The following is a 57,671-nucleotide window of genomic DNA, read 5'->3' on the forward strand; positions in this document are numbered from 1 at the left end:
CAACGCCGGCTTCGGCGTCTTCGGCCTGTTTGCCGAGACCGATTTGCAAAAGAATCTCGACCTGCTCGCGGTCAATCTCACCAGCCTCACCGAATTGACCGGGCTCTTCCTGCCGCCGATGCTGAAGGCCGGGCGCGGGCGGATTTTGAATGTCGCCTCCACCGCCGGATTTCAGCCCGGGCCGTTGATGTCCGTCTACTATGCCTCCAAGGCGTATGTGGTCTCCTTCTCTGAGGCGCTGGCCGAAGAGGTGAAGAGCGGCGGCGTTACGGTGAGTTGCCTCTGTCCCGGCCCCACGGAAACCCAATTCCAGCAACATGCGGGCATGGAGCGCTCGAAGCTGTTCGAGCACGCCATGATCGACGCCGCGACGGTGGCCGAGGTTGGCTATCGCGGTATGCGGCGCGGCAAAACACTGATCATTCCCGGATTTCGAAATAAACTGCTTGTGCAGGTGGTGCGCTTTACGCCCCGCCGGCTCATTCCCCGCGTCGTGCGCTCCATGCAGGAGCAGCGGCGCAAACACACATAGTCCCTCCGCGACAATCCCACGCACACGGACCCCTTATGCGCCTCTCGCTTACTGTTCTTCTTACCTTCCTGACCGCCGCCGCCCTGTCTGCCGAAATTATCCCGCCGCGTGAATTGCACGCGGTTCGCGGTCACGACCTGCGCATTGATGGTACTTTAGAAACCGCATGGCTCTCCGGCGCCGTCGCCGACAGCTTTGTGCAGAAGCGCCCTGTAGAAGGAGCGCCGGCCACGCTGCCGACGCGCGCTTATGTGATGTATGACAATGACGCGCTGTATGTCGCCTATCTCTGTCTGGACACGGCGCCGGACAGTATCACAAGCCGTGTTCAGCGCCGCGACAACACCGACCGCTCCGACGTGGTGCAGCTCATTCTCGATACGTTCCATGACCGCCGCAACGCGTACGTCTTTACCGTCACCGCCAGCGGGGTGCAGGCGGACGGCACGATGTCCAATGAGAACATCGGCGACATGGCCTGGGACGCCATCTGGCAGTCGGCGGTGGGACGCACCGACAGCGGCTGGGTGGCGGAGATCCGGATTCCGTTTCAGAGCATCCGCCACGGGGGAGTGCAAGCGGATGGCTGGGGCATCAATCTGGTGCGCTACATTGACCGCCGGCAGGAAAGCGCTTTTTGGCAACCGGTGAACCGCGAACGCGGTTTCCGCGTCAGCGAAATGGGCTACCTGAAGGGGCTGGACCATATCGCCTCGGCGCGGCATGTGGAGGTACTGCCGCACGTGGTAGGACGCTGGGACGCTCAGGCCCCGACCAGCAGGTATTCTTCGCAGAACCGCTGGCGGAATCTGGGCATGGATGTCAAACTCGTTCCCGGCTCGGCCTGGACGATGGATCTGGCGTACCGTCCGGATTTTGCGCAGGTGGACGTGGACGACGAGATTATCAATCTCTCGGACTATCCGGTGTATGTTTCGGAGAAGCGGCCCTTCTTTCTTGAATCGAAGGAACTGTTTGACAACGCGCCGGTCGCCCTCTTTTACACGCGGCGGATCAATGATCCGGTGGGGGGAGGGAAGCTGAATGTGCAGCGGGAGAATTTCCGGGCAACGGTGCTGGCGGCGCGGGACGATGCGACGCTGTACACCGGATTGCGGGACGCGGCGGCGGGACGCGTGGTGTGGAATCTTGGCCGGGTGAGCGCGGTCGGTTTCACCGGCACGTATCTGCGGGATCGCGGCGCGTATACCGGATTGCATGCCGCCGCCGGATCGCTGGACGCGCGTATCCGCTGGCATGAACGCGACCGGCTGCTGCTGGCGGTATCGGGGGTGGATCGCAGCGGCGGCACCTCCCGGCCAGTGCAGGGCTCCGCGGATCTGTTCCACGATTTCCATTTTACCACCGCCGACGTCTCTTTCGATTATCGCGGCGCCGATTTCAACATCAATGATCTGGGCTGGGACAGCTTTTCCAACTACAGCCAGCAGCGGCTGTGGGTGGGGAAGGACTACTATCCGAAGACGTCCGTCTTTCAATATGTCGGCTACGATGTGAGCTATCGCTACCGCGCGCTGACGGACAACTCCCATCCCGAGACGTTTCTGGATTACAATCTCTATGCGACGTCACGGGAGAATATCCAGTTTCAGGCCGGATCGGAGTTCGGCAACTGGCAGCGGCGCGACTACTGGGCGGCGGTGACGCCTTACCGCGACAACTTCGGGACCTTCGCGCCGGAGTATCATCCGGTAGCCACGCATTGGCTGTGGATTGCTTCCGATCAGCGGAAGCCCGTGGAGGCGGAGGTGACCGCAACCTATGGGTCGCTCTATGAAGGGCACAAATGGTCGCTGGATCCCGATGTCACGGTCAAGGTGCGCGAAAATCTTGATTTCATGGCGGCGATGTCGTGGCAGCATGTGTGGGACTTGCAGTCGCCGACGATGCTCGAACTCGGGCTGACCAAGCGTAATGGGGACCTGAATTACGATCCCCGCGTGTGGCGGCTGCGGGCGCGCTGGTCGCCGACGCTGAACGTCTCGCTGCGCGGCACGGTGCAATGGCGCGAGGACGCCGCCACGGTACAGACCAACCTGTTGCTGGCGTGGAACTGGCGCTCGGGAAGCTGGTTCTACGTCGTCTATGACGAAGCCGGACGTCCGACCTATCCGCTGGAATTTGCCCAACCCGGCGACCGCACCTTGCGCCTGAAGTGGACGTACTATTTTACGGTGGGATAACTTCCGACCTTAACCCCCTGCTGTACGCAGCGACCGTGGGACTGAAGGGGCAACGATTCCCTTTTGAATTTTCATTTCTCATTTTTTAATTTTCCTCTATGACTTCTGAAACACAAACTCCACACGACGAACTTTCCGACGTCCTGCGTATGCGGCGCGAAAAACTGGCTAAGCTGCGCGAGATGGGCGTCAACCCGTATCCGTACCGCTTCGAGAAAGATACGCATATTCCCGATCTGCTTGCGGATTTCGACAGCAAGATCGAAACCGGGGAGCATGAAGGGCCGCAGTTTTCCATTGCGGGGCGGCTGCACGCCATCCGGCTGATGGGCAAGGCGGCGTTTTGCCACGTGCGCGACGAATTCGGGCTGATGCAGGTGTACGTGCAGCGCGACCGCGTGGGCGAGGCGGCGTTCGACGTCTTCAAGCAGCTCGACCTCGGCGACATTGTGGGCTTTCGCGGCACGGTCTTCCGCACCCGCACCAACGAGCCGTCGCTGCGGGCGCTGACCTTCGAACTGCTCTCCAAGAGCCTGCATCCGCTGCCGGTGGTCAAGGAGCGCGAGGGCCAGGTGTTCGACGCCTTTACCGACAAGGAGACGCGCTACCGCCAGCGGTATCTGGATCTGGCGGTAAATCCGGATGTGCGCGCCATCTTCCGCACGCGGGCGAAGATCATCACCGCTATTCGCGGCTTTTTAGACGCGCGGGATTATCTTGAAGTGGAGACTCCCGCGGTGCAGCCGCTCTACGGCGGCGCGCTGGCCAAGCCGTTTGTCACGCATTACAATGCGCTGGATCGCGACTTCTTTTTGCGCATTGCCGATGAACTCTATCTGAAGCGGCTGCTGGTGGGCGGCTATGAGCGCGTCTACGAGATCGCCAAGGACTTCCGCAACGAGGGCATGGACCGCTACCACAATCCCGAGTTCACCATGCTCGAGTTCTACCAGGCCTATGCGGATTTCGAAGAGATCATGAATCTTTCCGAAGAGATGTTCCGCTATGTGGCCCAGCAGGCACTGGGGACGACCGTGGTCACCTATCAGGGGACGACCGTCGACTTCGGCAAGCCGTTCCGCCGCGTGCGGTTCTATGACCTGCTGAAAGATTTCACGGGCATCGAACTGCTGGGCATCGAACTTGCCGAACTGGTGCAGATTGCCCTGAAACACCATACGCCGATTACGCGTGAGATGGGCGAGGGCAAGATCCTCGACGAGATGATGAAGACGCACGTGCGCCCGCATCTGGTCGAGCCGACGATGATCTATGACTACCCGCTGTCGCTCTCGCCGCTGGCCAAAAAGCACCGCGCAGATCCGCGCCTCGTGGAGCGATTCCAGCCGTTTGCGCTGGGGTTCGAACTGGGCAACGCCTTTTCCGAATTGAACGATCCACTGGATCAGCGCGAACGCTTCGAGGCCCAGCGCCGTCTGAAAGACGCGGGCGACGAAGAGACGCAGCCGGTGGATGAAGACTTTTTGAACGCGCTGGAGATCGGCATGCCTCCCACCGGCGGCATGGGCATCGGCGTGGACCGCCTGACGATGCTGCTCACCGACCAGACGTCCATCAGAGAAGTGATTTTGTTTCCGCAGTTGAGATCGTAGGGCTTCGATAGCACTTCTTTAATTGTCATTCTGGACACCGCTTTGTAAGGAGTAGGCGTATGGAAATAGATCCTATTCTGATGCACCGTTTGTGGCGATTAGGGGACTTGCTTGAAGTTCGCGAGGAGGAGATCGATGTGGTTGATGACGTGCGCCATGTCCTATCTCACAAAGGCATAAAGTACTGCGTGCTGGCCGAGGATGAGCTTGAGGACATACTGCTGCGGTACCACAAACGCTTGAATGGGCTCATGCCGGATTTCATGGTACAGTACATGCATCTCCCGGCGGCTCGCAAACGGATCCTTGAAGCACTGAGAGTTCAGGAGAAGCCCGCCGATGTTGACGCGGAGAGAATCCTCCTATGCACGTATGAACGCAACCTTGACGACATGATTCGGAATGGGCTTGTGGACGCCGCTCATGACATGGCCGCGCCTGACGACGAGGAGCGACCGGGGCGGTTCTTCATTTATGCCCTTTGACCCCGACCCAGAGCGGTCGCGCCGATATGTAGACCGGGAACTGGACGCCGGATGCCCCTATCCCCGGCCCTTTCCCCACTAAAGTGGAGAAAGGGAGGGGAAATGGCCGGCATCACCATGACACGTTGTGAATAGAGGAGTTTTGCAAACACCCGTATACGTTGCGATGCGCTACTTGCGCTCGCGCTCACATAGCCGGTTTATCTCGCTCATCAGTTACCTCTCCATCGGCGGGGTGACGATTGGCGTGGCGGCGCTGATTATTGTGCTCTCGGTGATGAACGGTTTCGAAACCGAAGTCCGCTCGCGGATTCTGGGCGCGGACGCACATCTGCGGCTGGGCACCTACGGGGAGCATGGCCTTCCCGATTGGCCGGAGGCGGCGCAGATTGTGCATGGCGTGCCGCACGTGGTCGGAGTGTCGCCGTACATTTTCGAAAAGGGCATGCTGCGCGTCGGCAACTCCTCGGAAGGGGTGCTGATTCGCGGCGTAGATCCCGGAACACTGGGACAGGTCAGCGAACTGCCGCAGCACATTGTGGCCGGGCGCATGGAATTTTCGCGGGGCAACCTGCCGGGAATCGTGCTGGGCCGCTTTCTGGCGGACCGCATGGCCCTGACCGTGGGCGACACCGTGGTGCTGTTTTCGCCGGCGGGGATGACCTCGACCTTCTCCGCGCCGGCGGTAAAAAAGTTTGTGATTACCGGCATATTTCAGACCGGACTGTTCGAGTTCGACGATGCCATCACCTATCTTGATGTCGACGTGGCGCGCGAACTGTTCCGCCGCGGCGACACGGTGGACGGTCTGGAAATCAAACTCGATGACATGGACGAGGCGGCGAAGGTCAAACCGCTGGTGGAAGAGAAGTTCAGCGGCCCCTATTATGTGCAGACGTGGTTCGAACTGCGGCGCACGCTGTTCTCGTGGATGAAGATCGAAAAGTGGATGTGGACGGTAATCCTCTCGCTGGTAATCATCGTGGCGGCCTTCAATATTCTGTCCACACTGATTATGGTGGCGATGGAGAAGCGGCGCGACATCGGCATTCTGAAGGCGATGGGGGCCAAGGACCGCGACGTGGCGCGGATCTTCAGCGCGCAGGGGATGATCGTCGGCGTGGTGGGCAGCCTGTTCGGCACGGCGCTGGGCTTTCTGATCTGCCTCGGCCAGCTCCGCTACAAGTGGGTGTCGCTGCCATCGGATATTTACTTTCTCGATGCTCTGCCTGTAAAGATGCAGCCGCTGGACTTTGTGCTGGTGGTCGCTATTGCGATTTTGCTGTCCTATCTTGGCGCGGTGTATCCGGCGCGGCGGGCGGCGCAACTTGTGCCCGTGGACGCCATCCGCGAAGGATGAGTGCCGCGTCTGAATCTTAGAAGCCCTTTTAACTTTGCGCATGACTACACCGGTTACCTTGCCCCATATTAGCGCCGCCTCCGCCAAAACGGAGAGCCGCCTGGTGCTGATGCTTACCGCCATTGCCCTGCTGCTGCGCCTGCCGCAGCTCGGCGCCAGCTTTTACGGCGATGAGTATTTTTCGGTATTACGCGACAGCACCTACCTGCTAACGCCGACGGAGGACCGCTTCCGCCCGTTGTTCTTCTCATTGTTGTATCTGTGGCGGAGCATCGGCTTCAGCGGGGAAGTCGGCCTGCGGCTGTTGCCGCTGCTGTTCGGTGTCGCGCAGATTCCGGTGGCATTTTTCATCGGACGCCGGCTGGGCGGTGAAAAACTGGCGCGGGCTTTTGCCGTGCTGATGGCCGCATCGCCGATGCTCATCGAATTCTCGCAGGAACTGCGGATGTATTCGATGGTAGCGCTGCTGGCTCTCTTGCAAACGCTGTGCTATCTGCGGTTGCTGGAAAGGCCCGCCTTAGCGCGCTGGCTGATGTTTGTGCTGATCGGCCTTTCTGGAGTCTACACGCATCTGCATTACTGGATCTTCCTTGCGGGGTTTGCGCTGCTGTTTCTGATGGATCGCCGCGCCTACCCGCTGTGGAAAGGGTGGGGGAGTCTGGCGGCAACGGCGGTGTTGTACCTGCCGAACATTCCGAACATCCAGCGGTTTGCGCAGGTGCGCGGCGGCGATTATGTGGTCCATCTGCCCAGCGCACTTCCCAAGCTGATCGCAGGCTTCACGCTGGGGTTCAATTACATCGAATTCGGCAGCGAAGCGGCGGGCAGGCCTGTGGGCTTTGGCGATGCCCTGCGGAATCTGCCCGTAATGCTGGTGGCGGCGGTTCCCGCGCTGTTGATTGCCTGGTCGCTGCTCAGACTGCATTTCAAAAAACCTTTTCCGCGTACGCTGATCATCGGTCATGCGCTGTTTACCGTGCCGATTCTGCTGGCGTTTGCCGCCTGCGTGGTCACCAAGCAGTATTGGCTGCAACCCAAGTATGTGATCTTCTCCGCGCCGTTTGCCCTGCTGCTGATTGCCGAAGGCTATCTGGCGCTGACCTCCACCATGCTGCGCCGGACCACGGCGGTGCTGGGAGTGGCGGTGTGCGTGGTGGCGCTGGCACATTTCTGGAATCCAAGGCATTATGGACGGCGGGAAGACTGGAGAGGTGCGGCCCAAACCCTGATGGAACGGGTGGGGCCGGAGGCACCGTTGCTCCTGCTGCCGGGGAATTATGCGCTGCTGAATTACTACAGCCCGGAAGCCGCGCATCGTGGCGAGATCGTGGACGTCGCGCGTGTGACGCAGCGTCCCGAGTCGCTGGCGGAAATGTACCACGGCAAGCAGATCTACTATCTGTGGAATGATATCCGGCGAATCGAATCCGACCCGGACGATCTGGTGCTGCGCTCGCTTATTCAGCAGTTCGGCGCGCCGCGCGATGTCACGCAGTTCAATCCGCGGATGAAGTTATACCACTGGACTTTGCCTTCTCCCAAAGCGGAGACGATTGCCCCATGAGACGCTGCTTTATCCTTCATCCTTCATCCTTCATCCTTCTCTTTGCGCTAACCGCGTTTGCGCAGATGCCGTATGATGTGGGGGATTGGACGTCGTACCGGGATTTCCGCTATGCGGTGTCGGTGGATGCGGGGTCGCATGAAGTGTTCGTCGCCACGTCGGGCGGAATATTGGAATATCAACTGTTTCGCCAGCGGTGGTATGATCCGATTGTGGTCGGCTACGGGATGAGCGAAGCGATTCCATTGGATAATCCGCTGCTGCTGCTCTTCGATGAGCAGACCGGCTATGTATGGGTGGCCACCAAGACACAACTGTTGCAGTATGATGTCAATGCCGAACGCTGGACGGTGGCCGGGCGCAACCTGTGGGGCATCAATGACCGCGTGGTGAATATCGGCGTGGGGGCCAACGATCTTTATGTGGAGACCGTGCCGGGGCCGCTGTTCGCCAATTCCTTTCTGCCCGGCTCGGCCATCCCCACCAACAACTGGATGGGCTATGTCACGCGCTACAAGGGGTCTCGTACCTCGGGTGGGCTGATGCTGGATTTGGGCCAGACCTTGCCCGAAGGCACGCGCTGGCGCGGGTTGCGATCCAAGACTCCGCTGACCCCCGAACAACTGTCGAATAATCTTGGCTCGGGCGCGGCGAACTTTCCTACGATGCTGCTGCCGTCGGGCTGGATCTGGAATTCCGACGGCACGGTACTGGATCCGTATCTGCGTTCGGCGCGGTTAACCGACTGGACCACGGACAACTTCGGCCACCTGTGGATGACCTATTGGGGTGCGGGCGTGCTGCTGGACGATTTGCGCGGCGGACGTCCGGAGTTTTATCAGGCGGGACCTGCGGGAAACGACGTGCGCACGATTCTGGTGCAGAAGGACGACGTGTGGCTGGCCGGATTGAATGCGGGCGACCGCAAAGGCATCGCGCGCGCATCGACCAATTTGAAAGAGTGGCAGGTCTACGAGAGCCGCGACAACTCGCGCATCCGTTCGACCAACACGTTCGACATGGCGGCTTGGGACGGTGACATGTGGTTTGCCACCGATGATGGCCTGCTGGCCTTCCGCGACAAGGACAAAAGCTGGCGGCTCTACGGCGTCAACCAACATTTGCAGAGCGATCAGGTTACCGCGCTGGCCGCAGCGGACAGCGAATTGTGGATCGGCACGGCAGATGGCTTGTCGGTGATGACGCGCGCCAGCCGCGACGTATTCCGTATCAACAATCGTGGGCCGCTGCTGACCAACATCACACGGCTTGCGCTGTGCGGCGACACGCTGTATGTGGGCACGGGTCTGGGGCTCTACAAGGGTTGCACCAAAGACCGCAGCTTTGCGTTTGCCGGCGTCGATCCGACCATTACCAGCGCGGCAGTAACCGATCTGTCGGTCATTCAAACGGAAGTCTGGATCGCCACCACGGGCGGCGTGCTGGCCTACGATCAATCCACAGGCAAGTCGAAGAGTTACCAGTTGAGCTGGCTGGGAGGCAATCCGCCTACGGCCATTTATGCGGCGAGCAGCTTTGTGTGGGTGGGCACGCAGGCCGGACTCTATCGTTACCGGCGATCCAACAACGAATGGATTTCCTACACCACCGCCGACGGGCTGGTGGACAATCGCATACTGGCGCTGCGGGGCGATGGGGATGATTTATTGATCGGAACCGCCAACGGCCTGACGCGTTTCTACTGGAACCGCCCCAACCGGGCACGATGAAGGAAAAAGCTGAAACGCTGAAATTCTGAAAGGCTGAACATTCAGGAATACATGATGAGAAAACAGGTTGCAGGAACTCTGGCCGCGATCATCGTGGCCCTTTGCGTGGGTGTGATGGCACATGGTGCGATGGCGCAAGGCACGGCGGATTCGGCGAAAGTTTACACCCAGAGCGGGCGGGATTTGGCCAATGCCAAGAAGTTCGACGAAGCACTGGCGGCCTTCGACCGGGCGATTACCCTCGATCCTTCTTATGAAGACGCATGGCGCGGCAAGGGTGCGGTGCTGTGGCTGATGGACAAGCAGCCGGAAGCTCTGGCGGCTACCGAGAAGGCGATTGAACTGAAGGGCGATGACGTCAAGGCGTGGCTCAACAAGGGCCGCATCTATTTGCGGATGGGCAAGAACGAGGATGCCCTGCAGGCCTTCGAACACGTCACCACACTGGATGCCAACAATGAAGATGCCCTGATGGGGCAATTCGTGACGTTGCGGGAGTTGAAACGGCCCGACGACATGCTCAAGGCATTGGACAGGCTGATTGCCCTCAAGCCGAGCGATCCTGAGCGCTGGCTGCGCAAGGCGATGGAATCCGCCGAAGCGGGAAAATACGATGAATCCCTCGCGGCCTTTGACCGCCTCACGGTCTTGCAGCCGGACTCGGCCATGAACTGGATCGGCAAGGGCCAGGTATACACCGCGATGAAGCGTTATGACGACGCCGTTGCGGCGCTGGACAAGGCAACCACCATTGCTCCCGGTTCGGCCAATGCATGGAGTCTCAGAGGCGTGGTGCTCAGCGGCGCGAAGAAGTACGACGAGGCCATAGCGTCCTATGACCGCGCCAACTCCCTCGAACCGAAGAACGCGGAAGTTCTCTACAACCGCGCCTGTGCCTGGTCTTTGAAAGGTGACAAGGCCAAAGCCCTTGCCGACCTGCAGAGCGCCATCAGCATCGAGAGTTCCATCAAATCCGCCGCTCCGCAGGACAAAGACTTTCAAAGCCTGTGGAACGATCCGGAATTCAAGAAGTTGACGGAGTGAGAAGAAAAGGCTGAAAGGCTGAAAATCTGAAAGAAGAGACCCCCCTTAGTCCCCCCTTATTCTAAGGGGGGAGACCCGACCCCCTTGATCCCCCATAAACGGGGAGAGACCCTCGGCTCCTTCCCCCTTTGAAAAAGGGGGAATAGAAGGGGGTGCTGTCTCTGAATACTGACACAATTATAACGTTTCACTTTACTCAAGAATCCTATGTCAACTTTCCGTCTTCCTCCGGATACCCGCATGGGGGCGGTGCACCTGCGGATTACCGATCTCGCCCGCTCGCTCGCCTTTTACAGCGGGCTACTTGGGCTCAAGAATGGCGGGCGCGATGAGTCCGCCGTGCAATTATCCGCCGGCGAAGGCTCGCCTCTGCTGCTGCTGACGGAGTTGGCCGCTGCCAAACCCCGCCCCCGCCACAGCACCGGGCTTTTTCATATGGCGATCCGTGTGCCGGATCGCGCGGAACTTGCAAGCGTTATCCGCCATTTGCATTCCGCTCACTGGCCGCTGCACGGTTTTGCGAACCACGGAGTCAGCGAATCGGTGTACCTTGTCGATCCGGATGAGAACGGCATCGAGATTTACGCCGATCTGCCCCGGGAAGACTGGCGGATGATTCAGGGCCAGATTGCCATGACGACCGATCCGCTGGACGTACCCGCGTTGCTTAAACTTGCCCCGGCCACGTGGGACGGTCTGAGCGCTGCCACACAGATCGGCCACGTACATTTGCAGGTGTCGGATCTGAAAAAGGCACGGGACTTTTATCACGATCTGCTGGGCTTCGATGTCACCCAAGAGTCCTACCCGGGCGCGCTGTTCTTTTCCGCCGGCGGTTATCACCACCACGTCGCCGTCAATATCTGGGGCTCGCGCGGTGGGACGCCCACACCGGTCGATTGCGCCGGTCTCCAGTCTTTCCGTATTGTGATCCCCGATGCCGAGAGTCTGAGCGCGTTGTGGAACCGTCTTCAGGAAGGCGGAGTTACAACCGAATCCGCACAGCACGACTCCCTTGCGGGTATTGCCGTCTATGACCGCGATAATATCCGCCTCGAAATTCTGACTCCCGCCGCTTAGTCTTTGCGTGTGAATGTCAGCGCCACCGCCCGCGCTTTATTCTTCGGATTTACCTCTCTTTTTGATAGCGCGCCGCCTCTGCAAGAGCAAGAGTTCCTTGCTGTTGCGCACCAAGGGAACTTGGCGATGGCCTGTGAAAATGGAGTCTTGGGATCTATTTTGCGGACAACATAGTTCAAATACGTGAACCCATAGGGAAGATCATCCTGGCACGGAGGCCCGCAAGGATCTCTGTTGTGCCAAAGGCGGCCAACGCATTCTTCTCTATCTTTGGTTCAGGTCGGTTTGGAAGATACTCGCCCGCGGCGCTTTGGCCGCGGAGCGATGCCGGATAGAGCAGAGGATTCATGAAGACTTGTCAGGCATGTGAACGGCGACCGGCAGTGGTCGAGTTCATTCAGGTGACGGGCGATGAACGCCGCGAGATGGCCCTGTGCCGCGAGTGTGCCCTGTCGATGGGCGTGCGCGCGCAGGTCGAAGCCTTCCAGCGCCTGTCGCAGCTCCTGATGCAGCAGAACGCGTCCGCCAGCCCGTTCGATGCCGATGACCTGCAGGCCACATGCACCCGCTGCGGCCTGGTGTTCGAAGAGTTTGTGCGCACCGGCTTGCTGGGCTGCCCGCAATGCTATCAGGATTTCGAGCATCAGCTCAAGCCTGCGCTGCGACGCCTGCACGGCGTCACCCGACAGATCACCGATGAGACGGCTCACGCGTCTCAGACGCCGCCGCCTCAATCGGCCGCCAAGCCCGCGGCCGAATCCAAGGGGGCTGAGAACCGGGCACAACTCGAAATCGAGTTGAATCTGGCCATCATGGATGAAGATTACGAGAAGGCCGCAACCCTTCGCGATAAACTGCGCAGACTGTAGCACGCTGGATTCATGCCGCAGAATCGCCAAGGGCGGGTCAAGTCGACCCGCCCTTGCGGCACCTGACCGGCACATTACGGGAGATAGGCTGAAAACCATGCATCCGACATTCACCAATTCGCCGCTGCACCAGATCTCCGAATACCCGGCATGGGCACGCGCGGCGGGCGACGAAAGCGCCGTGATTCTCACCACGCGGGTGCGCATTGCGCGCAATCTCGTGGGCGAAGTCTTTCCGTACCGGATGGATTCGGAAGCGCGGATTCGTGTGATGCGGCAAGTGGCGCGCAGCATTGCGGAATTGCAGGAAGCTGCGGACGGTGTCTTCTATTCTCTGGCGGCACTGGCGCCTCTGGAAATCAATCTGCTGGTGGAGCGCCGCACGATCTCGCCGCAACTGGCGCGGGATGACAACCCCCGCGGGGTCTTTGCCTGGAAAGACATTGATCGCGCGATTATGGTCTGTGAAGAAGACCATGTGCGTTTGACGGAAATCGTCCCCGGTCTGGCTCCTGCCAAGGCTTTCGAGAATCTGCAGCCCGTGTTGCGCCAGCTTTCTTCCGCCCTGCAGTTCTGTGCCGATGACAACCTCGGTTTTCTCACGGCCTGCCCCGCAAATCTTGGCGCGGCGGTACGCACGTCCCTATTCTGCCATCTGCCCGCGCTGGTGATTTCCGGCGGAATGGAAGCCCTGGCCTCTCATGCGGCGGACGCGGAATTTACCGTGCGCGGCTTCTGGGGCGAAGGCTCCGAAGTGCTGGGAAACACGTTTCAGTTCACAGACGGACCCGGGCTGTCGCATCAGGTTTCCGACATGTTGTCGCGAATCGAAAGCCTCGGACAGGTGATTATGGAACATGAAGCCTTAGCTCGGATCGAACTCCAGACCCAGCGTCCGGCGGTTTTAAAGGACCGGATTGCACGGGCCCTCGGCATTTTGCAGTCCTGCCGGGTGCTGTCCGGCAGCGAGATTCTGGCCCTGTTCTCGGCCATCCGTTTGGGGCTGGATATCGGCTTCGTTGAGGGGCTGAAAAGAGAAACTATATCCATGTTAACATATGACTTAGGAAAATCCTATCTGATGTGGACGGGCGAGAGTGACCACAATCCGGACGGTCGGCAGATGCGAAGGGCCGATCGAGTCCGGGAAGCCTTCAGCGACGTGCGTTTCGTAGGTTAACCGAGGCAAAACGATGGACTCACCAAGATAGGCAGACTTTTTGCAAAACGATTTAGCGACGGGAATACTGGTCCGGGAGCACGAAGAGGGCGGACCAGTCCCCGTTGCCGAAGCGCTTGCTTTTCCCGCGTTCGCATATTAAATTGAGACAAGACAGGTATTTGGTTATAGCAGGCCCTGTATAAAACCGCAGGGCAGAGGGTACGATGCAAAACAAGTTTTCTCTGCGCGTCCAGCAGGTGATCCAGTATTCACGCGAGGAAGCTTTGCGGCTTGGTCACGATTTTATCGGGACGGAACACCTCTTACTGGGAATCATCCGCTTAGGCGATGGCCTCGCCGTGCAGATCCTGCACAACCTGGGCTGCGATCTCGAAGAGATCCGCGAATCGGTTGAGGAGATGGTGGATACATCCAAGGGATCCATGAAAATTGGGAACATTCCCTTCACCAAGCGCGCCGAGAAAGTGCTGAAGGTGTCCTACATTGAAGGCAAAAACTATTCATCGGATATTATCGGTACTGAGCATTTGCTCTTGGCTTTGTTGAAAGAAGAAGACTCGATGGCTGCGCAGGTCTTGCACGGTTTCAGTGTAACCTACGATGCTGTCAAGGCCGAACTGGACAATTTGCTGCGGGGAAGCGGTCAGGCGCAGCCCGCCGCACCGCAGGAGAAGTCCAAAACCCCGAACCTCGATCATTTTTCCCGAGACCTTACCAAGCTGGCCCGCGACGGGCAGTTGGATCCGATTATCGGACGCGATAAGGAAATCGAACGTGTGGCGCAGATTCTGTCGCGCCGCAAGAAAAATAACCCCGTTCTGCTCGGCGAACCCGGTGTCGGCAAGACCGCCATCGCCGAAGGCCTCGCGTTGCGGATTATCCAGCAGAAGGTCTCCCCGGTGCTGTTCGGCAAGCGGGTGGTGGCGCTGGACCTCGGTTCGATAGTGGCCGGTACCAAGTACCGCGGCCAGTTCGAAGAGCGCATCAAGGCCATCATGACCGAGATCGAGAAGAACTCGAACATTATTCTGTTCCTCGATGAGCTGCACACCATCGTCGGCGCCGGCAGCGCGTCGGGCAGTCTTGATGCCTCCAATATGTTTAAGCCGGCCCTCGCGCGCGGCGAGTTGCAGTGCATCGGCGCGACGACCCTTAAAGAGTACCGCCAGTCCATCGAAAAGGACGGCGCGCTCGAGAGACGTTTCCAGAAGGTCATGGTGGATCCACCTTCCGTGGAGGATACCATCCAGATCCTCAAGGGTCTGCGCGAGAAGTACGAAGAGCATCACGGCGTCAAGTACCCCGACGACGTCATCGAACTGTCGGTGCGCCTCGCGGACCGCTATATTACCGACCGCTTCCTGCCGGACAAGGCGATTGACGTGATGGACGAGACCGGATCCTGCGTGCGCATTTCGCACATCGTGATCCCGGAAAAGATCATCGCCCTCGAGCAGGAGATCGAAAACATCCGTCTGCAGAAAGAGGAACTGGTCAAGCGGCAGGAATACGAAAAGGCCGCTATGTTCCGCGACAAGAAGATGAAGCTCGAGCAGATGCTCAAGGAAGAGAAGGAACGCTGGGAGCATTCGGACACCCGCCCGGCGCTCGAAGTCAAGCCCGATGACATTACCGGCACGGTCTCCCGTATGACGGGCATTCCGGTCAACCGGGTCTCTTCTGGTGAAGGCGAGCGGCTGCTCAAGATCAAGGAAGAACTGCGCGAGCGCATCGTGGGGCAGGATGAAGCCCTCGACGCCATCGCCCGCAGTCTCCGCCGTGCGCGCTCGGGTCTTAAGAGCCCGTCGCGTCCCATCGGCTCCTTCATGTTCCTCGGCCCCACGGGCGTCGGCAAGACCGAACTGGCCCTGGCGCTGGCGGAGTACCTGTTCAGCGATCCCAATGCGCTCATCCGGATTGACATGAGCGAGTACATGGAGAAGTTCAATGTCTCGCGTCTGATCGGCGCTCCTCCGGGATACGTCGGCTATGATGAAGGCGGTCAGCTTACCGAGCGGGTGCGCCGTAAGCCGTACAGCGTGGTGCTGCTCGACGAGATCGAGAAGGCCCATCCGGACGTGTTCAACATTCTATTGCAGGTACTCGACGCGGGCGAACTCACCGACGGCACGGGCCAGAAGGTGGACTTCCGCAACACGATTCTCATCATGACCTCGAACCTCGGCACCCGCGAAGCCGCGCGCTCTTTAGAGTTCGGCTTTACCGGCCCGAAGGTCATCAGCCATGACAAGGTGCAGAGCAAGATGATGGAAGAACTGAAGAACAGCTTCCGTCCCGAATTCATCAACCGCCTTGACGAGATCGTGGTCTTCCGCATGCTGCAGCGCGATTCCATCAGCGACATTCTTAGCCACTATGTGGAAGACATCAACAAGCGGCTGACCGAGCGCAATGTCAAGGTGACGCTCTCGCAGAAGGCCCGCGATTTCCTGATCGACCACGGCTACAAGCCCGAAGTCGGCGCACGCTTGCTGCGGCGCACGGTGGAGCGCTTCCTTGAAGATCCGCTTGCCGAGGAAATCCTGAAGAACCGCTTCCCCGAAGGCACGACGATTGTCGCCGGCGCCAAGGAGGAAGAACTGACCTTCCGTGAGAAGACGGAGAAGATCCCCGAAGGCGCGGAGAACGAGTAAGCAACGCTGACCGGAGAAGGCGGTAGGGGCTGATGGCATCGCCCGCCTCCCAGGAATACAATCCCCAAGCCCGGGTCGCAAGACTCGGGCTTGTTATTTGCCCTTGATCCCCTTAGCTATCTGCCGACCCTTGCTTTAACTGCTGATAAATCAAACTGTAACCACCTTCAATCAAACTGCACCTCAAGGCGCGAATCGCGCAAGAAGTGCGTACAATGAAGAAATTTGTGCTTGCGTAATAGCGGAAGGATTTGTATAGTAGAGTATTCAGGCTGAATCCGTCTGCTCTCGGACTTTTCAGGGCGGGTTTTTCCAACCACAACCGGGAGGCTGCGATGAAAACGGTGCTGACTCTGATTTCGATTCTCAGTCTTGCTGTGCTGGCGTGGGGGCAGCCGCCGGATACGTTGTGGACGCGCCGCGGAGAGGGGTACGACCGCGCCGCGCTCACCGCTACCGGGGATGGTGGGTTCCTCTGGTGTCGCATACAGAGCAGTGGTCGCATCGGTCTGGACCGCTATGACGCGGCGGGGAACGTAGCGTGGTCGCAGGAACTGGGCTTCTTCTACAAATGCGACGTGCAACCGGACGCCGATAGCGGCTTTGTGGTCCTGCTTTCGGACAACGAGACGGAAATCGTAAGGCTCACGTCCTCCGGCGAGGAACTCTGGCATCGCTACGTCGATGAGGCCTACGCGAGCGGCTTTCAGGATTGGATCCGGCCCGCGCCGGGGGGAGGATACTTCACCGCGTCCTCTGTCAGTTCCTGGGCCACGCGGCTGGCCGCCAACGGCGATACCGTGTGGGTGCGGGCGCTTGATCTGCCGGTGGCCACGACCCCGGTTGCCATGTGGGCGGAGGCCGATACCGGTTTTGTGATCGCCGGCCGGCAGCGAACCGGTACGGATTCGACCGTGTTTCTGCTGACCAAATTCAACGGCCGGGGAGACCCCCTTTGGACGCGTTCCTATAGCGGCGGCGGCAATGCCATGGGGATCATCGGCGCGGCGCCTGCCAATGACGGCAGCGTCTATGAAGTAGGGTGTGCGCCTTCCCTCATGCGCATCGTGGCGGCGGGCAATGACCAATGGACGCGCGATATCCCGGATCTGGAGGGCTGTGTTGCCACGGCCCTCTGCCCCACACAGGACGGAGGCTGCTCGGTCGCCGGAGTCTTCTACCCGGTCGAATTTATGGGTACAAATATGTTTGCCGCGAAGTTCGACAGCTCCGGTCGATGCCTGTGGACCTGCCCGCGTTTCACACGCGAAGAGAGCATGTACGCGACCCATATCGTGCAGACCTCCGATGGTGGCTATGTGGTCGCGGCGCAGGTGAGTGAGCCCGATACCGTACTGACGGCAACGGGTTCCTTGCTGGTCCGCTTCGCCCCGGACCCGACCGCTGCCCATCCGTCCGTCATCCTTCATCCGTCCACCTTCATCCTTTCCGCGTATCCCAACCCCTTCAACCCGGCGACCACGCTGGCTTTCACACTGCCGAATTCCGGCAAACTGTCTCTGGAAATCTATGACGTGATGGGCCGTCAGGTGCAAACCCTCTCCGATGGATTTTTGGAAGCGGGGGAGCATTCGCTGCGGTTTGACGGCACCGCGCTGCCGTCGGGGATTTACTTCGCTCGGATACAGAGCGGGGAATTTACAGCCACACACAAGTTGCTGCTGCTTAAGTAAGGAGGCTGCCATGAGAACCACAATCATTGCCCTGATCACGCTCATCCTCGTTGGTTCGGCGTTTGCCCAGCCGCCGACTGCTGTGTGGACCCGGACCTTGGGCGATGCCGAGGGAGTGCGGGATCCCGGCATCTATAGCATGAGTGCAGGTGCCGACGGCGGTGTGTACGTCACGGGGCGGTGCTGCCTGAATGTTTTCCATCAGGCCTTTGCGTCCGCCTGGGTAGCGCGTCTTGATGTGAACGGAAATGTAAGCTGGTCGAGAGACTTCTGGGGAACCGGCGGCTCCTCTCCCGGTTGGGATGCCGGAGGGTACGCGATCCAAACCGCCGCCGATGGGGGCTGCATCGTCGGTTGCGGGATAGGCGACTTGGGTTCTATCCCCTTACCGGCTGCCTTGGTTCGCCTGAACGGTTCAGGAGATACCCTGTGGGCGCGGCTGATTCAACCGCTGGATACCATGCCCAACAGTGCTGCCGTCACCGCGGTCTGCGCTGCACCCGGCAACGGTATTGCGGCAACCGCGCGCAGCGACACCCGGATCGTCCGCGCCGATTCTGCCGGAAATATTCTGTGGGACCATTCGATACCTGACGCGACATTAAACTCGATTATCGCCACGCCGGACGGTGGTTTTGTTGCCGCGGGTATGTACAGCCCGGGATTCAGCGTCTCCTTCTTCCTGATGAAAGTCAACGCGGCGGGTGACACCCTATGGACGCGGCACCACTATTTCCTGCTCGGCGGCAGCGCCACCGCTGTGCTCCAAACTCCGCAGCACGGGTTTATCATGGCGGGAAAGGCCTTCATACCGGACACTACACAGCCTGCATTCGGTGCGGTCGCAGCCACCGATTCTATGGGCCAGTTGCTCTGGTGGCGGACCTACGATGATCCGGAATTCATCAGCATGAAGCCCTGTGCCGAAGGAGGCTATATTCTGCTTTCGGACCGCCTTGTGCGCATCAACGAGGACGGCGACACGCTTTGGACAAAGGCTCTGTCGAGCGACACCTATAGCTACAAAGATGTGGTGCAGACGGCGGACAGCGGTTATGTTGTCGGCGGTTATTCCGGCACGGAATGGGGCGGCTCCGCCGAACTCACCAAATTCTCCCGCGAAGGCCTGGCTACCGATCCGTCTTTCATCCTTCATCCTTACGCCTTCATCCTTTCCGCGTACCCCAATCCTTTCAACCCCGGCACCACTCTTTCCTTCGCGCTTTCCAAAGCGGGGCGGACAAGCATCGTGGTCTATGACATTACGGGGCGCGAGGTGCAGACGCTCATAAATGAGACGCTCACCGCCGGCGAACATACGCTGCCGTTCGACGGTTCCGCGCTGCCTTCAGGTATCTATTTTGCCCGAGTAAACAGTGGAGAATCCATCGCGACGCAAAAGCTATTGCTGTTGAAGTGACGCGTGTGCGTCAGCAATTTCCACTTACTCGGAGTTTTCAATGAGAGCAATTTTTTGCGTCGTCTGCCTGTTGCTTGTGGTGGTAGCCTCCGTCGCTCAGGCGTCGGTATCCCAGGCAACGATGTTGTTCCTTGCGATGTCTCCCTCGGCGCAGGCCAATGGGCGCACGGTTGCGGTTTTGCCGGGCAGCTATGATGATCCCCTCGCCCCGTGGTACAATCCCGCGGCCCTCGGCTTTCTGGCGCGGCAAAGCAAGGGATCTATCGGCTTCGGGTATGTCAACCGCATTCCGCAGTTCGGTCTCAGGAAAAATCTCACGCTTACCGGTCTTGCCGCCAATGCCTCACTGGGCAAACTGGCGCTGCCGCAATTCTTGGGCAGGCGGCCTGCACTGTATTACGGTGTCGGCGCGCATCTGGTCTCCTTCAACCTGAACGATTCACCTGTCACGGATGAGCAGGGGCACAACCTCGGCACCTTCCGCGTTCATGAATGGGTCTCCGCAATCAGCCTCGGTGTGATGCTGGATTATTACGTGCACCTTGCCGTCGGCGGCAGCTTAAAATCGGCGCATTCGACGTTCGCGGCAACCGGCTCGGCGGCGGTCGCCACCGAAGTCGGCGCCAGCACATCCATGGGTGATGTGGGCGCATTGCTCGAAATTCCGTTGCTGTCCCTTGTGGAGAACATCCGGCATGCGCGTTTTCAAGCGGGCGAGAATCTCCACCCGGATCTGTACGCCTCCTTCGGCTATGCCATGACCAACATCGGCGGCAAAGTGTCCTACACCGACCTTGCCCAGGCCGATCCTCTGCCGCGCACGGCGCGTGCCGCCTTCGGGCTCACTGCCGATCTGACGCGCTATGATCCCGTGGTGGGGCCGTGGAAAATGGTCAGCCTTTCCTATGGTGTGCAGGGTGAAGATGAACTGATCTGGCGCGACGCGAGCGGCGTGTCCGGGTACATTCGCGCCCCCTTCGGCGATATGCATGTGGTCGATGACCTGTTGCTTGGCAAGTCCAATGCGCGCATCCGCCGCCTGAGCGGCGGCGAGGTGACCGCGCTGGAAGCGCTGACGGTTCGCGCCGGCTATTATGAAGATCCCGAGGACGCTCTCACGTATCATTCTTACGGTCTTGGCTTGCGCTTAAGCGGAATTCTCAAAGTCATTCACCGCGCCCCTGCCACGTCGCCCACAGGATTTCAGAAGATCCTGCGGCATGTGGATGTGCAGTACGACGCGTGCCTCTTTGATGGTGCGGACCGCCGTGTCAGCAGCGTCCCTTCGCATCTGATCTCCGTGCGCGTCAACTGATACATCGCACCCATTTCTGTGATCCTTCCCCATCCCTCTTCCCGTTTGGAGTCTTCCGTGAAGCTCACCTTGCTGTGCATCCTCAGTCTGTTGACACTCCTGACATGCGCCCTGCCTGCGGTCGCCGCCGATGGCGTATCGCAGGCAACCTTCCTATTCCTGACGCTCTCGCCTTCGGCACAGGTCAACGCGCGCGGTTTCAATCTGGCCGCCGGCAGCTATGAAGATCCCTTCGGCGCGGTGTACAATCCCGGCGCCATCGGCTTCATGGCAAAGCAGAACAGATTTTCCGGAGGCGGATCGGATATGCAGTGGCTGCCGGGGTTCAATCTGTCAGGCCTGCATTACCGGGGCTTTGCCGCCAATCTGCGGTTTGCTTCGGACACGCTGCCGATGTTCCTCGGCATGCGCGCTCCTATCACCTACGGTCTTGGCGCGCACACGGTGTATCTGGACCTCGGCAAAACTCAGCAGACGGACGAGCAGGGCCATTCACTCGGCAGTTTTCATTCCTGGGAGACGGCCTCGGCGGTGACCTTCGGCGCGATGATGGAACACCGTGTCCGCGTGGGATTCGGCATCAGCGGCCAGTGGGCCTATTCGAACCTCAGCCCTTCGGGAGCGGGCGCAGAGTCGGGCACAAACCACGCCAGTGCGGTGATGCTGGATGCGGGTCTGATTGTTGAAGCGCCGCTGCTTTCTCTTGTCGCCAAACCGCTGGCCGACCGCGTGGAAACCTGGTCAAGGCTGCGGCCCGAACTGCTGGCGGCTTACAGCTACACGCAAAACAATATCGGCGGCAAAGTCAGCTTCAACTCCAACGCACCCGGCGATCCGTTGCCGCGCACGGCCATTACCAGTCTGGGCATCGGTGCGGAACTAACCTATCCGCTGCGGGAAATCGGCCCGTGGAAAATCTTCAGTGTGTCTGCCTCGACGCAGGCCTCGGATGTGCTGGTCAAGCGGCATCCCAACGGCGCATCAGAATACAAACTGAATCCTCTCGGCGACATCGGCTTTGTCCATGATATAGTGTTGGGCGGGGCCAACGGCAAGATCGTCCGGGACTACGGTTACGAAATCGAACTGCTCGATCTTATCTATGTCCGTGCGGGCGATCACAGGGACCGCTTGGGCAACGTGTTCTACCACACCAGTGGCTTCGGCTTCCGGCTTACCGGCGTCTTCAAGGCCATGACGTGGGGTGATCCGGTGTTTGGATCTCAAAGCGGCGTCGCTGCCGTGCTGCGGCATCTGGATATCGAATTCGACACCAGTTCCTGGGACATCAAACTGACCAGCCCTAACTACAACAACCCCGTAAATCACACGCATACGGACATGCTGACTCTGCGCTACAAGTAATCTGTTGTGGGCAGCTCCTTCTTGTCAGATGTCCAAGCATGCTTGTGATGGAAACCGCTACGGAGATCGTCGTAAGTCATGAAGTAGATCAAAGCCCCTGCAAAACAGGGGTTTTGATCTACTTGGAAATCCAGCCGAAAATTCATAGATTTACAGCTTATGAAGTTTTGAGGACGTAATGGGCGTTAGATACTGGGTTTGGCTGAGTTTGGGTCTGCTGTTGTGGGGATGTTCCGCACCCCATGACAACCCCTTGGACCCCATCTCGCCTCGCTACCGCGGCGCAATTCCGGTCCCGGCGGTGCTGACAGGCACTGTCCGCTCGGTACATATTTCCCGTATCTTCCCGTCCACTGACTCTTACTCGGTCGTAGCCGAGCTGGGCGGGCAGGATGCCGGCCTTCAGGATTCGGCCTGGGTAGCCTTCAACAGCGGCTCCGGCGTGGGGCTGGTACGCCTCGGGCCAACCCTGTGGGGGACCATCTTTTCCGCGTCCTATTTTCACGCCCCTGACTTCCCGCACCTCGGAACCGTGGTGGGCCGTCCTTTCCTGTTTACCGCCCGCGACGGCCAGGGCTTGATGCACGAGACCGGCCCGGCCTACATGTGGCGGGTCATTGAAGGCGTACCGGGGGTACTGTCCCCTAAGGCGGACTCCGCCAATACTCCCGCTCAAGTGGATGCCCATCCGGACTATGTCTGGGAGCCCTTCAGCTCGGATTTCCCCTTTGGCTATGAAGTCAACGTCATCAATATGACAGAGGGCTTCGAAACCACCGTCTGGACCTCGCCTCTCTTGGGGGATACGGTCCTTACGATGCAGCAACCGGATTCGCTGCCGCTTCCCGCCGGCGACTATTATTGGACCGTTACGGTGGAGGACAGTTTCGAAAACTCCTCCCGCTCCAAGCAGGGAATGTTCACGGTCGCACCGGAACGGCAGGACAAGCCTTAACTGGCGGCGGGTGGCCTCCGCAGGGCGACAGGAACTTTTGACGGTTCGTCTATCCCCCTACCAGTTTCTCACGTCGTGTCGAACCATCGGAACCGCCTCCTTGTTTCGGACATACAACAAGAACACGGCCTGCAAAGGCCTGCCCTTTGCATAGATTTGCCTGTATGACATGAGGCTATGGATGGCGGATCGGCCATCGTAACTGGTTTTAGAATTCGATATGTCACCGAGGATAGAATGAAAGCGCGTTTCCTGTCACTGCTTGCGGCCCTTCTCTGTTTTGTCAGCCTTGCTCCAGCGGCCAAACCTTCGCCGCAGGACACGCTCTATGAACAGATCCGTCATAACGTTGGCCTGTTCGGAGACGTCTACCGTGAGTTGACGCTCCGTTATGTCGATAGCGTCGATCCCAAGAAGTTCATCCGCGCAGGGATCGACGGCATGTTGTCCACCCTCGACCCCTACACCGTGTTCTTCGATCAGGAAGGCACCGAGGATCTGGACGTCATCACCTCCGGCCGTTATGGCGGTGTGGGGATCGAAATCGGCATCCGTGGGATCGACAAGACCCTCACCGTGATTTCGGCGATGGACGACTCCCCGGCGCAGCGCGTGGGGATTCGCAGCGGCGACCGGATCCTGATGATCGACACCGTATCCACCGAAGGCTTCTCCACCGCACAGGCGGCCAAATATCTGCGGGGCGCCGCGGGGTCGCAGGTCAAACTGACCATCCAGCGCACCGGCTCGTCCGAGCCCATCGAGTTCGTGGTCACGCGCCGCGAGATTGAAGTCAAGGACGTGCCCTACTACGGATTTGTCCGGCCAGGCACCGGCTATATTAAGCTTGCCCATTTCTCCCGCAGCGCGCCGGATGAACTCGACAAAGCCATTGTCGAACTGAAGCAGGGCGGCATGTCCGCGCTGATTCTCGATCTGCGCGGCAACCCCGGCGGCCTGCTCAGCAGCGCGGTGTCCATTCTCCAGCGCTTCTGCGCCAAGGATGATACTATCCTGTATGTGCGCGGACGGGATGATGCGGGAGACCAGATTTTCAAATTGAGCACGGATCCACTGGCCGGACAGATTCCGCTGGCGGTGCTGGTCGACGGCGGTTCGGCTTCGGCCTCGGAAATCGTCGCCGGCGCGGTTCAGGATCTGGATCGCGGCGTGCTGATCGGTGATCCCACCTTTGGCAAGGGACTGGTGCAGTCGGTGGTCTCTTTCGAAAGCGGCGAAGCCCTCAAACTGACGACCGCTAAGTATTACACGCCGTCGGGCCGCCTGATTCAGCGCGTGGACTACCTGCATGACGGCAACGGCGTGTTCCGTGAGAGCCCCGAACCGCATCAAAAGTTCAACACGCACAATGGCCGTCCGGTGGAAGGCGGCGGCGGAATTACGCCGGATATTGTGGTGCCGTCTCCCGCTCCCGGCATGGTGGGCACGGAGTTGTGGCGGCAGGGCGCGTTCTTTGATTTCATCAATGCCTATCGCGCCAGGCATCCGATGATTACCACTGCCAAAATCGACGACTCGGCGATGGCGGAATTCCGGCACTGGCTGGATTCGACCCATTTCCACTATGAACTCAACGGCCAGCTTGCGCTGGATACTCTGCGCAGAGTACTCAAGGACGCGGGACTTACCGACAGCGCCGCCGTCGACCTGACGCACCTTGACCGCCTGCTGGAAATGCGCCGGGTGCGGGAGTTCGACAATGAAATGGACTTTATTCGCCATAGCCTCGAAGGAGAACTGGCCAATAATCTCTTCGGCTCCCGTGGCCGCATCGAAGCTTCCTTCGCCGATGACATGCAGATTCAAAAGGCCCTCGAAGTCTTCGCCAACAAACCCGAGTACGACCGCCTGCTCGCCGTGAGCACCGGCGGCAAGAGGGATTAAAAGCAGAACCCCCTTCTGATTCCCCCTTTTTCAAAGGGGAAGGGCCATCGGGTCTCCCCCTTAGCATAAGGGGGGATTAAAGGGGGGTATCGGATGCATCAATCGGGCTTAAGACTATCCGCCGCGCGGGGTGTCCTTACCCCGCGCGCAACAGGCACCTTCCCATGCTCCACCGCTTTCTGCGCTACACCGGACGCACCATCGCTCTGCTGTGGGCTTTGCTTTGGATCTTCTTCGGTGCGGCTTCGGGCTTCGGAGCAGGGGAGAGCCTCGGCGGGATCTTTGTTCACACGCTGATGCCGGGCATGGTTTTTCTGATCAGTGCACTGGTGGCGTGGAAGTGGGATGTCCTTGGCGGAATTCTGCTGATGGCCGAAGGCCTTGCCGTGCTGGTGCGCTATCCTTTCATGGCGCGCGGTTTCCCGAGCGAGACGATTGTGTTTGTGCTGCTGACCATGGTGCTGCCGCCGCTGGCCGCCGGTGGACTGTTATTGCTGGGACGGCGCAGATCTGACCCTGAGATGACCACAAGTCAATTTAGAGGATAATTCTGCAATGGATGCTGCCGAATCCCGTTCCTTCTCCGCGCCGATGAGCAGTGCGTCCGGGCGGCTGGTTTTCAAAAGAGGCGCCGCCAACGTGACCGTGCTCTCCGAAACCGGAATGGACGATCTCTACAAAGCCGAATTCACCGAGCCGATTCCGGATGTCAAAGCCATTGGCAACAATGTCGAAGTGACGTACCGTGTGGCCATGTCCGACTGGCTGAAGGGCTGGTGGCTGAAAGACCGCACCGCGGCTCGGATCGTGCTCAACCGTGCTATCCCCTGGCAAATCGAAACCAAGGGCGGAGTGTCCCATCTACGCGGCGATTTCGCGGAGATGAATATTCAGGCGATCTCGATTGTCGGCGGCGCCAGCGACGTGGAAATGCTGCTGCCGCGCGTCACCGGCGCTCTGCCGGTCAGCATCACCGGCGGCGCAAGTCACGTGAAGCTGATTCATCCGCTGGACGTCGGCGTCAAATTGCACATCGTCGGCGGCGCGGCCAAGGTGACTCTCGGAGAGCAATATCTCGGCGCGCTGGCCGGAGAGATCATTCTGCAAACCCCCGGCTACAAAGAGTCCGCCGGCCACATCGACGTCACGATCAAGGGCGGCGTCAGCGATGTGAACATCGCGACCACATGAATTCTTGAGACTAGAGACTGAAGACTGAAGACAAGAGTCGCTCCTACATTTCTGGTTTCGAGTCTCAAGTTTCAAGTCTCGAGTCTCACGTCTCGAGCTTTTACATGGAACTACTTTGACCTCCGAACCTTTCTGGCTGTTCGCCCTTGGTCTGGGCACCGGGGTGATCAGCGGCTACCTTGGCATTGGCGGCGCGCTGATTATAATTCCCGTGCTGCTGGAACTGTTCGCGGCGCGCGGCATTCCCGAAGAGTTGCGCATGCACCTTGTGGTCGGCACCAGCATGCTGGCTATTGTCGGTGCGGTGACCTCTTCGACTATTGCCCACGCGAAGGCAAAACGCGTCTACTGGCCCGCCGTGCCGTTTACCGCCGCGACCGCCGTCGTCATGTCCCTCATCGGCTCCAGGCTCTCCGCGCTCTCCTCGGCATCGTTCCTTAAAGGCTTCTTTGTCATCTTTGCGCTGTGCAGTGCGGCCATGCTGCTCATCAAGCCGCCCGCGCCGCCGCAGGAGATTTCCCTGCACCGCAACCGCTTGCTGGCGATTGGCCTGCTCGCGGGAATCGTCTCGGCCTACATCGGTGTGGCGGGCGGAATCGTGATGGTGCCGCTGTTTATCCTCTGGGCGGGAGTGCCCACCGAAATGGCCGCCGGAACCAGCACCGCCGTGGGAATCATTACGGCCATTGTCGGCACCACCGGCCACATTCTGAACGGCCTGAACGTGCCGAACCGCCCGGAAGGCGCATGGGGCTTTGTGCTCCCTGCCGTGGCCCTGCCGATTCTTGCCGGGACCATCTTCGGCGGGCCCCTCGGCAGCAGGCTCAACCGCAAACTGGGCCGCAACGTCTTCCGCTATGCCTTCGCCGTCTTCCTGCTGCTGATAGCGGGAAAGGTGTGGTTCTGGTAAACGCTACCCCCCTTAATCCCCCCTTATGCTAAGGGGGGAGACCCGATGGCCCTTCCCCCTTTGAAAAAGGGGGAATCAGAAGGGGGTTCTTCATTCGCATTTCCTATTTTCAAATTTCTAATTTCACATCTTCATCTTGCCCATGCCTACCATTTCTGAAAGCCATCTCAATTTGAAATTGCTGCGCCGCGGCAAAGTGCGCGACGTGTACGAACTCGATGACAAGCATCTGGTCGTCGTCACCTCGGACCGTCTCTCCGCCTTTGATGTGGTGCTGCCTACGCCGATTCCCGGCAAGGGCGCGGTGCTGAACCATCTCACGCGCTTCTGGATGAATCGCTTTACGGGGATCATCAAGAATCATCTGCCGCAGAACCGCGACGAGTTTTCCTCGCTGATGCAAAGCCTGGCCGCCTCCGAGGAGGACCTGACCACCGACCACATCGAAGTGGTGCGCAAGGCCGAAGTGTTCCCCATCGAGTGCGTCGTGCGCGGCTATCTGGCCGGATCCGGCTGGAAGGATTACCAGAAATCGGGTGAAGTGTGCGGCTACAAGCTCGGCGAAGGGCTGCTGCAGTGCGCCGAACTTCCCGAGCCGCTGTTCACGCCGTCCACCAAGGCGATGGAAGGTCACGACGAAAATATCACCGTGGCACAGGCCGCCAACATCATCGGCAAGGATGCCGCGGACAAGCTGGCGGAAGCCTCGCTGGCCCTGTACAAAGCTGGCCGTGATTACGCACGCGAGCGCGGCATCATTATCGCCGATACCAAGTTTGAGTTCGGACTCGTGGATGGCGAGATCGCCGTGGTGGATGAAGTGCTGACGCCCGACAGCTCGCGCTTCTGGCCGGCGGACCGCTATGAAGCCGGACGCGATCAGGCCAGCTACGACAAGCAGATCGTGCGCAACTATCTGATTGACATCGGCTGGGACAAGACCCCTCCCGGACCGCGCCTGCCGTTCATGATCATCGAAAAGACCGCTCAAGCCTACCGCGAAATTCTGGAACGATTGACGAAGTGACTCTAAGAGAAAAGTGTGTCGGGGCGCATCGCGGGATGCGCCCGTTCTTTTTCCCGTCCACAGGAGTGTAAGGCGGATGCTGGTGGTGATAGACAACTACGATTCCTTCACCTACAATCTGGTGCATTACCTCGAGATGCTCGGCCAGACGCCGCGCGTTTTTCGGAATGACGGAATCTCCGTGGCCCAATTGCTCGCGCTGAACCCGGATCGCATCGTAATCTCCCCCGGTCCCGGTGCGCCCGACGGCGCGGGAATTTCCTGCGACGTAATCCGCGCTTTTGCCGGAAAGATCCCGGTGCTCGGGGTGTGCCTCGGGCACCAGTGCATTGCCGAAGTGTTCGGTGCGGCGGTCACGAGGTCGGTCTCGCCCACACACGGCAAGCCCTCGCTGATCCGCCACGATGGCCACGGCCTCTTCTCCGGTCTGCCCAATCCCTTTGAAGCCATGCGCTATCATTCGTTGATTGTCCCCTCCGAAAGTCTTCCCGAGTGCCTGATCGCCACCGCCTGGTCCGCCGACGGAATTGTCATGGGACTGAGCCATGACAGCTTTGCCGTTACCGGAGTGCAATTTCATCCGGAATCCATTCTGACACCCGATGGCCTGAGCCTCCTCAAAAATTTCCTCGCCATCGAAGGTGGCCGGTGGGAATAGTCGCCGACACTCCCGGCACGGTGCTTGTTCAGCGGGATGGCGCAGATTGGCTGCTCTTCACCAGGCCGCAAAACATCTTGTGTGCGCACACACTCGATGATGTCCGCCCCCTGATCGAAGAGGTCGAGCGATGCACCGCGCGCGGACTGTGGGCTGCCGGATTCTTAAGCTATGAAGCCGCGCCCGCGTTTGATCCGGCGCTGGTCACGCACGAGCGCGCCGTTACTCCGCTGGCGTGGTTCGGCATCTATGAGGCACCGCAAAGCCTTTCCGCTCTTCCGGAGGGAGCGGAGGCTTTCGAAGCGGGAGCATGGATCTCCACCGTTACGGAAGAAAGCTACGCCGAATCCCTTTCGCGGATCAAAGAATATATCGCGGGCGGCGACACCTATCAGGTCAACTTTACGCTGCGGCTGCGAACGGGGTTTGAGGGCAGTCCGTGGTCCCTGTTCCGGCATCTTGTGCGCAATCAATCTCCGCGCTGCGCCGCCTATGTTCACGCCGGAGAGCACGTCCTCTGCTCCGCATCCCCGGAACTGTTTTTTCGCTTGGACGGCTCGCACATCACCTGCCGCCCCATGAAGGGCACCGCGCCGCGCGGCCTGACCTCCGCTGAAGATGCTCTGAACACGCGGCGTCTGCAGGCCTCCGAAAAGGAACGCGCCGAAAATGTGATGATCGTGGACATGGTGCGCAATGACCTCTCGCGTATCGCCGCGCGGGGCAGCGTGCATGTGCCCGAACTGTTTGCCGTAGAACGCTACTACACTCTGCTGCAACTGACCTCCACCGTCGCCGCCGAGACCCACGCGCCGCTTGGCGAACTGTTGGCCGCGCTGTTCCCCTGCGCGTCCATCACCGGCGCGCCCAAGGTGCGCACCATGCAGATCATCCGCGAGCTGGAAACCACGCCGCGCGGAGTCTACACCGGCAGCATCGGTTATGTCTCTCCGCAGCGCCGGATGCAGTTCAATGTCGCCATCCGCACCGTGGACATTGATACCGCACAGCGCACCGCCGAATACGGCACGGGCGGCGGCATTGTCTGGGATTCGCGCACAGGCCGAGAGTACGAGGAGTGCCTGCTCAAGGCCGCCGTGCTGACGGCGTCGCGCCCCGACTTCTCGCTGCTCGAAACTCTGCTCTGGAAGCCGCCTTCCGGATTCTTCCTGCTGGAGCGGCATCTCGAACGTCTTCTGTCCTCGGCGGACTACTTCGCTTTCCGCGCCGACAAACAACAGATTCTTGCTGCCCTTACTGCGGCGGTGGAGCCTCTGGAACAGGCCCCGCACAAGATCCGTCTGCAACTTTCCGAAGGTGGCGCGATCCGCGTGGAGGCGGAGCTACTCTCCAGAAATTTCAAGTCCCGCCGCTGGCGCGTGGCTCTGGCAGGCAACCCCATCGATTCGCACAACCGTTTCCTCTACCACAAGACCACAGCACGATCTGTGTACAATGCCGCGCAGGCCGGGCATCCCGGTTGCGACGACGTTTTGCTGTGGAATGAGCGCGGCGACATCACCGAATCTACCGTCGCCAATGTGGTGGCACAGTTTGGACGCGAGTTGGTTACGCCGCCCGTTTCCTGCGGGCTACTCGCCGGAGCTTACCGCGCGCACCTGCTGGCCAAGGGCCGGATTGCAGAGCGTTGCATTTCGAAAGATGAACTGAGGCACGCCGAGCGGGTGTACCTGATCAACTCCGTGCGGGGCTGGATTCCCGTCGATCTTGCCCTCTGAATACAGGTCAGAAAGAAAGCGCGAGGCCAAAAGCCTCGCGCTTGATATTTCAGGGTGCAGCCAACTCAGCCCCGGGCAATCTGCCGGTAGGGCGGGGGACCGGGAATCACATGCTCTGCCTCGCCGTAATGGTCGCGAATGAAATTCAGCGCCACGCGGCCAAACACTCGAGTCCCCGCCGCCGCCACGGCGCCGGAAATCAGCCAACCGAGGCCGGGTAGCAGCTTGATGAATTGCCTCGCCAGTCCTCGCGCCAGAAAGCCTCCCGCTCCCAGACTGGTTACCATGGTGCCGGATTCTGCCGGGGTCATTTCATGGCCGAACTGCCGGCTGATATCCCGGATCATCTTTCCCTGCAGGCCCCACAGCAGCGGCATGTCCGCTCCGGGAATCGGAGCCATGCCTACCAGGCCAGCCAGACGGGAATAGTGTTTGATCGTCTTTTCAGATCGTCTGCATTGATCGCACATCATCATCTCCTTTCGCACGTCACAGGACTTGAAACGATGTTCAGGGCTCAAAGTTCCAGCCATCCCGGAACGCAAAAGCGCGAACCTTAGCAGAGAGTTCGCGCTTGCGGTGTGTGCGGTCAGGTCAGGGGACCGGCCAGGGCCAGGGAGAACCCTGTCCGGTCAGGATAAGGAACGTTACTTCCGCGTTTCAATCTGGATCTGCCGGGCCTTCGCGGTTTCGGCCTTGGGCAGGGTAATCTTCAGCACGCCGTCTTCAAACTGCGCGCGCACATCTTCGGGTTTGACCGTGGTTGGCAGGCTGAAGCTGCGCTCGAACCGGCCATAATTGCGCTCCACGCGGAGCAGATTGTCCTTGTTCTCCTTGATCTCCTGCCGCTTCTCGCCGGACAGCGTGAGCACATTGTCATGCAGGGTGATCTTGACTTCCTCCTGCTTGACCCCCGGCAGTTCGGCATGGATTTCGAACCCATCCGCATTTTCAACGATGTCCACATTCGGTCCCCACAAGGACATTTCGGACGGCTGGGCATTATTCAGGAACTCCTCCATCATCCGCGTCAGCGGACGCCATGTGCCGGTGAAGAAGGGGCGCAGTTCGGAATCAACGGGTTGCCATCTGGTAATAGACATGGTAAAACCTTTCCTCTCTTGAAATTTTTGCCTGACAAGATGATCGTGTCGTACATCCAGAGCTTTTGCAACGGCTGTGCCACATGAAGTATATATATGTAATTGATAATTTTACGTAACGGGATCGGCGTTCCATTGTCCGGCACCACAAAAGTGACTGCCAAAATGCGGGTGAAGTCTGCCAAATGATTCTTCGCATACCGTCACCTTGGCAGATGCCGTGGCAGAGGATGATTTCGGTGGCGCGCCACGCCCCACCTATCCTACTATCCGGCATGCTCCGTCGTGCCGGATTTCCCGTGCCTGCAGCCCTCCGGGCTGACGGTCCGCTGAAGGCGAGATCTCGCTCCGCCGGACCGGAGGCTGCCGCTAGGGATACGTCTTGGGACCGCGCGGTATTCCCGCGCTGTCCCCCCGCCGAAGGCGGCCCCGGGTGCAGGCGTCACGCCTGCTGGGGTATTATTTTTGCACTATCGCAGATGATATGCGGGTCGGGGCAAGCGGGGTGAGGGCAAGGAACGGCGGTCTTCCATCGAATTTCCGAATTAATCCTTCATCATTCACCCTTCATCCTTTCTTCCTTTGTGCCTTGACAATCCCCCAGAGAAGTAGTACATTTTTCTTTTCACTGCGAAATTTCTGAAGAATCCATGCGACTTGCCATCCTCACCAGCGGCGGCGACTGCCCCGGCTTAAATGCCGTCATTCGCGCCGTGGTACGCACTGCGACGGACCACTACCGGTATGAATGCGTCGGCATCAAGAACGGCTGGAAAGGTGCCGCCACCGGTGAAATCATTCCGCTGCCCACCTCCTCCGTATCCGGCATTCTCTACCGTGGCGGAACGATCCTTGGAACCTCTCGGTTCAATCCCTTGAAGGACGGGGAAACCACCGCGCGCATTCTGGAAAACCTGACACTGCACCACATCGGCGCAGTGATCTGCGTCGGCGGCGACGGCACTCTGCGCGCCTCCCATGAGATGGTGCGTATGGGCGTTAACGTGGTGGGCGTTCCCAAGACCATCGATAATGATATTGCCGCCACGGACGTGACGTTCGGCTTTCACACTGCCGTGCAAATCGTCACGGATGCCATCGACCGCCTGCACACCACCGCCGAGTCCCACAACCGCATTATGATCCTCGAGACGATGGGACGCAACACCGGCTGGATCGCGCTCACTGCGGGACTGGCTGGCGGCGCAGACCTGATCCTGATTCCCGAGCGGCCCTTCTCCTATGATAAGATCTGCACCATGCTCGCCCAGCGGCACAAACGCAAATCGTTCTCGATTGTCGTCGTCGCCGAAGGCGCCTTTCCCGAGGGCGGGCAGGCGGTGAACATCGGCGCGCTGGATGCCTTCGGCAGACCGCGTCTCGGCGGCATCGGCCATGAACTCGGACAGGAGATCGAAAAACGGCTCGGCATCGAATGCCGCGTCACCGATCTGGGCTATGTGCAGCGTGGCGGCACTCCCGCCGCCTTCGACCGTGTGCTCGCCACGCGCTTCGGCGTCGCCGCGGTGGAAGCCGTCGCCAACGGCCAGTTCGACCATTTCGTCGCCCTGCGCGGCGAACAGCTCATCACCATCCCCATTGCCGAGGGCATCGGCGCCTGCAAGCAGGTGGATGACAAGCTCTTTGAAACCGCGGAGCTGTTCTTCGGATGAAACGCACCTTCTTCTGTGTCGCGGTGGTCTTCGCCGCCTTCGTGGTACTCGTCCCGAGGGCAGAAGCCCAATGGACACTCGATTGCAGCACCAGCGTTACCGACAGCGGCGGTACACAGGGTGTCTTGCAGATGCGCAGCGGCAGCGCTCCGCAATATTGCTACTACGCCATGGACTCGCTGCAGCTCAAGATTTTCACCAACGCCTGCCAGTCCGCGGCCTACACCTACTCCATGACCGCTGCCGAGCGTTCGGCCTACATGCGCTATGTGTGGGCTACGCCGATGGATTTCACGGGCGACGGCATCAACGAAATCATCCTGATGACCTATACGCTGTCCGGCTCGGTGCTGCGGTCGGCGATCAAGGTGCTGGATATTACCAGCGGCGCCACGCTGCTGGAACGGCGCAACACGCAGATCTCCTTCACCTGTTACCCTTACAACATCGGCGATCTCAACGGTGACGGCATCATCGAGTGTCTGGTTAATGCGCAGTATGTCGCGGGAAGGGATCTCTACAGCGAGGTCTACGATACCGGCGTTGCCGCATCGGGAGTCCCCACGGCTTCCGTCGCGCCGCAGACGTTTCAGCTCGCGCAGAACTACCCGAATCCTTTCAATCCCACCACGCGGATTGAGTACAGCATTGCCGCGCCGGGACATGTGAGTCTGGAGATTTTCAATATCTCCGGCCAAAAAGTCACCTCGCTGGTGAACAGCTATCAGACCCCCGGCATGCACACGGTCGAATGGACCGGTGCCGATGAGCGCGGCATCCCGCAGGCTTCGGGCTCGTACCTGTATCAGGTTTCCATCGACGGCAAATCCTCGGACGCTCGTAAAATGATTCTGCTTCGCTAAGAATTTCACCTGAACCTAATCGATACTCCCATGTCTGCAAAAGAAAAATTGTTGGATTTCATCCGCTACGCCGGGGCCACCCTCGGCTTTGACGACCTCGAAGAGCCCGAACTGGAACTGGATGTGGAACGGTTGGAAGATGTGGCCTACCCCGCCTACTGCACCGACATCCTGCGCGAAGAGACCAATGAGGTCTACCGCTTCTGCTTTGTCGAGTCGCTACCGTCCCTCGCCGAGCAGATTCCCTTCTTCTTCGAACAATACCGCGAACTGGAATCCGTCAGCCTCGAAGAATATGATGGCGCCGTGCTCTTTGTCAAAACCGATACGGAAGATCAGGATTTCTGGTACGTCTATCGCACAGAGACCGGCGAGATCGGCCTGTTCCACTCCGACTACAGCCTCGACGAAGACGGCGAGGATGGCGAGGATGACGATGAAGATCTGGACGATCACCTGAAAAACGGCAAGGAATAGCGCGCCCTCCCGCGGCGCGGCGCATAGCATACGGGAGCGGAAAAAGGCAGACCGCTTCCACGAACCATAAGGGAGAAAGAGTTTCCAATGGCTATCCGGATTGCAATTAACGGGTTTGGCCGCATCGGGCGGCTGGTGTATCGCGGCCTGTTCAAGGACCCGCGCTTCGAAGTCGTCGTGCTGAATGATATCACTGACGCGAAGACACTCGCTCACCTGCTGAAGTACGACACCACTCATGGCCGCTTCCCCGGCAAAGTCGAGTCGGTGGAAGACGGGTTCCTCGTGGACGGCAAGAAACTCAAAGTGCTGGCGGAAAAAGACCCCGCCAAACTGCCGTGGAAAGAGTTCAAGATCGACATCGTCGTCGAATCCACCGGGGCCAAGGCCTTCCGCGACCGCAAAGGCATCCAGCAGCACATCGACGCCGGCGCCAAAAAGGTGCTGCTCACCGTGCCGTCCAAGGATGACATCGACGCCACCATCGTCTGCGGCGTCAATGATCAGGCGCTGAAACCGGAGCACATACTGGTCTCCAACGCGTCCTGCACCACCAACTGCATCGCGCCTATGGCCAAGATTCTCGATGAGAGTTTCGGACTCGAGTTCGGTTTCATGACCACGGTGCACTCCTACACCAATGACCAGCGCGTACTCGATGCGCCGCACAGCGATCTCCGCCGCGCCCGCACCGCCGCCGACAACATCATCCCCACCACCACCGGCGCCGCCCGCACCGTCGGCAAGATCCTGTCCAACCTCAAGGGCAAGCTCGACGGCGTGTCGCTGCGCGTCCCCACGGTGGACGGTTCGATCACCGACCTTGTGGCCACCCTGAAAAAGGACGCCACCGTAGAATCGGTGAACGCTGCCTTCAAGGCCGCCGCCCAGGGACCGATGAAGGGCATTCTCGAGTATACTGAAGACGAGATCGTCTCCAGTGACATCATCGGCAACTCGCATTCCTGCATCTTTGATTCCAAATGTACCATGATGCTTGGGCCGCGGCTGGTCAAGGTGTTCGGCTGGTATGACAATGAGTGGGGCTATTCGATGCGCTGTGTCGATCTATTGGCCCGCATGGGAGCCTGACCGGAGATTCTGAAATGGGAAACAGGAACAAAGACGTACTCTTTCCCTTCCTGTTTCCCATTTCATGAAGGATATGCGTTGACGTATTGACCTGCTTTATCCGACCGGATCGTAAATTAAACTATAGTGAGGAGAAGTGATTATGCCCAGGAAGAGAGCATCGACCGCTGCGGAACAGCCCGAAGGAACCGCGCGCAAGTCAGCCGCTAAGACGCCGCGTGCGCGCAAAACCGCGGCCCGCAGCGCCGAATCTGCGGACACTCCGGCTCGCACCCCCCGGCGCACCGCCGCCGCGCGCAAAACCGCGCCCGCTGCCGCCACAAAGCGGCCCGCGCGCCCGGCAACTGCGCCGCGTGCCGAAGCCGCCCGGGAACCCGGTTCCAACAATGCCGGGCCAAACCGCGCCCGCCGCCCCGAGCCCGGTCGCCGCATGGAAAATGGCCACGGTAACGGCAATGGCGGACTGCCCTCCGGCAAAACCGCGCGGGATTATGCCGACGCCAAGCGCGCGCTGGGTGAACTGTGGGATGATATTACCAAGCAGACCTATTCCACGTTCGATTCCATTACGCGCCGCGTAGAGAAGAGCTACGAGGACGCCCGCAAGAATGTCACACAGGGCGACGTGCGCTATGCGCTGGATAAGACCCAGAGCAAGCTGAAGTCTTTAAAAAATTCCGGATCACAGGCGGTAGTGCGACTGGGCAAACAGGCCAAACTGCTTTACGAAATGCTGCGCGATGCCATGGCCGGCAAATTCAAAATGCCGTGGGTGACCGTCTCCGCCATCACGGCGGCGTTGCTCTATTTTGTCAGCCCGCTGGATGTTATTCCCGATTTTATTCCCGGCATCGGCTGGATGGATGATGCGCTGGTGATTTCGCTCGCCATCTCCGTGGCGCGGATGGACCTGCGCCGTTACATCAAGGAAAATCAACTCGACCCCGCTGACTACGGCCTGTAAGCCGCCGGTGTGCAAGATGCGTTTGCACGGTACCTCAGAGAGGAGAACATCATGCGCTTTGCTCTTCTGCTCATACTCAGCATAGCCTTGACCGGCGGAGGGATGTCTGCGCTGGCGCAGACCTCGACCAGCCGTGTTCTGGCGCGCCCGCCGGAAAACTGCGCCGTCCGGAAAATCGGCGGCCATACCTTTGCCGAGGGCGAGGTCTATCTGTCCTCCCATGCCGATACCGCGCTGCTCAAGGAGTACGGCTTCCGCACGTTCGAGTTTCAGGGCTGGTCGCTGGGCCGCGCCCGCTATGAAGCCGTCTGGCCCACCTCCGTGCCCCTCGATGCGCTGCCGTCGCAACTCGATGAATTGACTTACCACACCACCGAGCAGGAGGAGACTCCGGACCTCGATCTGCCGGTCGGGGGGAATTACTCCTACGCGCAGGCCATGAGCGCGCCGCAGGACTGGAAGGATGTCGATCTCTCTCCGGCCACACGTCAACGGACCCAAAAGTCGCCCAAGCCCGCCAAAGAAGCCACGCACTTCTACGATCCCCGCGACCCCGCCGGCAGCCGGCCGACCATGCGGCTGCGGGAAAGATACGATGACCGGGAGTTCACGGGCTACTACCGTCTGCAGCCGGCGAACAACTACCGCTTCCATGCGGTCGATGATGTCGTGTCCTGCAATCCACAGACGACGGGTACGTTTTTCAGCACCTCGCAGAGCCACACGACGCTGACGCCCACGCCCATTCAACAGATGTACGGCGGCCGCTCGCCGATCAATCTGTACGGTGGCTACGGGGGGTGCGGCTCCCGCCAGTATCGGTCAGAGCCGCGGGATAACCGGCGCGAGAGCTATCCGTACTTTCACCCGCAGGGCGTCAGCCTCAGCGAGTATTCGCGTCAGCACGGCAGCCGGCGGCGATAAGGCACGTTCGCGCCCCGGGGCGCGCTTACGAAGGGATTGATCAAGGGAACAGGATTATCGCGGCGGGACTCCGTTCAGTCAGTGCACAAACGGTTCGCCGGGAGAAAAGAGTTTAGACGTGAAATACAGCACGTGGATCTGGGCGGGATTGCTGATCGCGGGCAGTGTGCTGGCGGATGACAGCCGGTATGCCATGCCGCAGCCCCCGCACGGCGCCAAACAGGTCGCCATCGGCAGCCACAGCTATTTTACAGGGGTGGTGTACATCGAAACCGGCAGTGACACCTCGGCGCTGGTGCCGCTCGGATTCCGCCGCTTCGAATTCGAAAGCCGCTCCGTTCATTCCGTGCGCTACCATGCGCTCTGGCCGAAGTCGGCGTTGCAGGATTCCCTGCCGTCCATCGTCAGCGGATTGGAGTATGACGTGAACCCGGTGATGACGCCGGATACCACGTTCGATCTGGACCTCTCCAGCCCGTCCGATGTTGTCCCCGAAGCCGATCCCGAAACCCCGAATCCCAACGGAAGCGGCAACCAGTAGCGCCGCACGGTTTACGCCTAGCCATTTCACCTTTGATGGACACCATGCAGCGGCTGCTGATTTCAGTCTTGGTACGGATCCTTCTCGACACGATCTTCAGTTCGCCGTGCTGCGCCATGCCTCAGCCGCCGGTCAGAGCGGTCACATTTCACGAAGGCAAAGGCGTCTACTACTCGGGCACTCTCTCCCTGAGTGCGCATGAGGATACGGTCAAACTGAAGGCCTTGGGCTTTCGGCATTTTGATTTTGACAGCCGCACCTTCGGCTCGCTCAAGTACCACGCGCAGTGGCCGCAAGCAGCGGTAGCGTTGCCCTTGCCGGACTATCTGAACGGCATGGACTACGATGTGGGCGATCCGCCTTCAGAAGATAATGAGGCAGCGGAGCGCTATTTCGATCCGGACGGCGAGATGATCAGTCGCGGACCGACGCCTTACGATAATCGCCCGCGCATGGGCCGGGAAATGGACGCTGCCAGTCGCACACTCCTCGAACGCATGTCGATGCAGATTCACAATCTGCCGCGCCCAGCCAACGGCAAGCCGGATACGGTCATCGACGGCAGGGATTACGTGTACGGACGAGTGTATATGCGCTACCTGTCCGACAGTCTGGATCTGATCCCCTTCGGATTCAAGGGCTTCGATCCCCATCCGGACGATGAGATGCAATTCGATAATACCCACGTCAACGGCTTGATCGTTTCTATCTTTGGCTATCATGCCTACTGGCCGATAAACGTTGATGTCAAATCTCTTCCCGAGAGTATGTACAGGATGGAAGCGGCGCGTAGCCGACGGGGAACGGGCGAGGTCATTACGAAACGGAAGTACTTCGACAAATGAACGCGGAACGCTAATCGTGCAGCAAAGATTAATCACCATCAGCCTTTTCGTCCTCGCACTGTTCTGCGCTGCGCCGCTCTTTGCCATGCCCACTCCTCCGCAGGATGCGGTGCGGAGAGTGTACGATGCCGAGGTTTATTACTCGGGAACGGTCTACGTCAGTTCTCCCGAGGACACCCTCAAGTTGCTCGATTTAGGTTTCGGAAATTTACAATTCGATAGCCGCTGCTTCGGCTCGTACAAATACAAAGCCTGGTGGCCCAAATCCATCGTGGAACTCCCCGTGCCGGATTACGTCACCGGCATGAACTACGATCTGACGCGGCCCGACCGAGGCACTTCCGATGAAGAATGGTACACCGGCGGATATGCGGCAGACTATTACGATCCGGCGGGTGCCTATCCGTATCTGGGACAATCCCGCTACGACGTCGACTTCATGCCAGCCCCGCCTTCCGGCAGCGGCACCTATGGCTTCACCATCGGTCGCGGCACCAGCCTCGACCGGAGCAGAAATGGCTGCGGCAGCCACTATGGTTGAAGGTGAGCATCCGGTCACAGGGTGTGACCGCAATCACAGAATCATACGTCCCATGATCCCGCGCCCGATCTTCGTCGTAATAACAGTTGTCTGGGCCACCGCCTGCCTGGCCCTGCCTCAGCCGCCACCAAGAGCGCTGACGCATGTCTCCGGCAGCATCACCTATTACTCCGGCACCGTCTACCTGAGCGCGCACGAGGACACGCTCAAACTGAAGGCTCTCGGCTTTCGCCATTTCCGGTTTGACAGCCGCGCCGTCAACTCGCTCAAGTACACAGCCGAGTGGCCGCAAACCGCGGTGTCTGCGCCGTCGCCGGATTATCTGAATGGCCTCGACTACGATGTGGCAGCAGATGTGCAGCCCGATGACAATACGGCCACGGCGGACACCATGGACATTGACTCCATTTCGCTGGCCCGGCCTCCGCGCCACCACGCCAACATGGGGATGGACAGTGCCACCGCGCATCGCTTCCTTGCGCAGCTCGATGTCCGCGTCCGCGCCCTGAACCGCCTCGATCACCCCAGGCCGGATACGCTGATCGGCGACAGAAAGTTTACGCACGGCGTCGTGCTGATGTCGTCTCTGACGGACACAGTGGGTTTGATTCCGCTTCGCTTCTTCGGCTTCGAACCGGGCGGCATGGTGGTCGATAGCAGCGACGGTGAGCCTGTCCAATATCCAAGTTGCCATTGCTATTGGCCCTCGGACATCTCGGTGGTCGATCTGCCGGACGGCATCCACAGCATCCAGTCCGACCGCGTCCGCCTCGGCTCCGGCGTCGTTTCCATCAAACCGAAGACACCGGCAAAATAGCGCGCTTAAGGAGGGGCGGATCTAAGATCCGCCCGCTTGTGTCAACCGCGCCGGGTGTAGGGGCCGGTCTAAGACCGGCCCGCCTGACAATTACCGCCAACACAACCCGATCCGCCTGTGGCGAGATCTCGCTCCGCGGACCGACAACCCGCGCGCGTGAATACGAACATTCGTACTTAACATTTCTTTTCGGGAGGAGCATGAACAAACTCACCATCGACGATGTAGACCTGCACGACAAGCGCGTGCTTGTGCGCGTCGATTTCAATGTGCCGCTGGATGGCGACAAGGTCACCGATGACATCCGCATCCGCGAGAGCCTGCCCACAATCCGCCGGATCGTCGAAGACGGCGGCAAGGTCATCCTGATGAGCCATCTCGGGCGGCCCAAAGGCAAGCGCGCTATGGAGTACAGCCTGCGTCCCGCAGCCCAGCGGCTCTCTGAATTGCTCGACCGTCCGGTGATGATGGCCCCCGACTGCGTCGGCCCCGAAGTCGAACGCGTCGTCGATCAGATGCAATCCGGTCAGGTGATGGTGCTCGAGAACCTGCGCTTCCATCCCGAAGAAGAGAAAAATGATCCCGCCTTCGCCGCGTCACTGGCGAAGCTCGGTGACGTGTATGTCAATGATGCCTTCGGCAGCGCCCACCGCGCCCATGCCTCCACCGAAGGAGTCACCAGGCATTTGCACCCCGCCGTTGCCGGTTACCTGATGAAAAAGGAACTGGACTATCTCGGTAAGGCGCTCGCCGATCCCGCGCGGCCCTTCGTCGCCGTCCTCGGCGGCTCCAAGATCTCCGGCAAGATCGACGTCATCGAAAACCTGCTGGACAAAGTCGACGCCATTCTCATCGGCGGCGGCATGGCCTACACCTTTTTCAAGACGATGGGCCGGGAAATCGGCAATTCCATCGTCGAAATGGACCGCGTCGACATGGCCCATGACCTGCTGAAGCACGCCGCCACCAGCCGCACCAAACTGGTGTTGCCGTCCGATTCCCGCGTCGCCAATGAACTGGCTGCCGGTGTCACCATCGTCGTGCGCAGCAATGATGCCTTGCGCGAAGACGATATCGCCGGCGACATCGGGCCGGAAACGGAAAAGCAGTACAGCGACATTATCCGTAAGGCCAAAACCGTCGTCTGGAACGGACCGATGGGTGTTTTCGAAATCCCTGAGTTTGCCCACGGGACCAAAGCGGTCGCCGAGGCCCTCGCAGAGGCTACCAAGGCGGGAGCCGTCACGGTTGTGGGCGGAGGCGACTCTGCGGCGGCCATCAAGAAGTTCGGTCTGGAAAGCAAGGTGTCCCATGTCTCCACTGGCGGCGGTGCCAGCCTCGAATTCTTGGAAGGCAAGGAACTGCCCGGAGTCGTGGCTCTGGATGATGCGGATGAGCAAGTTAAATTAAAAGAAACATTTAACCAATGATCCTCGCAGCAAATTGGAAGATGAACAAGACGGCAAAGGAGGCCTCCGAGTTCGTGGCCGCCTACGCTGCCGGGCAGGCCGAGTGGGTGGTCCCCACCATTATCCTGCCTCCTTTTACCGCCCTCCCTGCGGTCGCTTCCGCCTGTTTGCAGACCGGATTTCCCCGCCAAAGGCTTGCATATGGCGCTCAAAATTTCTATTTTGAGGTTTCTGGAGCCTTTACGGGGGAAGTCTCGGCGGACATGCTCCTCGAACACGGCTGCCGCTATGTTCTGTGCGGACATAGTGAACGGCGGCACGTTTTCGGTGAGAGTGATGCCTTAATCGGCAAGAAGGTCGCCCGTGCCATCGAAAAGGACCTGCTGCCGATTTTCTGTATCGGCGAAACCCTCGCCGAGAGGCAGGGAGGCATCCTCAAGACGGTCCTGACCCGCCAGATCACAGAAGGTCTGGCCAACGTCTCCGCCGATAAGTTCTCCAAGGTGATTGTGGCTTACGAACCCGTTTGGGCCATTGGCACCGGGGTGGTGGCCACGGTCGAGCAGGCGGAAGAAGCGCACGGCTATGTCCGCGAATGCCTCGTCAGCGCCTTCGGTCAGGCTGCCGGGCGTGTGCCGGTCCTCTACGGCGGCAGCGTCACTCCCGATAATGTGTTTTCTCTGGTGTCCCGTCCGGGAATCGATGGCGCTCTGGTGGGCGGCGCAAGCCTGAAAGTCGAAAATCTGCTGGCCCTGCACACGGCCTGTGTCAAGGCCGCCAAGCAGAAGGACGTCTCGCCCGCGTAATCATGAATTAGGAAATGAGAAATAGAGACAGGAATGAAGACGGCTTCCTTTCTGCTTTCTGTTTTCTGCTTTTTGCTTTTCCAAGGAGTAAGATGTTTTACGGAATTCTGATCGTCCTGCAGATGATCATCTCGATCCTGCTGGTAGTTTCGATTCTGCTGCAAAGCTCGAAGGGCGGCGGCTTGGCGGGTATCGCGGGTGGCGCGATGTCCTCGTCCCTGTTCGGTGGACGCACCGCGGCCAGCTTCCTGTCGAAAGCAACGGCAATTATGGCAGCGGTGTTCATGCTGAACTGCCTCGGTATGGCGGTCCTCTCCACCACCACCACGGCTCCCACGTCCGTTACTCAGCAGGCTGCCCAGCAGGCGAATCCCGCGAACAGCCCCGTGCCGACCGTTCCGCCTGCCGGCGGTGAGCCCGCTGGTGGCGACAACGCCGCCCCGGTCATCCCGACCCCGGAACCCGCACGCTAAGGACAAATAGGAAATCGGAAATTCGAAATAGGAAAGAAGAGATTTGCATTTTCCTATTTCCTATTTCACATTTCCTGTTTTGACTTCGATCTTTCCCCGCCCGAGTGGTGAAATTGGTAGACACACTATCTTGAGGGGGTAGCGCCGCAAGGCATCCCGGTTCGAATCCGGGCTCGGGCACACGTTCATTTTTTCCAGACGACCTTGCCAAACGCAAGGTCGTCTTTTTTATGCTTGCCCATCCAAGCCCTCTCCCGAACATGCATAAGAAGTTATGATTTATTGAATTTTTATATGCATTCGCATGTTTTTCCCATTGGCTTAGTGGTGATAATTATACTGGTGGTGTAATATTTATAATTTGCGAGAGGCACGGTGAATCGCGACTCAAGCGTCCGATATAGTCAAAAGATTCAACCTTGACGATCCATAAAATGTAAGTCGATGAAGCACGATCCGAATGTCATAGCGAGAGGCATATAGAGACTGACTTATCTAAAAGATGTCCCCTTGTCCAAAAGCTCCGGTTTATCTTGCAGGTGCGATTTTTTCCAGTTGCTCTCGCTGTCTTGATTCTTAATACGTCAAGGTATAGATTGGATACAACAATACCATCGCCACTGCGGGGCGGGAGGAGCGCGCTACACACCAGGGGAATTAGAAAGGAATTGGATGAAATTGTGGACTGTACTGGTCCTGGCGATGCTGTGTACTGCACAAGCCTTTAGCGAGCCTGCACCGCGCACGCCCGACACACGCCCACAGGGGAATTTACCCTCCCTCAACGCAACTTCAAATATCGCACCTTCTCATAGTCTGACGCCGGATCTGCCCATTACCTGGTCACAGGGTTTTCTGGCTCTCGTGCGCTCCAGCGCACCTAATGACACTATTCTGAATTGGGATGCCGGCACCGTGGAATGTCCCGGTGTGGCGTACAGCGTTTACCTGCATCCCAAAAACTTCGGACCCGAAGATATCACCCTCTGTGCTCCGGTCGAACCGGAAAGCCCCGTCTTTTCCCGCTTGACAGACTGCGAATGCTACAATTCTCTCGCTCCCTATCAGATGAGCCCGTGTAGCCTGCGCATCGAGTTCCATCCGTCATCGGATGGCACCTTTCGTGATACCATGCGGATTCAAACCGATTCCTGGAACAGCTACGGTGGCTTCGTGCGCATCCCTGTGGTCGGCAGAAGAGTATCGACCCCCGCCTCGCCGAACGTGGTGATCTCGATTCAGGGAGATGATGCCCGCTTGATCTGGAATCCGGTGCGTCTTTCCTCCGGCGGCTGCCCCACATCGGTCCCCGGTTATCTGGTTTACTACTCGCCGGACAACAACGGCGCGTACCGTCTGTTGAGCTTCACTCCCGATACCAGCTATGTGCATACGGGCGTGCTGATCAGCGAAGGCGGACTGTTTTATCAAGTCGTCGCCGGCCCCCAGCCGTAAGGATCTGCGCGCTGTCTCCCGCGCGAGGTGACAATGGAGACGACGCCGAACGAACGTAAGTAACGATGCCGGTTAAGGGACGAAAAGATCCCCGCTGCCACTGACACCGCCCGCTATGATGATCTTGAAGCCCTTGCCCTGGAGGTAAGGGCTTCTTACTCTATTTGAATTTTTGAGGATTGTAATGATAAGAAGATTTTGTATTTTGATAGCCTTGATCGTGAGTTTTGAATCTTTACCGCCCCGCGCCACGGCGGCAGAAGGAGATCATGGCGCAAACTCCGGCGGGTCCGCAGTTGTGGTAACTCCCGCGGATGACGGCCGGCCCGGCGAACGCCACTCGTTGGATTGGTCGCAAGGCATTCTGGCTGTGGTCCGCATGTCCGCGCCCAATGATCCCCTCTACAATTGGAATGCCGGCGTCGTCGAGTGCCCGCAAACCGTCACCAGCGACGCCTTTCACCTGAAAAATTTCGGCACCGAATCCATCACGGTGAGCTGTCCGATTCTGATGCACCATAACGGTTTTTCCCGCAACACCAATTGTCCGTGTTCCGGTACGCTGGCTCCCGGCCAGGTTGGATCGTGTAGTTTTACCGTCACCTTTAATTCGACGACGGACGGCACCCTCCGCGATACCCTGCGCATTCAAACCAATGCATGGAACAGCTACGGCGGGTTTGTGCGCATTCCCCTCGCCGGAACCTGTGTAGCCACGCCGCCCGAAACCCGTGTGGTCATCGAGCCGCAGGATGCCGATGTGCGTCTCGCGTGGAATCCCGTCATTCAGTCCGTGCTCGGATGCTCGCTGCCGGACATTCGCTACCGCATCTATTCCGCTCCAGCCGTGAATGGAGCCTTTACGTATCTTGCGTCCACCGCCGATACTCATTACGTGCATCTCGATGCCGCGTCACACAGCGAACAGATCTACTACCGTGTGACCGTCCAAACGCCCTGAGGATTCGGCAGCCTACGAATATTATTCGGGAGATCGCCGGCACCCGCTCCAACGTACATCGCTCGCGCGCAGTCAATTCCGGAGTTGACCAGTACATGCAAACCGCCTCTGCGGGGCGCGAGGTCGTAAGACAGGATGGCAAATACCCCTATGGAAGGAGCATGATGAAAACGCTTGTTCGCTGGATTGTTGTTTGGATGTGTGCAGTGTTCTGGATCGCTTATCCTGCGGAGTTGCCGGTCACGCCCGACCGGACAGAGTCGCAGTCGCCTATTCAATGGTCTCGGGGCGTTCTGGCGCTGGTGCGGATGAGCGCGCCGGATGTCCCCGTCTATGCGTGGAATGCCGGTTCGGTGGAATGCTCGCAGGCGACGCCGGGCGAGACCCTCTACCTGAAAAACTTCGGCACCGAGCAGATCGATATTACCAGCCCGCCCCTGCTGGCAGAGGCCAGTGTCTTCTCCCGTATCACCACCTGCCCCTGCACCGGTGTGCTCAATCCCGGTCAGATTAACTCGTGCAGCCTGACCCTCTCCTTCAGCCCCTCCGGCAACGGTATCTTCAACGACACCCTGCGCGTTCAAACCAATGCTTGGAACAGCTATGGCGGGTTTGTGCGCTTTCCCTTGTCCGGTATCAGTGTCACCACCCCCGCCGCGCCCCAGGTGGTCGTGCAGGTGTTGAATAATGATGTGCACCTGCAATGGGCTCCGGTCACGCGCTCCGTCCTGGGATGTCTGCTGACGCCGTCCGATTATCAGGTCTTCTCTTCAGACAACGCCAGCGGACCTTTCCAATTGCAGGGCGCTACTTCAGGCCCTGAGTTTGATCTGCATGATGTCTTTCAGAACAACAGCATGCTCTATTTTATGGTCGAGGCACGCGCCAACTGACCCCCGGCACCATAGAAATCAGTAAAGTCAGAATCGAGCAGCGGACCTTCATGGTCCGCTGCTTTTTTTTGGGTTCTGCCCGCATCCTCCGTCAGGCGGCAAATCTTTCCTTTTGCGCAGACATCTCGATCCCACATGTAGCTTAAGTTGCTGTTAATGTGTTATGGCATATGGCTTGCTTCGTGAAAGATGGACAAAAGGTTCAACTTGTTATGCGATTTTCCTTTAAGCTGTTAATCATCTTGCTCTTCGCCGCTGCGGCTCGGGCACAAGTCTGGCCGGACGGCGCGGTGTGCAACCCGGAAGCGGGCTTGCCGTGCTCCCGGGCCGGGCAACTTCGCGTCAAGTTGGCAGGCGCGCTCATGCGTAGTGAACACTGGCGCGACAGCCGCTCACGCTTCGGCATGGAAATCGGCCTTGGCTATGGCATTGGCCTGTCCCTCGAGAGTTCCACCCGGGATCTGCGCGGCTTCGGCGCTTTCGAAAAGGGCCTCCAGGACACGCGTCTTGGTTTGTCTCTCTGGCCCTCTTTCTCGCCGCGCCTGGCCGCGGGAATCAATGGCTTTTTGAGCCTTCCCACAGGTTTCCGCAAATCTCAGCTCTATCACGATACCGAACTGGATACCACCTTCCGGATGCCCGCGCTGAGTCTGAAACAGTCCGCCGGAGAACTTTACACCGGCGCGGTCTGGACGCTCGGTCCCGTCGCTGACCTGCATCTGTTCGGCGGATATTTCTGCACCTCCGACCGCACCGGGCAAGCCTTCCGCTGGGGCCTCGGCACCACGCTCTCGCCGTTCGGAGAAACCTGCCGTGCCGAGCTAAACTACAGCCGCTCCATTACCCGCACAGGTATTTTTCCCAACACGGAAACGCTCGAAGCCGCACTCCCATTTGAAACAGGCTGGGGAGTAACTCTCAGTCCCGGCATGTGGGCCGATCTTGATGACGAGCCGATGTACGGCGTCTCGCTCGGCCTGCACTTCGAAACAACGATTCCCGGAATAGAAACCGTCAAACCTCCCCGCGTGATCATCTCGCCCCCCCGGCTTGCCGGAGTGGTGTTGGTGGCCTCACCGGTGACCGATATTGTCCTGGCCGATGGCCGTGAACTCTGGCAGAGCATTCAGGATGGCGTGCGTCCCACCTTTGATGATGTCAAACCGCTGAGCACGCTGGATATTCCCGGCCTGCCCTTCACGGATCGCACCGAAGAGACCGTGCGCCAGACCGTGCGTGCCTTGGCCCAATCCCATCCCGAGGCGGACTGGCTGCTGATTACCCGCGTGATTCGTGAGGATGTCTCGCGCCAGAATAACTCCTCGCTTCCGCTGGTGGTATCCCGCCCGCTGTGGGCGGCGCAGTGCAAACTGAAAGTGCTGCTCATCGACCTGCGCGGCGAGAAAACCCGCAATTCCGAGATCATTGAAGGCCGTGCATCCAAAAAGGACTTTCCCCAGCTTGCGGTGCTGTCTCCGTCCGATGATGCCGTGCTGAGCATGAAAGCCAGCCGCCAGCTCACCTTCGAAGCCTACCGCAACGCCGGTCACCAGATCGCCCTCCAACTGCTGGGGGAGAAGTAGCATGAAATCAAAAACCAAAACAGCATATCAGAATAACCGCCGCGCCGCATTTCTGCTCTTTGCTTTCTGCTTTCTGCTTTTCTTCTCGGCCTGCACCTCTCCCAAAACCGAGCACAACCCGGTTTTACAGCCGGAAATTACGCTATTGGTTGAGGCCCAGCCGCAAACCGTTCCCGCCGACGGCTCCAGCCGCATGGTGGTCTTTGTGGAACTGCGGCACGGCAGCGATGCCGTCGCCGATTCCACCGAGATTATTCTGCTGAACACCAAGGGCACACTCGGCAAAGGAATCTTGTACACCCATTCCGGCGCGGCGCTCGACACCCTGACCAGTGATACTACCTCCGGCGCGGGCTGGCTGATTGCCTGTGCCGAGGGCCTGCGCGACTCCGCCGCCATCATCTTCACGGCAAGGCCATGACTGCCGCAAAAGCCAAAAACCCAAAAAGCCAGAAGGCCAAAAGCAGAAGTCCCCGTCGCTTCCTTCACTCCGTAGGGAGATGGTGTGGATGGGGTTTCAGCTTTTCAGCATTTCAGCTTTTCAGCTTTTTTCTTATCGGCTGCGGCAGCACCGGATCCGACAATCCCGCCGCGCCGCACAATGGTCCCGAGACCTTTCGCATCACCTATTGCCGCGTGGTAGACAACGGCAGCGATATGCACGTGCAATGGAGCGCGTCACGCCCCACCTCCGGCGATTTCCGCTATGGCGGCACCAATTTCAATCATCTGGTGCGTGATACCGTCCGTGCCGACTCCCACGATGTGGCTCTGACCGGCCTGCGCGATTCCACTCAGTATATTTTCGAACTGACCGTCCGCGACAGCGTCAATGATTCTCTGACCTCCATCGGCACCTTCACCACGCCGGTCTTCGTCATCGCGCCGCTGCAGATCAGCGGCCTCACCATCACCGAGATCACGGAATCTTCCGCCCGGATCCGCTGGCAGACCAACATCGCGGCCAACACCGTGCTCTATTATGGACGGACCCTGCTGGCCGACTCACTGGTCAATGATTCTCTCGTCCTGCATCACGACGTTCTGCTGTCCGGTCTGAATCCATCGTCCACCTATCACGTCCGCCCCGAGTCCGCCGACAGCACCCATCAGCGCGGGATCGGCGCGGACACGCTCTTCGCCACGGTCATTCAAATGCTGGTCGGTTTCCCCGACACTACCGTGGCCTTGGGTGACAGTCTGCGGCTGCCCATCTTTGTGGAAGACGCCGAGGATCTTGCCGCCATGCACATCGGTCTGTCCTTTACTCCCGGCAGCATCGAAGTGCTCTCCATCGAGGAAGGCCCGTTCTATTCGCAGCATGACGGTTTCATCTTCTTCAGCGACATCCATAACAGCGGCGGTCAGGCCTTTGGAGACCTGACGTGGAATATCCTGTATGCCGACAGTCAGCGCGCCGGAACCGATGCCGATGGCGCGGGCGTTGTGGCCTTTGTCAAGCTGCGCGCTCTAAGCGCAGGTGACGCGCACTTCTCCTTTGTCCGCGACAGCTCCTTTGCCCTTGATGCCTTTGCCGTGCAGCGCCGCTTCGGCCTGCAAACCGGATCGGTCCAGGTCACTCCATGAGCAGGATTCACCGCACCTATCTGATGGCAGGACTGATCCTGCTCTGCGCCGCCGCACTGGCCGCCGCGCCCACCTACCGCTCTTTCATCGAATGGAACGGGCCGTATTATCATGTGCGGCACTCCACCGGCGCGGACAGCAGCGACGACATCAGCTATGCGGTGAACAATCCGCTGCCACTCTACAGCCTGCCCTTTTCCTCGCCGGCAGCGGTGGCGCTCTATGGCACGCTGCTCTCCCAGACCGCGTTCATCGTCGATCATGATCACAGCCGCGTGCAGGTCTTTTCCACCGGCGCCGACTGGCGCGTAGAATCCCTGACCTACAATGCTTCGGCAGCGGCGGGATATTTTGGCGGGCGCACCCTGTCCTTCGGTCGCGGCGAACTGCTTGCGGCCAGCGAACGGATTCTTATCAACAACGGCCTCTTCACCCGTGTGAATTCGCTGGCCGGGTATGCCGCAACCGATTCCGTGTACACCATGGTCTATACCGGGTTGCCCGGCGACGGCGGCGTGGCCACCTTGCCTTCCGGCTGGAATCTCGGCGCGTCCGACTCCGTCCGCGTCGAATATGCCTTCGCCAATCCTCCGGGCAACAGCGGCAATGGGGATATCGACTATGTGCTCAGCCAGACCTCGCCCACGGCCATTCCACTTCAACTGAATGAGACCACCTCCAACAGCGATCCCGCACTGAATGACGTCACGTCACTGGTGGTCAATCCTTCCGTGCGTACGGGCAAAGTTCTCGATCTGTATGCCGTTAACGCCCTGCCGGGCGGCGCGGGAACCCTCGCGTCCTACGACCTTTCCATCATCGGCCCCGGTGGCGCGTTCCATCATGTCGATACCTATCCCGGCGCCCTGGGCAGACCCTATGCCGTGAAAATGGTCGACACCGGCGTGAACATCCCCGGCACCATGCTTGCCGGTACGCCGTCGGGTGTGCAAAGCGCGCGGCTCTCCCTTTCTATTCGCAATGCAAGCACGTTTCTTGGACATAACTATCGCGTCGCCTTCAGCTTCGATACCACCAGCAGCATGAATCAATCCGCCGCGCCGGATAACCTCGAATCGGACATCGCGTTCGATCCGGTGCGCGGTCGCCTGCACATGGTGTTTTGCCGCGATAACGCGGTGCAGGGCACGGCCTACAGTTACAGCGACGATTATGGCCAGACATGGTCCGCCGCCGTAAGAATTTCCCCTACCACGCTGGGTGCGATTCATGACCGCCCGCGCATTGCTGTGCGCAGTACCGGCGAGGTTCACGTGGTCTATGAAGCGATAAACCTCAGCGGCCAGCGTCACCTGTACCACATCGTCTACATCGATGGAGCCGGCTGGTCCATCACGACCGAACTGACTGATGGCTTGACGCCCGGCATTGTGACGGAAAACCGCTATGCCAATCTGCTGGTGGATCCGCTCACCGATGATGTGCATCTGATCTGGGCAGGAGACGATGACGTCTATCATCAGGTCTACACCACGTCCTGGAGTGGCCCCACGCTGGTCGCCAGTGGTGCCGGCAGCGGGTTTTCGGCGCCTCACGCCGTAATGGATGGCAGTGGTGATATTCATCTTGCCTTCGTCAGCGATGCCGTGCCGCCCTGTCATATCGGCTACATGACGTACAACGGCGCCGAGTGGGGAAGCAATGAAGGCGGCAGCTTTACACCGGGAAGCGTCGACGAAGTAACATCCGCCAGCGGTGTGGCCGACGACGGCGGCGGACGCGGTGAACTCTTTCCCTTCCCGCAAATCGCCATCACCGGCGACAGTGTGTGGGTCTTCTGGACCGGGCAGGGAACAGAGGTCTACGGCGTCAATTCCAGCCGCATGTTCTACAACCGCATCAGTTCACTGACCGGAAATTTCGTGCCCGGCGCGCGCACGGCGCTCGCGCCTGCCGATGACTGCGCGCCCATGCGCTTTTCCGTTGCCGTGGATGCCGATCACAACATTCGCATCGTCTATCCTTTCGGCACCGCGGTCAACCGCGAAGGCCTGCGCTGCAAAACGTGGACGTGTGCCACCAATCGCTGGACGCCCGACGTCACCGCTCCGGGCCGCTCCATCTACAATGAAGGCGCGGCGGTAACCACGTTCGCCTATGAGCCGCGCCTGATCTGCCCGCAAATCATGGGGCAGACCATGCCGATGCTCTCCTGTGCCAAGGCCTACACCACCCTCGGCGGAGGTTCGCCGCGGATTCTTTTCAAGATTCTCGATGGCATCATCACCGTAACGGACCGCAGCACGCTTTCGGAAATTAACCGCTGCCGCGTCTGGACCGGCGGCACGGCGGACACCGGGGTCATTCCCGGCCTCTCTCTGGCCGTGCGCAACAGTTCGGACGAGGTGTCCAACACCGATGACGTGAACTCTGCGGAGTTCAACGTCGGCGACTATTTCGACCTGACCGGCACAGTGCCGCAGCGGCACGATCTGCTCTTCCTGACCGACGCCGACAGCAACCGCGTGAAGATCCTCCGCGCCAACGATAATCTCGATCACTGCTTCGGCGGCGATCTGCGCTGGGATGTGCCCGGAAAATCCGACGGCACTCCGTCGCAAAGCTACCGCATAGCCACAATGGGCGGGGAAGGCACTTACCGCGTCTGGGCAGGACCCGATACATCCGCCTGGACCATCGTCAACGATCTCCTGACGACTGGACCGGATGATCGCGTCTGTGAAGTGAATCGCTACACCCGCGAAGTGCGCTTCGGCGACAACAGCCACGGAGCGATTCCTCCTGCCGGAAGCTTCATTCGCGTACGCTATGCAGAATCCGTGGACGAAGCGGAATTCGGCGGCGCGGGAAGCGGCAACAACCAGATGGTGAGCCCGCACGGCGTGGCCGCGCGCTACAACGCGGGACTGGGACATTTCGATGTCTACGTTTGCGATTCCGGCAACAGCCGCGTGGACAAGTGGTCCTACAATCCCAATCCGGCAGTGGACCCCGCGTCGTGGTCCAGTCCGGTCGTTTCATGGGGCACGGCATCGGGCGAAACGGATCTGCTCAGCGCACCGGAAGACATTTCCGTAGTGACGCTGCACAATCAAATCTATCTGGTCGTATCGGACAACGCCAACCAGCGTCTCGTGGTCTACCGCGATGATGCCGCATCCGGCAGCGGCGGCACGGCCGCGCCGGTCTATGTCACCACCATCGGCGGCGCGGGTACCAGCCTGAACGGCTTCATGGATCCGCGCGGATTAGCTTGCATGGCCGAAGACAGCGGGCTGGTAATCTATGCCGCCGATGCGCAACGCAACGAAGTCGCCAAGATCGTCCAGCGCGATTGGCTCTCAACGGGTGCGCCGGATACCAGCGGGGGCACGCAAAGTTCCGTGCTGAATCTGTCGCTGCGTGATGTCGTGGACGGCGACAGCTATCTGCTGCTGCAGCCGGGCGCGGTGCGCACCATCGAACTGCGCGTCGCCCGCTGCGATTCGCTGACTGGACTGCACATCTACGGCATGCTTCCCGATACCGCGCTGCATCTGATCGGCATCGGTGAAGGCAACCTGTGGAGCGGCGAGCGCTACACCAACCGGATTTTTCTGTACAGCAGCAACGACACGACCGGCACGTTCGAAATCAACGCCGCTATGGTGGGGGATAACGACGGCCTCAGCACCTCCGCCTCGCGAGTCGTCGCGACGCTGATCGTCCGCGCGGATTCTGCGCTGAGTGTGCCGTATTCAGGCGCCATCACCGTAAGTGACAGCTCGGATCTGAGGCGCGCAGGCAACCGGCGGATCACCGCCTATACGCGCACGGACCTGAATGTGGTCGCCGGATACCTGGCCGACATCGCCTCAGATGACGGCGACTGCGGAATGCCGCCGCGTATGATTCCGCAGCCCGATGGCCGAATCGATTTTGCCGACATCAACGCCTTTACTCAGGGCTGGAACGGCGATGGCCGGGTCTCCGATCCCTTAGCCGACATCGGGCCTTTCCTCGGCGACACGCCGCCCAATCTGGTGGCCAATCCCGATGGCCGGATGGACGCCTATGATCTGCTCGCGCTGAGCACCATGTACAACTATGACCACTCCATCTCGCCCTTCATCCTGCCGCCGCACACCAATGCGCGTGCGCTGGATGAAACACAGGCGGTCACACTGACGGCCCGGCAGGAAAGCGGTCGCTGCATCGTCGACGCGTGCGCCCATGATCTGCCCGCCTTCACCACGGCGCATATCCGCATCGAGGGCGAGGACGACATCACAACCGTGCGCTGCGGAGATCTGTTCACGGGCCAAAGCACTCTTTTCCTGCACAAACAGAACGGCAGAGCGGCGGACATCTGCCTCGGACGTCTGGACAAAGCAAACCCCTGCGTCAATGGCAGTGGCGTGCTGGCCGTCGTTGAACTGAGCGTGCCGCAAGGCGTGGCGCCCAAGGTGCGCGTGCTCTACGAACTTCGCGACAACCACAATACCATCGTCGCCTCCGGCGAAAGCGCGCTCGAAAACGCCCCGCTTCCACTGAGCTTCGGTCTCGATGCGCCGTACCCGAACCCCTTCAATGCCACCACAACCTTCACGCTGAGTCTGAATGCCGCCGGCCACTCCACGCTGAAAGTGTATAACATGCTCGGACAGGAAGCGGCCACCATTCTTAATGCCGATCTTCCGGCAGGTCTGCATCGTATAACATGGGATGCCCGCAACCAGCACGGTGTGCCCCTTTCCAGCGGCCTCTATCTGGTTCGCCTCGAATCCCCCGGCCACAGTGCCGTCAGAAAAATCGTTCTCCTGAAATAAGTTGACCTTCTCTCATCCTCCGTAGACAAAAAGCGAGGCGGCTCCTGCAGGAACCGCCTCGCTTACATCCGCCCCACGAAAACTAACCAGCACGCTCCCGCGTGCTGGATCTCCAATGCGCACCACGCGGAGCGTACTGCCCTTCGGGCTGACGGCCGGAGGCCGCCGCTAGGGTTCACTCCGGAAGGGACCGCGCGGTATTCCCGCGCTGTCCCCCCGCCGCAGGCGGCCTTGGGATCCAACGCCCCGCGTTGGGGTCAAGGGGTTACCCCTTGCCACTCGGCAATAAATACGTTCGTCTCATGCGGGGCCTTGGTCACGCCGCGATTGGAGGCAAACAACAGCCACTTGCCGTCGTAAGACCACATCGGAAAACCATCGAACACCGGCGAAGTGGTGATGCGTTCCAGTCCCGACCCGTCGGGATGGATCCGGTACAAATCGAAATTCGGCATGCCGCCTTTGCTCAGGGAGTCGCCGTAAGTCGAGGTGAAAATAATCCAATTCCCGTCCGGGCTCATATAGGGACAGAAGCTCGTCGCATGCAGATTCGTCACCTGCCGCTGATTACCGCCGTCCCGGTCCATGATCCACAATTCCAGATCCATCGGCGCCACCACCTGCTTCTGCCAGAGTTCATTCCAGCGGGAAAGCTGCGCGGTTGTGGCAGGGTGGAAGGCACGATACACAATGTGCTTTCCGTCCGGCGTAAAAAACGGCCCGCCGTCATAGCCCACGGTGTACGTCAGCCGCTTCTGCTGCGAGCCGTCGGAAGCCATCTTGTACAATTCCAGATCGCCATCCCGCGCCGACGTGAACACGATCTCTTTCCCATCGGGGCTCACCGCCGCTTCGGCGTCATATCCCGCTGTGTTCGTCAACCGCCGCAGATTCGAGCCGTCATTCTTCGCGCGGTACACATCGTAATCGAACAGTCCCCACACATAGCCCAGAGAGCGGTCGGGCTTGGGCGGGCAGGCCGGATCATGGTCCTGCGTCGAGCAGTAAATGAACTCGTCCGTCCCCGGCACAAAAAACGAACACGTGCAGGCGCCCTTGCCGGTGCTGACCATCCGCACGTTCTTACCGTCCGGATCCATCATAAAAATCTGGTCGCACTGCAAGGAGTCGCGCTTGGACTGGAACACTACACTCTTGCCATCCGGCGAAAAATAGGCTTCCGCATTCTGTCCGCCAAAGGTGAGCTGCCGCACATTCTTCAGATGGGATTCCCCCGGATATATCAGCGGCTCCCCGGCAAACGCGGGAACAACCGCCAGCAATAAGAGCAGAAATATCATGCGAATTGTCTTCTATACTTTTTTCGTGTAATCGATTTCCGAACCGAGCACGCTGTGAGGAATGGAGTAAACCACAAGCTGCATCACAGCGGCCAGCATATACCACGGGCGGCCCTTGCCCGTCCTGTCCCGCCACAACGCAATCACCCAGAACAGCATCGCAAAGGCGGTCTTGTTGTCGGTCAAATCATGTCCGAATGGCCAGCCTGTCCAGAACGCGCCAAAGGCGTACTTCTGCACAATCGGCCCGAGAATCATGCCGCCCACAAACAGCATCGCCGCCGTTTCAATCGCCATGCGCCGCGCGCGGTCGCCGTGGAACATCGCTTCCAGCCCGCAGCGCGTGCCCACCAGCATGGAAAAGAACATAAAGAAAATATGCGGATGCAGAATATAGAACGGCACCGCGCCCTTGAATCGCAGCACCACCGGAGCGGCGGTCAGCGCGGTCTTTCTCCCTTCCCCATCCATTAAATTGACCGAGTACATCATCTTGCCCGCTGGCGGCTGTTCCGGCAGTGCGCCCACCAAATCATCGCCCACGCGCTGCATTGGGGACGTGGTCCATTCGTCGTTGCTCTTATAGCGCTTATAGGTCAATTCGCCCGTCACCGTGCGGTCCAGCACCGGAATGGTAATCATCGCATCCGCCGTGGCGTCGGCGCTGCGCAGCAATTTGTACTTAATGCTGCTGGAGCCCACCGTCACCCGCCCCCGCACCGGATAGGTAGGTCCGGTCCCCCGCTGATAAATCGCCGCCGCTAAGGTAATGATCGTCGCCACGATCCACAACCAAACCGAAGTCTTCAGAGAAAGTCGCTTCATAAATCCCAAATGCTGAACTGTTGAAAATCCGAAAAGGCTGAAAAATGCGCGACGATCATCCTCCGCTGCGTAGGGGAGGGGTAAGCGGCACGCTTCCACACGCTGAACACCGTCACCCGCGCAACCCTCCCGCTCACCCCGTACCCGCCGCGCGGGGTGTCCTTACCCCGCGCGCTGCACATTCATGAGGCCGACGTGAAAATCGCTAATATCTTGCCGACCCTTGCAGCACCGCCTTGGTCTGCTTCTCGTCCTTGCCGCGAAGGTACGTGATGTCCACCGTGTCGCCCGGCGCGTAAATCCGCAACGCGTTCATCAAATCGTAAATGTTGCCGATGTTGACCTTCCCCATGCGGATCACCAGGTCCCCCTTCGTCAATCCCGCCTTCGCCGCGGAACCTTCCGGCTTGGCATCGCCAATCAGATACCCCTTCAAGGAATCCGGCTGCGAAAAATCGGGCACGCTGCCCAGCGACGACCGCAAACGCCCGCCGCCACTCTCCTTGGGAGCGTCGGAAGTCTTGACAAACGTCAGCGCCGGAGTATACCCGTCAATCGCCCGCACGATATTGTCCGTCAGGTGCACGATTGTGGCCATGCCCGGAAAATTGATCTTGTCCACGTCATCGCTGGACTTATGATAATCCTCATGCGCGCCGGTAAAGAAAAACAGCACCGGCTTGTCCGCCATGAAGAAGCTCATGTGATCCGATGGCCCGTAGCCGTCGCCCTTGCACGTCACCTGAATATCAAGTCCCTTGCTTGCCGCCGTCACCAGGCTGTCGAACTCCTTGGCCGTTCCCCCGCCCAGAATGGTGAACTTCTTGTCGCGCATTCTGCCCACCATGTCGAGGTTCAGCATCGCGCGCACATGCGAAATCCCGCCGGGAAAATCCTTCACCAGATGCCCCGACCCTACCAGTCCAACCTCTTCTCCGGTAAATGAACAAATCATCACGGTTTCGCGCACCGGATGGGCCTTCAGTAGCCGCGCAGTTTCAATGATCGAAGACACGCCGCTGGCATTGTCGTCCGCCCCATTGTGGATCTTGCCCGGCTTCGGATCCAGGCTGCCGCTCTGGCCGTAACCCAGGTGGTCATAATGCGCGCCGATCACGATCACCGACGTATCGCCCTTCAAAATCCCCGCCACGTTCTTGACGTGCACGGTCTTGCGCGTCAAATCGGTGGTCATCGTAACCTGCATGGTGTCCAGGTCAATGCTGCGCGGCTCCGACTTAGCGTCGATCA

Annotated in this window: 49 protein-coding genes and 1 tRNA gene (2 of these 50 running past the window's edge); 45 read left to right on the forward strand and 5 right to left on the reverse strand. The window is 59.5% G+C overall.

Annotated features, from left to right (window positions below):
• From VGL38_06980 to pabB, 24 genes are all read left to right on the forward strand, one after another.
• On the forward strand, window positions 1-532 hold the 3' portion of the coding sequence (locus VGL38_06980) for an SDR family oxidoreductase (GenBank protein HEY3295164.1). It extends 269 nt beyond the left edge of the window; 532 of the gene's 801 nt are visible here — the last part of the coding sequence; the start codon falls outside the window, past its left edge; the stop codon is at window positions 530-532.
• A 35-nt stretch (window positions 533-567) separates the two neighbouring features.
• Window positions 568-2,736, forward strand: a complete 2,169-nt coding sequence (locus tag VGL38_06985; protein HEY3295165.1) for a DUF5916 domain-containing protein — start codon at window positions 568-570, stop codon at window positions 2,734-2,736.
• 98 nt (window positions 2,737-2,834) lie between these two features.
• Window positions 2,835-4,349 carry a lysine--tRNA ligase gene (lysS, locus tag VGL38_06990; GenBank protein HEY3295166.1) on the forward strand — a complete coding sequence of 505 codons (1,515 nt, stop codon included), beginning with the start codon at window positions 2,835-2,837 and terminating at the stop codon, window positions 4,347-4,349.
• A 107-nt stretch (window positions 4,350-4,456) separates the two neighbouring features.
• Window positions 4,457-4,834: a hypothetical protein gene (locus VGL38_06995; GenBank protein HEY3295167.1), complete on the forward strand. Its 378-nt coding sequence runs from the start codon at window positions 4,457-4,459 to the stop codon at window positions 4,832-4,834.
• A gap of 142 nt (window positions 4,835-4,976) precedes the next feature.
• Window positions 4,977-6,194, forward strand: a complete 1,218-nt coding sequence (locus VGL38_07000) for an ABC transporter permease (protein HEY3295168.1) — start codon at window positions 4,977-4,979, stop codon at window positions 6,192-6,194.
• Window positions 6,195-6,234: 40 nt separating this feature from the next.
• Window positions 6,235-7,758 carry a glycosyltransferase family 39 protein gene (locus VGL38_07005; protein ID HEY3295169.1) on the forward strand — a complete coding sequence of 508 codons (1,524 nt, stop codon included), beginning with the start codon at window positions 6,235-6,237 and terminating at the stop codon, window positions 7,756-7,758.
• On the forward strand, window positions 7,755-9,488 hold the full coding sequence (locus VGL38_07010) for a hypothetical protein (GenBank protein HEY3295170.1): 1,734 nt from the start codon (window positions 7,755-7,757) through the stop codon (window positions 9,486-9,488). The genes VGL38_07005 and VGL38_07010 overlap by 4 nt, the downstream gene beginning before the upstream one ends.
• A 51-nt stretch (window positions 9,489-9,539) precedes the next feature.
• Entirely contained in the window at window positions 9,540-10,532 is a 993-nt protein-coding gene (locus VGL38_07015; GenBank protein ID HEY3295171.1) for a tetratricopeptide repeat protein, read from the forward strand.
• A 207-nt stretch (window positions 10,533-10,739) separates the two neighbouring features.
• Complete coding sequence (locus tag VGL38_07020) at window positions 10,740-11,612, forward strand: VOC family protein (protein ID HEY3295172.1); 873 nt, start codon at window positions 10,740-10,742, stop codon at window positions 11,610-11,612.
• A gap of 347 nt (window positions 11,613-11,959) precedes the next feature.
• Window positions 11,960-12,481: a UvrB/UvrC motif-containing protein gene (locus VGL38_07025; GenBank protein ID HEY3295173.1), complete on the forward strand. Its 522-nt coding sequence runs from the start codon at window positions 11,960-11,962 to the stop codon at window positions 12,479-12,481.
• A 97-nt stretch (window positions 12,482-12,578) separates the two neighbouring features.
• Complete coding sequence (locus VGL38_07030) at window positions 12,579-13,661, forward strand: hypothetical protein (protein HEY3295174.1); 1,083 nt, start codon at window positions 12,579-12,581, stop codon at window positions 13,659-13,661.
• A 206-nt stretch (window positions 13,662-13,867) separates the two neighbouring features.
• Window positions 13,868-16,318, forward strand: coding sequence for an ATP-dependent Clp protease ATP-binding subunit (locus VGL38_07035; protein ID HEY3295175.1), 2,451 nt, complete (start codon window positions 13,868-13,870; stop codon window positions 16,316-16,318).
• Between the two features lie 335 nt (window positions 16,319-16,653).
• A complete protein-coding gene (locus VGL38_07040; protein HEY3295176.1) occupies window positions 16,654-18,012 on the forward strand; it encodes a T9SS type A sorting domain-containing protein in 1,359 nt (452 codons plus the stop codon).
• Window positions 18,013-18,022: 10 nt separating this feature from the next.
• On the forward strand, window positions 18,023-19,432 hold the full coding sequence (locus VGL38_07045; GenBank protein HEY3295177.1) for a T9SS type A sorting domain-containing protein: 1,410 nt from the start codon (window positions 18,023-18,025) through the stop codon (window positions 19,430-19,432).
• 40 nt (window positions 19,433-19,472) lie between these two features.
• Entirely contained in the window at window positions 19,473-20,747 is a 1,275-nt protein-coding gene (locus VGL38_07050) for a hypothetical protein (protein HEY3295178.1), read from the forward strand.
• A 57-nt stretch (window positions 20,748-20,804) separates the two neighbouring features.
• The gene (locus tag VGL38_07055; protein HEY3295179.1) at window positions 20,805-22,112 is read left to right on the forward strand and encodes a hypothetical protein; all 1,308 of its coding nucleotides are present in this window, start codon (window positions 20,805-20,807) and stop codon (window positions 22,110-22,112) included.
• Between the two features lie 178 nt (window positions 22,113-22,290).
• Window positions 22,291-23,067, forward strand: coding sequence for a hypothetical protein (locus VGL38_07060; protein ID HEY3295180.1), 777 nt, complete (start codon window positions 22,291-22,293; stop codon window positions 23,065-23,067).
• 237 nt (window positions 23,068-23,304) lie between these two features.
• Complete coding sequence (locus VGL38_07065; GenBank protein ID HEY3295181.1) at window positions 23,305-24,972, forward strand: S41 family peptidase; 1,668 nt, start codon at window positions 23,305-23,307, stop codon at window positions 24,970-24,972.
• Between the two features lie 164 nt (window positions 24,973-25,136).
• On the forward strand, window positions 25,137-25,520 hold the full coding sequence (locus tag VGL38_07070) for a hypothetical protein (GenBank protein HEY3295182.1): 384 nt from the start codon (window positions 25,137-25,139) through the stop codon (window positions 25,518-25,520).
• 7 nt (window positions 25,521-25,527) lie between these two features.
• Window positions 25,528-26,163, forward strand: coding sequence for a hypothetical protein (locus tag VGL38_07075; protein HEY3295183.1), 636 nt, complete (start codon window positions 25,528-25,530; stop codon window positions 26,161-26,163).
• A 115-nt stretch (window positions 26,164-26,278) separates the two neighbouring features.
• Complete coding sequence (locus tag VGL38_07080; GenBank protein ID HEY3295184.1) at window positions 26,279-27,073, forward strand: sulfite exporter TauE/SafE family protein; 795 nt, start codon at window positions 26,279-26,281, stop codon at window positions 27,071-27,073.
• Between the two features lie 142 nt (window positions 27,074-27,215).
• A complete protein-coding gene (locus VGL38_07085) occupies window positions 27,216-28,100 on the forward strand; it encodes a phosphoribosylaminoimidazolesuccinocarboxamide synthase (GenBank protein HEY3295185.1) in 885 nt (294 codons plus the stop codon).
• A 76-nt stretch (window positions 28,101-28,176) separates the two neighbouring features.
• The gene (locus VGL38_07090) at window positions 28,177-28,758 is read left to right on the forward strand and encodes an aminodeoxychorismate/anthranilate synthase component II (protein HEY3295186.1); all 582 of its coding nucleotides are present in this window, start codon (window positions 28,177-28,179) and stop codon (window positions 28,756-28,758) included.
• The gene (gene pabB, locus VGL38_07095; protein ID HEY3295187.1) at window positions 28,749-30,497 is read left to right on the forward strand and encodes an aminodeoxychorismate synthase component I; all 1,749 of its coding nucleotides are present in this window, start codon (window positions 28,749-28,751) and stop codon (window positions 30,495-30,497) included. The genes VGL38_07090 and pabB overlap by 10 nt, the downstream gene beginning before the upstream one ends.
• A gap of 65 nt (window positions 30,498-30,562) precedes the next feature.
• Here the strand turns inward: pabB and VGL38_07100 are convergent, their stop codons facing one another.
• The gene (locus tag VGL38_07100; GenBank protein ID HEY3295188.1) at window positions 30,563-31,018 is read right to left on the reverse strand and encodes a DUF697 domain-containing protein; all 456 of its coding nucleotides are present in this window, start codon (window positions 31,016-31,018) and stop codon (window positions 30,563-30,565) included.
• Window positions 31,019-31,144: 126 nt separating this feature from the next.
• Complete coding sequence (locus VGL38_07105; protein HEY3295189.1) at window positions 31,145-31,600, reverse strand: Hsp20/alpha crystallin family protein; 456 nt, start codon at window positions 31,598-31,600, stop codon at window positions 31,145-31,147.
• A gap of 650 nt (window positions 31,601-32,250) precedes the next feature.
• Here VGL38_07105 and VGL38_07110 point away from each other — a divergent pair.
• From VGL38_07110 to VGL38_07210, 21 genes are all read left to right on the forward strand, one after another.
• The gene (locus VGL38_07110; GenBank protein ID HEY3295190.1) at window positions 32,251-33,273 is read left to right on the forward strand and encodes an ATP-dependent 6-phosphofructokinase; all 1,023 of its coding nucleotides are present in this window, start codon (window positions 32,251-32,253) and stop codon (window positions 33,271-33,273) included.
• Window positions 33,270-34,136, forward strand: a complete 867-nt coding sequence (locus VGL38_07115; GenBank protein ID HEY3295191.1) for a T9SS type A sorting domain-containing protein — start codon at window positions 33,270-33,272, stop codon at window positions 34,134-34,136. The genes VGL38_07110 and VGL38_07115 overlap by 4 nt, the downstream gene beginning before the upstream one ends.
• Window positions 34,137-34,166: 30 nt before the next feature.
• Entirely contained in the window at window positions 34,167-34,613 is a 447-nt protein-coding gene (locus VGL38_07120; GenBank protein ID HEY3295192.1) for a hypothetical protein, read from the forward strand.
• Window positions 34,614-34,700: 87 nt separating this feature from the next.
• Complete coding sequence (gene gap, locus VGL38_07125; GenBank protein ID HEY3295193.1) at window positions 34,701-35,705, forward strand: type I glyceraldehyde-3-phosphate dehydrogenase; 1,005 nt, start codon at window positions 34,701-34,703, stop codon at window positions 35,703-35,705.
• A 142-nt stretch (window positions 35,706-35,847) separates the two neighbouring features.
• Window positions 35,848-36,669 carry a DUF1232 domain-containing protein gene (locus tag VGL38_07130; protein HEY3295194.1) on the forward strand — a complete coding sequence of 274 codons (822 nt, stop codon included), beginning with the start codon at window positions 35,848-35,850 and terminating at the stop codon, window positions 36,667-36,669.
• 51 nt (window positions 36,670-36,720) lie between these two features.
• Window positions 36,721-37,593, forward strand: a complete 873-nt coding sequence (locus VGL38_07135; protein ID HEY3295195.1) for a hypothetical protein — start codon at window positions 36,721-36,723, stop codon at window positions 37,591-37,593.
• Between the two features lie 118 nt (window positions 37,594-37,711).
• On the forward strand, window positions 37,712-38,134 hold the full coding sequence (locus VGL38_07140; protein ID HEY3295196.1) for a hypothetical protein: 423 nt from the start codon (window positions 37,712-37,714) through the stop codon (window positions 38,132-38,134).
• 68 nt (window positions 38,135-38,202) lie between these two features.
• Window positions 38,203-38,979, forward strand: a complete 777-nt coding sequence (locus VGL38_07145) for a hypothetical protein (GenBank protein HEY3295197.1) — start codon at window positions 38,203-38,205, stop codon at window positions 38,977-38,979.
• A gap of 16 nt (window positions 38,980-38,995) precedes the next feature.
• Window positions 38,996-39,520: a hypothetical protein gene (locus VGL38_07150; GenBank protein HEY3295198.1), complete on the forward strand. Its 525-nt coding sequence runs from the start codon at window positions 38,996-38,998 to the stop codon at window positions 39,518-39,520.
• Window positions 39,521-39,572: 52 nt separating this feature from the next.
• Window positions 39,573-40,337 carry a hypothetical protein gene (locus tag VGL38_07155; GenBank protein ID HEY3295199.1) on the forward strand — a complete coding sequence of 255 codons (765 nt, stop codon included), beginning with the start codon at window positions 39,573-39,575 and terminating at the stop codon, window positions 40,335-40,337.
• Window positions 40,338-40,537: 200 nt separating this feature from the next.
• The gene (locus VGL38_07160) at window positions 40,538-41,767 is read left to right on the forward strand and encodes a phosphoglycerate kinase (protein HEY3295200.1); all 1,230 of its coding nucleotides are present in this window, start codon (window positions 40,538-40,540) and stop codon (window positions 41,765-41,767) included.
• A 20-nt stretch (window positions 41,768-41,787) separates the two neighbouring features.
• Window positions 41,788-42,552, forward strand: a complete 765-nt coding sequence (tpiA, locus tag VGL38_07165) for a triose-phosphate isomerase (protein ID HEY3295201.1) — start codon at window positions 41,788-41,790, stop codon at window positions 42,550-42,552.
• 92 nt (window positions 42,553-42,644) lie between these two features.
• On the forward strand, window positions 42,645-43,025 hold the full coding sequence (gene secG, locus VGL38_07170; GenBank protein HEY3295202.1) for a preprotein translocase subunit SecG: 381 nt from the start codon (window positions 42,645-42,647) through the stop codon (window positions 43,023-43,025).
• A gap of 98 nt (window positions 43,026-43,123) precedes the next feature.
• Window positions 43,124-43,205, forward strand: a tRNA-Leu gene (locus VGL38_07175).
• 492 nt (window positions 43,206-43,697) lie between these two features.
• Entirely contained in the window at window positions 43,698-44,480 is a 783-nt protein-coding gene (locus tag VGL38_07180; GenBank protein HEY3295203.1) for a hypothetical protein, read from the forward strand.
• A gap of 220 nt (window positions 44,481-44,700) precedes the next feature.
• Window positions 44,701-45,441 (forward strand): hypothetical protein, encoded by a 741-nt coding sequence (locus VGL38_07185; GenBank protein ID HEY3295204.1) that lies wholly within the window; start codon window positions 44,701-44,703, stop codon window positions 45,439-45,441.
• 161 nt (window positions 45,442-45,602) lie between these two features.
• A complete protein-coding gene (locus tag VGL38_07190; protein ID HEY3295205.1) occupies window positions 45,603-46,334 on the forward strand; it encodes a hypothetical protein in 732 nt (243 codons plus the stop codon).
• A gap of 212 nt (window positions 46,335-46,546) precedes the next feature.
• On the forward strand, window positions 46,547-47,917 hold the full coding sequence (locus VGL38_07195) for a hypothetical protein (protein HEY3295206.1): 1,371 nt from the start codon (window positions 46,547-46,549) through the stop codon (window positions 47,915-47,917).
• Window position 47,918: 1 nt separating this feature from the next.
• Complete coding sequence (locus tag VGL38_07200) at window positions 47,919-48,338, forward strand: hypothetical protein (GenBank protein ID HEY3295207.1); 420 nt, start codon at window positions 47,919-47,921, stop codon at window positions 48,336-48,338.
• Window positions 48,335-49,504, forward strand: coding sequence for a hypothetical protein (locus tag VGL38_07205; GenBank protein HEY3295208.1), 1,170 nt, complete (start codon window positions 48,335-48,337; stop codon window positions 49,502-49,504). Before VGL38_07200 ends, VGL38_07205 begins: the two co-directional genes overlap by 4 nt.
• Complete coding sequence (locus tag VGL38_07210; protein HEY3295209.1) at window positions 49,501-54,294, forward strand: T9SS type A sorting domain-containing protein; 4,794 nt, start codon at window positions 49,501-49,503, stop codon at window positions 54,292-54,294. The genes VGL38_07205 and VGL38_07210 overlap by 4 nt, the downstream gene beginning before the upstream one ends.
• 257 nt (window positions 54,295-54,551) lie before the next feature.
• Here the strand turns inward: VGL38_07210 and VGL38_07215 are convergent, their stop codons facing one another.
• From VGL38_07215 to VGL38_07225, 3 genes are all read right to left on the reverse strand, one after another.
• Window positions 54,552-55,595: a hypothetical protein gene (locus tag VGL38_07215; protein HEY3295210.1), complete on the reverse strand. Its 1,044-nt coding sequence runs from the start codon at window positions 55,593-55,595 to the stop codon at window positions 54,552-54,554.
• Window positions 55,596-55,607: 12 nt separating this feature from the next.
• The gene (locus tag VGL38_07220; GenBank protein ID HEY3295211.1) at window positions 55,608-56,420 is read right to left on the reverse strand and encodes a hypothetical protein; all 813 of its coding nucleotides are present in this window, start codon (window positions 56,418-56,420) and stop codon (window positions 55,608-55,610) included.
• A gap of 205 nt (window positions 56,421-56,625) precedes the next feature.
• Window positions 56,626-57,671, reverse strand: partial view of a M28 family peptidase gene (locus tag VGL38_07225; protein ID HEY3295212.1) — the 3' portion only. The gene runs 736 nt beyond the window's last position; 1,046 of the gene's 1,782 nt are visible here — the last part of the coding sequence; its start codon lies off the right edge, out of view; the stop codon is at window positions 56,626-56,628.

It is taken from the genome of bacterium (assembly GCA_036504735.1).
Taxonomy (GTDB): Bacteria; Electryoneota; RPQS01; order RPQS01; family RPQS01; genus DASXUQ01.

Bases quoted from the DNA above. Each gene is read 5' to 3' on its own strand.
- VGL38_07210 (HEY3295209.1), top strand. From the start codon at position 49,501: ATGAGCAGGATTCACCGCACCTATCTGATGGCAGGACTGATCCTGCTC.
- VGL38_07090 (HEY3295186.1), top strand. From the start codon at position 28,177: ATGCTGGTGGTGATAGACAACTACGATTCCTTCACCTACAATCTGGTG.
- VGL38_07190 (HEY3295205.1), top strand. From the start codon at position 45,603: ATGATGAAAACGCTTGTTCGCTGGATTGTTGTTTGGATGTGTGCAGTG.
- VGL38_07005 (HEY3295169.1), top strand. From the start codon at position 6,235: ATGACTACACCGGTTACCTTGCCCCATATTAGCGCCGCCTCCGCCAAA.
- VGL38_07130 (HEY3295194.1), top strand. From the start codon at position 35,848: ATGCCCAGGAAGAGAGCATCGACCGCTGCGGAACAGCCCGAAGGAACC.
- tpiA (HEY3295201.1), top strand. From the start codon at position 41,788: ATGAACAAGACGGCAAAGGAGGCCTCCGAGTTCGTGGCCGCCTACGCT.
- secG (HEY3295202.1), top strand. From the start codon at position 42,645: ATGTTTTACGGAATTCTGATCGTCCTGCAGATGATCATCTCGATCCTG.
- VGL38_07120 (HEY3295192.1), top strand. From the start codon at position 34,167: ATGTCTGCAAAAGAAAAATTGTTGGATTTCATCCGCTACGCCGGGGCC.
- VGL38_07045 (HEY3295177.1), top strand. From the start codon at position 18,023: ATGAGAACCACAATCATTGCCCTGATCACGCTCATCCTCGTTGGTTCG.
- VGL38_07020 (HEY3295172.1), top strand. From the start codon at position 10,740: ATGTCAACTTTCCGTCTTCCTCCGGATACCCGCATGGGGGCGGTGCAC.
- VGL38_07105 (HEY3295189.1), bottom strand. From the start codon at position 31,600: ATGTCTATTACCAGATGGCAACCCGTTGATTCCGAACTGCGCCCCTTC.
- VGL38_07200 (HEY3295207.1), top strand. From the start codon at position 47,919: ATGAAATCAAAAACCAAAACAGCATATCAGAATAACCGCCGCGCCGCA.
- VGL38_07180 (HEY3295203.1), top strand. From the start codon at position 43,698: ATGAAATTGTGGACTGTACTGGTCCTGGCGATGCTGTGTACTGCACAA.
- VGL38_07075 (HEY3295183.1), top strand. From the start codon at position 25,528: ATGGATGCTGCCGAATCCCGTTCCTTCTCCGCGCCGATGAGCAGTGCG.
- VGL38_07205 (HEY3295208.1), top strand. From the start codon at position 48,335: ATGACTGCCGCAAAAGCCAAAAACCCAAAAAGCCAGAAGGCCAAAAGC.
- VGL38_07220 (HEY3295211.1), bottom strand. From the start codon at position 56,420: ATGAAGCGACTTTCTCTGAAGACTTCGGTTTGGTTGTGGATCGTGGCG.
- VGL38_07135 (HEY3295195.1), top strand. From the start codon at position 36,721: ATGCGCTTTGCTCTTCTGCTCATACTCAGCATAGCCTTGACCGGCGGA.
- VGL38_07010 (HEY3295170.1), top strand. From the start codon at position 7,755: ATGAGACGCTGCTTTATCCTTCATCCTTCATCCTTCATCCTTCTCTTT.
- VGL38_06985 (HEY3295165.1), top strand. From the start codon at position 568: ATGCGCCTCTCGCTTACTGTTCTTCTTACCTTCCTGACCGCCGCCGCC.
- VGL38_07015 (HEY3295171.1), top strand. From the start codon at position 9,540: ATGATGAGAAAACAGGTTGCAGGAACTCTGGCCGCGATCATCGTGGCC.
- lysS (HEY3295166.1), top strand. From the start codon at position 2,835: ATGACTTCTGAAACACAAACTCCACACGACGAACTTTCCGACGTCCTG.
- VGL38_07050 (HEY3295178.1), top strand. From the start codon at position 19,473: ATGAGAGCAATTTTTTGCGTCGTCTGCCTGTTGCTTGTGGTGGTAGCC.
- VGL38_07065 (HEY3295181.1), top strand. From the start codon at position 23,305: ATGAAAGCGCGTTTCCTGTCACTGCTTGCGGCCCTTCTCTGTTTTGTC.
- VGL38_07085 (HEY3295185.1), top strand. From the start codon at position 27,216: ATGCCTACCATTTCTGAAAGCCATCTCAATTTGAAATTGCTGCGCCGC.
- VGL38_07215 (HEY3295210.1), bottom strand. From the start codon at position 55,595: ATGATATTTCTGCTCTTATTGCTGGCGGTTGTTCCCGCGTTTGCCGGG.
- VGL38_07195 (HEY3295206.1), top strand. From the start codon at position 46,547: ATGCGATTTTCCTTTAAGCTGTTAATCATCTTGCTCTTCGCCGCTGCG.
- VGL38_07025 (HEY3295173.1), top strand. From the start codon at position 11,960: ATGAAGACTTGTCAGGCATGTGAACGGCGACCGGCAGTGGTCGAGTTC.
- VGL38_07110 (HEY3295190.1), top strand. From the start codon at position 32,251: ATGCGACTTGCCATCCTCACCAGCGGCGGCGACTGCCCCGGCTTAAAT.
- VGL38_07035 (HEY3295175.1), top strand. From the start codon at position 13,868: ATGCAAAACAAGTTTTCTCTGCGCGTCCAGCAGGTGATCCAGTATTCA.
- VGL38_07155 (HEY3295199.1), top strand. From the start codon at position 39,573: ATGATCCCGCGCCCGATCTTCGTCGTAATAACAGTTGTCTGGGCCACC.
- gap (HEY3295193.1), top strand. From the start codon at position 34,701: ATGGCTATCCGGATTGCAATTAACGGGTTTGGCCGCATCGGGCGGCTG.
- VGL38_07030 (HEY3295174.1), top strand. From the start codon at position 12,579: ATGCATCCGACATTCACCAATTCGCCGCTGCACCAGATCTCCGAATAC.
- VGL38_07070 (HEY3295182.1), top strand. From the start codon at position 25,137: ATGCTCCACCGCTTTCTGCGCTACACCGGACGCACCATCGCTCTGCTG.
- VGL38_07040 (HEY3295176.1), top strand. From the start codon at position 16,654: ATGAAAACGGTGCTGACTCTGATTTCGATTCTCAGTCTTGCTGTGCTG.
- VGL38_07060 (HEY3295180.1), top strand. From the start codon at position 22,291: ATGGGCGTTAGATACTGGGTTTGGCTGAGTTTGGGTCTGCTGTTGTGG.
- VGL38_07160 (HEY3295200.1), top strand. From the start codon at position 40,538: ATGAACAAACTCACCATCGACGATGTAGACCTGCACGACAAGCGCGTG.
- VGL38_07115 (HEY3295191.1), top strand. From the start codon at position 33,270: ATGAAACGCACCTTCTTCTGTGTCGCGGTGGTCTTCGCCGCCTTCGTG.